Origin of the sequence: Pseudomonas rossensis, assembly GCF_039888995.1 — a bacterium.
Taxonomy (GTDB): Bacteria; Pseudomonadota; Gammaproteobacteria; order Pseudomonadales; family Pseudomonadaceae; genus Aquipseudomonas; species Aquipseudomonas rossensis.
Map to the genome: position 1 here is coordinate 1 of NZ_JBBWCB010000043.1, position 43453 is coordinate 43453.

The window sequence follows — 43453 nt, forward strand, 5'->3', positions numbered from 1 at the left end:
GCCGTACATATTCCTACGTGAGATATGATTAACTAATTGATTTATATTATTATTTTTTAATATTAATAGCTTGTGACAGCCAGTTTCAGCTAACGGGGGTGATTGCTCTTGGTAGGGAACTCTCTAGTATCTGAACTGTGTCGACGGACAGACACGCCCTTCAAGGATGAGGGGGAAGGACATCGCAGGAAGCGATTCATCAGGACGATGAAAAGGATCACAGGGAATAGGGAAAAAATGTGGGCGGGTCAAACCGCCCCTTTTTTTGCCTGCAGAAAAGCAAAAAGGCCCACAAGGGGCCTTTTCGAGAACGCGGGGGTAATCAGCGTTCGAGGTCTTTGATCTTGCCTTTGACGCCATCCCACTCTTCGGCATCGGGCAACGATTCTTTCTTCTCGGTGATGTTGGGCCAGATTTCTGCCAGCTCAACGTTCAGCTGAATAAATTCCTGCATGTCTTCCGGGACTTCATCTTCGGAGAAGATGGCCACGGCAGGGCATTCTGGTTCGCACAGTGCGCAGTCGATGCACTCATCCGGGTGAATCACCAGGAAGTTCGGGCCTTCGTAAAAGCAGTCCACCGGACAGACTTCTACGCAGTCGGTGTACTTGCACTTGATGCAGTTGTCGGTGACGACGAAGGTCATTTCTAATTTTCTCCTCAGGCGGCGGCAGCGGAGCCCCTTCACGTTGGGGTCGCCAGGTTTGGGAGCGATAGTCTGCTGGTCAGGCTATAAGCCAGCAGCATCCCAAACCGCGCGAGATTCTAACAGCTTGCAGGCAAGTGCGTTAGATCCGTGTCTTTAGTGTATAGAGCATTTCGAGCGCCCGACGCGGTGTCATGTCATCCAGATCAAGTTTGGCCAGATCATCCAGCACCGGATGCGGCAGGCTGGCGAACATGTCGCTCTGCTGCGGCGCGGCCGGTTTGCCTTTGGCCGTCTTGGGAACTTCATGAGGCAGGGCGGTCGCTTCCAGCCGGCCCAGGTGTTCGCGAGCGCGCACAATCACTTCGCTAGGCACACCGGCCAACTGCGCAACCGCAAGGCCGTAGCTCTGGCTGGCAGGCCCTGGCAGCACGTGGTGCAGGAACACGATGCGTTCGTTGTGCTCGGTAGCGTTGAGGTGCACGTTGGCCACCAGCGGTTGGGCTTCCGGCAATACGGTCAGCTCGAAGTAGTGGGTTGCGAACAGCGTATAAGCTCGCAGATGCGCCAGGCGCTCGGCTGCCGCCCACGCCAGGGATAGACCGTCAAAGGTGCTGGTGCCGCGACCGACTTCGTCCATCAGCACCAGGCTGCGCTCGGTGGCGTTGTGCAGAATGTTCGCGGTCTCGCTCATTTCGACCATGAAGGTCGAGCGCCCGCCGGCCAGGTCATCGCTGGAACCGATCCGGGTAAAGATCCGGTCCACCAGAGACAACTCGCAACTGGCTGCCGGCACGAAGCTGCCGATGTGTGCCAGCAGCACGATCAGAGCGGTCTGGCGCATGTAGGTGGATTTGCCGCCCATGTTCGGACCGGTGATCACCAGCATGCGGGTGTTGTCGTCGAGGCTCAGGTCGTTGGCCACGAACGGCGTGGTCAGTACTTGCTCGACCACCGGGTGACGACCCTGGCTGATGCGCATGCTTGGCTCACTGACGAAGCGCGGGCAGTTCAGATCGAGGTTCAGCGCACGTTCGGCAAGGTTGCTCAGCACGTCCAGCTCGGCCAGTGCCGCGGCGGTGTCCTGCAACGGTGGCAGCTGGGCGATCAAATCTTCGAGCAGTGTTTCGTAGAGCATCTTCTCGCGCGCCAGGGCGCGGCTCTTCGCCGACAGCGCCTTGTCTTCGAACGCCTTCAATTCCGGCGTAATGAAGCGCTCGGCCCCTTTCAACGTCTGGCGACGGATATAGTCTGCCGGCGCCGATTCAGCCTGCTTGCTTGGCAACTCAATGAAGTAGCCATGAATGCGGTTGTAACCGACTTTCAGGTGCGACAGACCGGTACGGGCCTTCTCGCGTGCTTCGAGGTCGATCAGGAACTGCCCGGCGTTTTCGCTGAGCGATTGCAAATCGTCCAACTCGGCGTCGTAACCGGTTTTCAACACGCCACCGTCACGAATGACGGCCGGCGGGTTGTCGATGATGGCTTTTTCCAGCAGCGCCGCCAGTTCCGGGTAGGTGCTGGTGGTCGTCGCCAGTTGAATGATGTGCGGAGCTTCCAGCTCAGTCATTGCCACTTGCAACTCAGGCAATGCACCGAGCGCATCGCGCAGGCGAGCCAGGTCACGAGGGCGGGCATTGCGCAGGCCGATCCGCGCCAGGATCCGCTCGATGTCGCCGATTTCCTTGAGCTGCGGCTGCAGTTTCTCGAAGCGGTAACCGTCGAGCAGGCAGGTGATCGAGGTCTGGCGCGCCAGCAACACGGTTAGATCCCGCAGCGGACGGTTCAACCAGCGGGTCAGCAGGCGGCTGCCCATGGCGGTCTGGCAGCGATCGACCACCGATTGCAACGTGTTGTCGCGACCGCCAGCCAGGTTAGTGTCCAGTTCCAGGTTGCGACGGCTTGCGCCGTCCAGCACCACGGTGTCGTCCAGGCGTTCATGCCGCAGGCTGCGCAAATGGGGCAGGGCGGTGCGCTGGGTTTCCTTGGCGTAACTGAGCAGGCAACCGGCGGCGCCAATGGCCAGGGTCAGGTTCTCGCAACCGAAACCTTTCAGGTCCTGAGTGGAAAACTGCTGGCAAAGGCTTTTCAGCGCCGAATCACGTTCGAAATCCCACGGCGCACGGCGACGAACCCCACGACGTTTCTCCGCCGGCAGATCCTTCGGCCAGTCGTCCGGGATCATCAGCTCTACCGGATTGACCCGCTCCAGTTCTGCCAGCAGGTTTTCCCAGCCCTTGATCTCCAACACGGTGAAGTTGCCGCTGGTGATGTCCAGCACCGCCAGGCCGAACAGACGCTCGTCACCCAGCACGGCCGCGATCAGGTTGTCCCGACGCTCATCCAGCAGCGCTTCGTCACTGACCGTACCCGGCGTGATGATCCGCACCACCTGACGATCCACCGGGCCCTTGCTGGTCGCCGGGTCGCCGACCTGTTCACAGATCACCACCGACTCGCCGAGCTTGACCAGTTTCGCCAGGTAACCTTCCGCGGCATGGTAAGGAATCCCACACATGGGAATCGCCTGACCTGCCGACTGCCCACGGGCGGTCAGGGTGATGTCCAGCAATTTGGCGGCTTTCTTCGCGTCTTCGTAGAAGATCTCGTAGAAGTCGCCCATGCGATAGAACATCAGCTGGTCTGGGTGCTGGTTTTTCAGGCGCCAGTACTGCTGCATCATTGGCGTGTGGGAGGACAGATCGGAGAGCGCTTTATTCATCGGATAATCAGGCAAATTCGTTGAAAGGTGTAGGGCAAAGGAGGGGCATCGGCCCGGCTTTTCCGCGATGGGCGCAAGGTTAACATGGGCGGTCCACCCGACGCAGGCATGAAAGCCCTGCGATACATTTCTTCTGTCTATGCACGACATATGCGCAATTTATGCAATTTGGCATTTGTCTTCCACGAAAAGAACAAGCACTATGCGCTTTATGCAAAAACGCAATGTTTCTACCGTCTTAAGAGCGCTGCTCGATCAGCACGGGATCTCCCCCACGGAGCTTCACCGTCGCACCGGCGTGCCTCAATCCACTCTCTCGCGGATCCTCAGCGGGAAGATCGTCGATCCCTCGGACAAACACATCTCGAAGATCGCCGAGTACTTCGCCGTGAGCACCGACCAGTTGCGGGGCCGTGCGGATGTCGCTCCGGCAGCCAGCACCGGGCGCGATCAATTGCATTCGGAACTCAAGGACATAAGTCTGTGGGACGACGATACGCCCGTCGATGATGACGAGGTATCGGTCCCCTTTCTTCGCGAGGTTGAATTGGCAGCAGGATCAGGAAGGTTCGTCATCGAAGAGAGCGAACGCTCTAGCCTGCGCTTCGGCAAGCGGAGTCTGCGCCACAACGGCGTGCAGTTCGACCAGGCCAAATGCGTGACGGTGCGCGGCAACAGTATGTTGCCGGTACTGCGCGACGGCGCCACCGTCGGCGTCAATGCCGGCAAGTGCGGGATCGGCGATATCGTGGATGGCGACCTTTATGCCATCAACCATAACGGCCAGCTGCGGGTGAAACAGCTTTATCGCCTGCCTACCGGGATACGCCTGCGCAGCTTCAATCGCGATGAACATCCGGACGAGGACTACACCTTCCAGGAAATCCAGGAAGAGCAGATTGTCATCCTCGGTCACGTCTTCTGGTGGGGCATGTACGCCCGTTAACCTCAACGTTGTCAGATAAAACCCGCCACCGAGCGGGTTTTTTTTCGCCTGCCAAAAACCGCCAGCGCCTTTGTTTGCGGGACTTTAATGCGTTAATGCATTCGCAACGCATAAATAAATGCATTTGTGCATTGACTGTATATGCATCCATGCATATTCTTTGTCTCAAGCCGCTCAACAAAGCAGCTCGAAACGAAGCTCTTTAGTTCCACCACAAAGGCAGCGATGAACCGGCCTCAACGGTTCAGAGGGTTGGCAACTGACCCGGGTGTGCAGCGTAAAGCACCAAAAGCAGTTATCCGGCGGGCAGGGACCGCGGTCGGAAAAACAATCTGAATGGACCCGTACCGCGCCAGTAGCGTCGAAAGGTCAACGCGAAGGACCGCATTACTGAAAAGCCTGGGCGACCGGGCTTTTTGGAATGCCTGCCTACCGTCAGGTATATCAACCCCCCATTGGGGATCGACTGTGCAGCGGCCGTTGCGCAATCAAGACATTCCACTTAATAGGTAAAACCATGAACGGACTCAAGAAAATCATTGCCCCGCTGATGTTGGCTTTGGCCCTTGTCGGCCTTGCTGGCAGTGCCACCGCGGCGAACCTCCTGGTCAACGGCAGCTTTGAACAACCCGGCTGCAGCGACAGCTGCGTGCTGGACACGACGGTGAAAGCCAACTTCATCACGGGCTGGACGACCTTTCTGTCGGGTGCCGAGTATTTCAACATGCGCGCTTCGATCCCTGGATCTGCGGCAGCGGAAGGCGCAGTGATCGTCGATCTGGCTAACAACGTTTACAGCAATGGTGGCGGGATTCAGCAGAACTTTGCCACCGTGATAGGGGCCAAGTACCGATTGACTTTCAGCATGGGCAATTCGATGTACGCCAACCGATCCGGCGATGGTGTCGTGCAAGTGAAAGTGGCCGGTCAGACCGCGCTCTTCAACACACCAACGGTCAAGGGTGGCGTCGTCGAGTGGAATACCGTGACTTATGACTTCACTGCTACCACGAATCAAACAACCCTGGCCTTTTCCAACGAGCAGAACCCGTACGTCAACTTCGCTTTCATCGACAATGTGATCGTTGAAAAGCTGTAGTTCTTCGTCGATCAAAACCAGGCGGCTCATTTCCGAGAGGCGCATCTCATCGATCCCCGGGAGGCGTGACATGACAAACGAGCAACAAGCGTTGCTGGACATGCCGATCTGGCTCGTCATCGTCCTCGCCCTGGTGGGCGGGGTGTCCGGCGAAATGTGGCGCGCCGACAAGGAGGGCGCCCGCGGCTGGTCATTGCTGCGGCGCCTGGCCTTGCGATCCGGGGCCTGCATGGTCTGCGGGGTCTCGGCCATCATGCTGCTGTATGCCGCCGGCGTGTCGATCTGGACGGCTTGCGCGTTCGGTTGCCTGACGGCGATGGCCGGGGCAGATGTTGCCATTGGCCTTTATGAACGCTGGGCGGCCAAGCGGATTGGCGTTTGCGAAGTGCCGCCGCGAGATACCCGCCAGGATCACTGAACACCAAGCCCAATGGAATGGCGAGCAGCGGTGCCGACCGGCATCCGACCCGCAAGGACGCGGGCTTCCCACGGCCAGTAACTTTCACTCAAACCCGCCAACAAGCGGGTTTTTTATTGCCCGGTGAAAACACCATGAAGATCACCCCACTGATCACCCAACTGCGCGATCACTGCCCAACCCTCGCCAATCGCGTGGCTGCCGGCATCGACCTCGAAACGCTGCAAGCCAGTACCCCGTTTTCAACTCCTTGCGCCTACGTGGTGCCGATTGCCGATCTGGCGGGCGCAAACGCGGCGCAAAACGCTACGTGGCAGACCATTCGCGACCGTTTCGAAGTGACCCTGGTGCTTGACACCACCGACGCTACAAAAGCGCTGGATCTGTTGCACGACCTGCGGGCCGAACTGTGGCGGGCGCTGGTGGGTTTCAAGCCCGGCAGTGATTACGACGCCATCGCCTATGACGGCGGCGAACGGGTTTCCATCAACAGCAACCGGGTGCTGTATCGCCTGCGCTTTTTTGCCGAGTTCCAGCTCGGCCGCAATCTGCCTGGTCAGCCTGCGGAGAGCTGGCACGAACGTGAACTGGACGGTTTGTCGTCCTTTACCGGGGTCACCGTGCGGGTCGATGCGATCGATCCGGCGGACCTCAATCTGAAACGCCCAGGCCCCGACGGACGCCTGGAACTGACTTTCTCTGGAGACGTAACCCCATGAGCAAACGCATCACCGTGCTGCCGGCCCCAGGCCGCGCCGTGCCGGACCCGGAAGCGGGCGATCTGTTGCCCCTCGAGGGCCGTGAAGTGCCGGACAACGCCTGGTGGCGTCGACGTCTGGCCGATGGCGATATCACTACCAAAGCCGTGAAAGCGGCGAAACCACAGGGAGCCAAATAATGGCGATCGGATTCAGCAACATCCCCGCGGACATTCGTGTTCCGCTGTTTTACGCCGAGATGGACAATTCGGCCGCCAATAGCGCGTCGTCGGCCATGCGCCGTTTGATCGTCGCTCAGGTCAACGACAACATTGCGCCGGCCGACGTTGGCAAACTGGTGTTGGTGTCCAGCGTGGCGCTGGCCAAAAGCATTGGCGGCCAAGGCTCGATGCTCGCCTCGATGTATGAAACCTGGCGCAAGACCGACCCGATCGGCGAGATCTGGTGCCTGCCGCTGCACAACACCGAAGGCAGCATCGCCAAAGGCGTGTTGACCCTGACCGGCGCGGCCACTCAAAGCGGTGTGCTCAACCTGTACATCGGCGGCGTTCGCGTTCAAGCGGCCATCGTCAACGGGGCCACTGCGGCGCAAGCGGCCACTGCACTGGCGCTGAAAATCAACGCCTCGGCCGATCTGCCGGTCAGCGCTGCAGCCGTTGAAGGCGTCGTGACCCTGAGCGCCAAATGGACTGGTGACAGCGGTAACGACATCAGCCTGCAATTCAATCGCCTGGGCAAGAGCAACGGCGAAGAAACTCCGGCCGGCCTGACCACGGCCATAACCGCCATGACCGGCGGCGCCGGTGTGCCGGATCAGGTCGCTGCGGTAGCGGCGCTGGGCGATGAGCCGTTCGAGTTCATCTGCATGCCATGGTCGGACCTGTCGACCCTCAACACCTGGCAAGCGGTCATGGATGACAGCACCGGTCGTTGGTCGTGGGCCAAGCAATTGTTCGGTCATGTCTACAGCGCCAAGCGCGGCACCATCGGTACTTTGGTCGCTGCCGGCCAAGCGCGTAATGACCAGCACATGACCCTTCAGGCGCTGGAACCGGGTGTACCGCAACCGTTCTGGGTTCAGGCCGCTGCACTCGCTGCGCGCACGTCGGTGTTCATCTCCGCCGACGCCAGCCGTCCGACCCAAAGCGGCAGCCTGCCAGGTCTCGACCCGGCACCCGCCAGTGAGCGTTTCACCCTGACCGAGCGTCAGTCGCTGCTCAACTACGGGATCGCTACCGCGTACTACGAAGGCGGCTACGTGCGCATTCAACGTTCGATTACCACCTATCAGAAGAACGCCTACGGCCAGGCAGACAATTCCTACCTGGACAGCGAAACCATGCACCAGTCGGCGTTCATCGTGCGTCGGCTGCAAAGCGTGATCACCAGCAAATACGGTCGCCACAAACTGGCTTCCGACGGCACCCGTTTCGGCGCCGGCCAGCCGATCGTGACCCCGAGCACTATTCGCGGCGAGCTGATTGCCCAGTACGCCAAGCTCGAACTGGAAGGCCACGTCGAAAACGCCGAGCTGTTCGCCGAGCACTTGATCGTCGAGCGCGACGTGCAGGACCCGAGCCGGGTCAACGTGCTGTTCCCGCCGGATTACATCAACGGTCTGCGCATGTTCGCGCTGCTCAACCAATTCCGTCTGCAGTACGACGACGCAGCCTGATCGCTGCCTTTGACTGTGTGATTTCAGCCTACCTCGCGTGGGCTTTTTATTTGAAGGGAGAAACACTATGGGTCAACTGATTGCGGGCACCTGCTACGTCAAAGTGGACGGCGCTCAACTGACTATCAATGGCGGCTGCGAAGCGCCGTTGCTGGCTGTGAAACGGGAAACCGTCGTACCGGGTTTCTACAAGGAAACCGACATCGCCCCGTCGTTCAAAGTGACGGCGCTGCACACCGCGGACTTCCCGCTCAAGCAACTGATCGCAGGTTCCGACATGACCGTTACCTGCGAATTCAGCAACGGCAAAGTCTACGTACTGGCCGGCGCCTACCTGGTTGAAGAGCCTGTCTCCAAAGGCGATGACGCCACCATCGAACTGAAATTCGAAGGCATCAAGGGGACCTGGCAATGACTGGCGCCGTGAAGCTTCAAGTCGCGATCGAAGCTCACGGCGAGCCCTTGACCGAACTCAACCTGCGCCGTCCAACGGTGCAGGAAGTTCGAGCGATCAAGGCGCTGCCGTACAAGATCGACAAGAGCGAAGAAGTCAGCCTCGACATGGACGTCGCGGCCAAATACATCGCGGTGTGCGCCGGCATCCCGCCGTCGTCGGTCAACCAGTTGGACCTGGCTGACCTCAACGCGCTGAGCTGGGCTGTCGCGAGTTTTTTCATGAGTGCGGCGTCGGAGCCATCACCGACCTGATTTCAGTCGCCTATGACCTGGCCTGGTTCTGGAAGGTTGACCCCGAACAGATGATGGCCAGGCCACTGGATGTGCTCCGCGAATCGCTGGAGCACGCGCAACGGATCAATGCGATGCAGCAGGTGCAGTGATGGCAGACATAGAAGAGAAAGAAAAAAAGTCGGTGCTGCTGACGGGCATCGATGAACTGTCACTCAAACTTGGCGCCCTCCGGGCAAAAGTCGAAAGCTTCAAGAAAAACCTGGAGCAGACCGGCCTCGGCAAGCTGGATATCAGCGGTCTGTTCAAGGGTGGCAGCGTGATCACGCCCTTCGTGGACGGGATCAAGGCGTCCGCTGCGTTCACGGGCCAATTGACCGAGGTCAATGAGGCCGCCAAAGGTGTCGATGTGCCGAGCGTGCCGGCCAGCGCCGCGCAAACCATGAACGTGTTCAGTCGGTCGATGGAGCAGGTGTCGGTTGCCGCAAACACCGCCTTGCAGCCTGCCGTCGCTACGGTAACGGCAGGTCTTCAACCTTTGCTGGTTGGTTTTGGCACTCTGCTCAATGACAACCCGAAACTGGTCGAGGGACTGGCGGCCGGTGCCATCGCGTTCTCGGCGATGCAAACCGCCGTGACCGGTGCGACCCAAGTGTTCGATCTGATGAGCATGGTGCTCAAGACCAACCCCATTGTGCTGATTGCCACGGGTATCGCCCTGGCAGCCGGTTTGATTGTGGCCAACTGGAAGCCCATATCGGCGTTTTTCGCCGGGCTCTGGCAAAAGATTTCTCCGGTCGTGATGCCCATGGTCGAGTTCTTCAAGACGATGTTTGCGTTCACGCCGCTTGGGCAAATCATCAGCCATTGGGGACCGATCACCGCCGTGTTCGCGGCGATCTGGGACGTCATCAAAGCGGCGGCCACGCCGGTAATCGGTTTTTTTCAGACGCTTTTTTCCTGGTCACCACTGGGTTTGATCATCAACAACTGGACACCGTTGACAGGCCTGTTCTCGGCCATCTGGGACTTGCTCAGAGCGCTGTCGGTGCCGGCCATGGACTTTCTGCACGGCCTGTTCGACTGGTCGCCGCGGGAGATGATCATCGCCGGCTGGGGCGCGGTCACTGAACTGTTTTCCGGGATCTGGGACGGCATCAAGGTCCCGGCGCTGGTGATGTACGACACGCTGCGCAGCCTGTTTGACTGGTTTCCACTGGAGGAGATCAAAAAGCGTTGGGAGCCGATCACCGAATGGTTCAGCCAATGGTGGGACAAGCTGCAAAGCGTCGTCGCGCCGATCAAGGAATTCTTTGCCGGTGGTTTCGGTGAGCTTGTCACCAGTGTGACTGGCAAGGTCGAAGGCCTGACCGAGGCTCAAGAGAAAACCAACGCCGAAGGTAGCGGTAAGTTTGCGCCGGCGTTTTTTGGCACCGACACCGAGCAACCACAAAGCCTGTCAGTGCTGCCCGGCAATCTGCCGCAAAAACCCTCGATGCCGCCTGGCTCCCTGACACAAAACTCCAGCGCCCTGATTCAGCAAAGCGCCGCCAACAGCCGCACACAACTCGAAGGCGGCCTGACCGTGCGCTTCGAAAATGCGCCGGCCGGTATGCGCACCGATCAGCCGCAAACCAATCAACCGGCGCTGGCGCTCAATTCGCGCATCGGCTACCGCACACTGTCCCTTGGAGGTTCCAATGAGCTGGCGTGATCGTTTGATGCCGGCGTCGTTTCGCGGCGTCCGGTTCTGGGTCGATCAGGCGAAAAACCCGGTCGGCCAAAAGGGCCAGTTGCACGAATACCCACAACGCGATCTGCCATATTTCGAGGGCCTTGGCCTGCAGGCGAAGATTCACGATTTGACGGCATTTGTCGTTGGCCCCGATTGCCTGGAGCAGCGCGACAAACTGCTCAAGGCGCTGGAGCAGGGCAGTGGTGAGCTGGTTCACCCGTGGCTGGGGCGCCTGCAGGTCAAGGTCGGCGAATGCGACATGACCCACACCCGCCAGGACGGCGGGTTGGTGACCTTTACCTTGAAGTTTTACCCCGATCAACCGGTGCCGTTTCCGACGGCAGCGGTCAGCACGCAGAAGTTATTGCTGGTGTCGGCCGACAGCCTGCTGGGCTCCGCAGTGAAACGTTTCGAAGACGCGATGACCTTGATCAAGGCTGCGCGGATCGGCATTGCCAACCTGCGCAACAGCATCAAGGAGGCTTACGAGGTGATTCAGCAGCACCTCCAGCCATTGATCGATGAGTACCAGCAGATCAGCGATCTGGTCAAAGCCGTCAAGGAGCTGCCCAAGGATGTGGCGGCGGAATTCAAGGGATTGATCGGCGACATCAACGAACTGAAGGACTTCGCCCGTGAAGGCTATCGTGGCGTGATTGCCAACGTCTCCCAACAGCTCGAAGCCATCAAGAAGGCCGACGCGCCGAAGTTGACCACCGGCAAAGACACCACTGCTGCGGCCCAGGCGCTGACCAATCTGGTGCAGGACACCTTGATTGTGCAAGTGGCCCAGTGGGTCGCGTCGATGCCGGTGGCTTCGCAGGCAGTCAAACGGGTCACCAACCTGCCGGTCGGGCATCAGGCTGTGCTACCGACCACGCACCAGGACGTTCCGGTAGTCGACGATTTAGAGGCCTTGCGTGCGGCACTTGAGGAAGTGTTCAAGCTGCCCGAGGCCAAGGCGGATCCCGCGCACTATCTGGCGATGAGCAATCTGCGTCAGGCACTTCGCGCGCATTTGAAGGCGGTCGCGTCGTCGGGCGTTCGACTGGTCAGCAAATCCTTCAAGCAAAGCCTTCCGGGGCTGGTCGTGATCTATCAGCAAAGTGGAGACGCCACGCGAATCGCTGAAGTACTACAGCGCAACGGCATTATTCATCCGGGGTTTCTGCCGCTGGACGACGTAAAAGTCCTGGGGGAATAGACCATGAATGAACTCGACAACAGTGTGTTGCTGACCGTTGATGGTTTGGAGTACGGCGGCTGGAAAAGCGTTGAAATCACCGCAGACCTAGAGCGTCAGTTCCGCACTTTCAAACTCGACATCACCTGGCAATGGCCGGGGCAGACGGTCGACCGGCCGATCCGCCCGGGTGCGCCCTGCCAAGTGCGAATCGGCTGCGATCTGGTGCTCAGTGGGTATGTGTTCAAGGCGCCGATCAGCTATGACGGGCGGCAGATCAGCCTGAGTATCGAAGGCAGTTCGAAGACTCAGGACCTGGTGGACTGCGCGGCGATCAACACACCCAACCAATGGCATCAGCAATCGTTGCTCAGCATCGTTCAGGCGCTGGCCTCGCCTTATGCCGGGAAAGTGGTCAGTGAAATCCCCGACACCGCGCGACTCGGCAGCCACACCATCGTGCCGGGGGAAACGGTCTTTCAGTCGATCGACCGTTTGCTCACGCTGTTTCGGGTGTTTTCCACCGATGACGCCGAAGGCCGGGTGGTACTGGCCCGGCCGGGCAGCGGTGGGCGAGCCAGTGATGTGCTTGAGCTGGGCAAGAACATTCTGTCGGCCAACGCGCCGATGGACTTCAGTCAGGTGTTCTCCGAGTACCGGGTGATTGGCCAGCACAAGGGCGGCGAGGAGAAGAGCGGTGCGGCCGTGAGCGAAGTGTCCGGGGTTTCCACCGACCCGATTATCGGGCGCAAGCGGATCACCGTGATCAGTGAAAGCGCGCAATTGACCCGGGAACTGGCGCAGCAACGTGCCGACTGGGAAAGCGCTATTCGCGTCGGCAAGGCCGGCACCACGACCTATCGGGTACAAGGCTGGCGGCAGTCCAACGGTGATTTGTGGAAGCACAACACCTTGGTGCGGGTGATCGACAAGGTGTTGGGTTTCGACCACGACATGCTGATCTCCAAGGTGACTTACTCGCTGTCCGAACAGGGCTCGGTCACCACGCTGCAAGTGGCGCTGCCTTACACCTTCGATGCGAATCCGGTGCCTCCCAAAACCTGACACCTCGCTAAGCCTCGCTCCTACAAGGTAATCCACATGAGCCTACTGACACGCCTCCTGGCGCGCGGCACTGTCGTGCTCGCCAACTCGGCCACCAAGCTTCAATCCCTGCAAATGCGCCTCACCGCCGGCGAAGTGAACGACGACATGGAGCACTTCGAACCTTACGGTTTCACCAGCAATCCGCTGGCCGGCGCTGAAGGCATCGCGACGTTTCTGGGCGGTGATCGTTCTCACGCCATCGTGCTGGTGGTCGCCGACCGCCGCTATCGCCTCAAGGCACTGGCCCAGGGCGAAGTAGCGATCTACACCGACGAGGGCGACAAGATCCACTTCAAGCGTGGACGGATCGTCGACATCGAAACCGCCACCCTGAACATCCGCGCCAGCACCGCCGTAAACATCGATACACCGAACCTGACCCAGACCGGCAGGATCGTCTCTCAGGGCGATCAGATTGCCGGTGGCATCAGCCAGATCAAGCACGTGCACGTCGGCGTGCAGGCGGGCAGCGGCCAGACCGGCGTGCCGGCGGGAGGCCAGTGATGTTTATCAGCCAAAACCTCCACGCCGCACTGACCCGTTCAGTGCTGATCAGCCTGTTCACCTGGCGCCGCGCCGCCGATGACGATGCCCTCGATGACGAAGAACGTTTCGGCTGGTGGGGCGACACCTTTCCTACGGTCGCGGACGACCGTATCGGCTCACGCCTGTGGCTGCTGCGGCGGGTCAAGCTGACTCGGCAGACCCAGATGGACGCCGAGTTCTACGCCCGCGAAGCCTTGCAATGGCTGATCGACGACGGCCATTGCAGCGCCATCGACATCATCAGCGAACGCCTCGACGCCCAGCGCCTGAACCTGCGCACGGTCCTGACCCTGGCCGACGGCGAGCGCCTGGACATCAACCCTGATAACAGTTGGCAGGTGATCTATGCCGTTTGAAACCCCTTCGCTGCCGGTGCTGATCACGCGCACCCAAAGCGACCTGGCCAGCGATTCGCTGCGCCAGTCCGATGCGCAAGTGCTGGCCCGCACCCTCGGTGGTGCCGCCTATGGCTTGTATGGCTATCTGAACTGGATCGCCGAGCAGATCCTCCCGGACAAGGCCGATGAGTCGACCCTGGAGCGAATCGCCGCACTGCGTCTGAACCAGCCGCGTAAAGCCGCGCAATCGGCCAGCGGCAGCGTCAGCTTTACTGCCAGCGCTGGCGCTGTGCTGGACGTCGATACTCTTCTGCAATCGAGCGACGGTCGCATTTACAAAGTCACTTCCGCCCGCACCACCAGCAATGGCTTGAACCGCACCACCATCGCCGCCCTCGACGCCGGCAGCCTCGGGAATGCCGACGCCGGCATGACGCTGATTCCGGTGCAGCCGATTCTGGGCATTATCGGCAACAGCTTCACGTTGCTGGCGCCGGGGTTGACCGGTGGGATCGCTCGGGAAAGTCTGGAGTCCCTGCGGTCCCGGGTGATTCGTTCTTACCGGATCATTCCTCACGGCGGTTCGGCGCAAGACTACGAAACCTGGGCGCTCGAATGTCCGGGGGTGACCCGTGCGTGGTGTCGCGGCAGCTATCCCGGCCCCGGCATTGTCAGTCTGTACATCATGCGCGACGACGATGCGCAACCCGTCCCCAATCCCGAGCAACTGGCTGAAGTTCAGGACTACATCGAACCTCTGCGCCCGGTCACCGCCGAATTGCGTGTGCTGCCGCCGGTACAAGTGCCGGTGACCTACCGACTGAGCCTGAAGCCCGACACCACGGCCGTACGCGCCGCCGTTGAGGCGCAACTGCGCGACCTGCATAACCGCGAAGGAGGCCTGGGCGACACCCTGCTGGTGAGTCACATCCGTGAAGCCATCAGCAGCGCAACAGGTGAAAGTGATCACGATCTCAAATCACCTACCGCCGACGTCGAAGCCGAGAGCAACCAGTTGCTGACCTTCGGAGGTTGCGTATGGCAGTGATCAGAACCGCCGCGCAATACCAGGCCCAACTGCGCAGCCTGCTACCCAGCGGCCCCGGGTGGGACCCCGAGCGGGTCCCGGAACTTGAAGAAGTCCTTGAAGGCGTCGCCCAGGAACTGGCCCGCCTCGACGCTCGCGCCGCTGACCTGCTCAACGAAATGGACCCCGCCGGCGTCAGTGAACTGGTACCGGATTGGGAGCGGGTGATGAACCTGCCCGACCCGTGCCTGGGTGCGACGCCACTGTTCGACGACCGCCGCCTCGCCGTACGCCGGCGACTGCTCGCTGTTGGCAGCCAGGCCATCAGCTACTACGTCGAGATCGCCAAGAGTCAGGGTTACCCGAACGCCACCATCACCGAGCTTGAAGTCCCGCGAATGGGACGGGCCCGGTTTGGCCAGGCGCACTTCGGAACATGGCAGGCGCATTTCATGTGGACGCTCAATACCGGTGGCCGACTGCTGCTCGGCCGGCGTTTTGGCGCGAGTTACTGGGGAGAGCGCTTCGGCGTGAATCCGGGCTCCGCGCTGGAATGCCTGATCCATCGCAACGCACCGGCGCATACCAAGGTGCACATCAATTATGACTAGGGAGTAGAGGGATGGACTATCCGAAAAGTGTGCCCAGCGCCGGGTTGGTGAATGGGAAGTTTGTGGATGAAAACCCGTTGATGGGGACGCCGGGGTCGTTGATTCCGGCGGACTGGGGGAATGGGGTGACGCAGGAGATTGTGAATGTCATCAAGGCCGGGGATCTGACTCCGGATGAGACGAAGTTCGACCAATTGCTGCTGGCCATTCAGAGCGTTTCGGCCAAGGGCTGGAATCTGGATTCGGCGTTGCCGATCGGCTCTCTGCCGTCGGCCACCGTGGCGACGGCGGATGGGCGTTTGCCGGTGACCCCTGCGGCGGTTTCGACCAGTGGCGGCCGGGTGTCGATTCCGGTGGGAGTGTTGGTCAGCATTGGCCAGGAAGTCGTCGCGGGGCAGTTGGGCAGGGCGCGGACGTTTACTACCCAAGCGTGGAGCAGTGCGGATTTGATGCCGACCTCCAGCTACTTTCTTCGGGCGCAGGTGATCGGTGGGGCGCTGACCTTTTACATGCAGCGCGGAACAATCTATGACGCCGCGCCCGAAGGTTTGAAGGGCACTGTCAATGGCGGGGCGGGGGGCGGTTTTCAGTCCACGCCACTGGACCTCTGCATTGCTTGGGTGGTGACGGCTGCGCCGGGTTCCGTGCCGGTCATCAGGCCGATCTACAATCGTAATCGGTTGGCGTGGACGCAAACTGTCAACGGCAACGGTGTGGTTTACCTACCTCTGGATCCTCATGCCCGGGCGGCACGTCTGGTGGTGGGGAACCCGACGCCTTCGGCGACGGAGATCTCCGGGGTGTCGTTTGCGCCAACAGGTTGGGTTGGCGGCAACTACTGCTTTCTCTCACCGGCGCTGACCACCAGTTCCAATCACGATGGTGGTTGGACGACTCCGATGCCGTGCGTGATCTTCACCAATAACTTTGTCAACGACGCCACGGTCACGACCCTGACCGCCAGTTTCGACCATTCGCAATTGCGCTCGTTGTGGCAGTCCTACCAGGCCGAACACATGCTCGGTTCGACCAGCGCCGTCAGCGATGAATTGCTGTTCAGTATGGGGATCAAGAACCACCCCGTGTCTGATTACGCCACTGGAATCGCGGTCAACTTCGCGGCGGCAGTTAATGTCAGTCTTTCCTGGGAGTTGATTCGATGAACGTTATTCAAGAGCTTCATCAGTTTGAGGACGGTCTGCGTCCCGCACAGCCTTCTGCCGCCCATGACTGGGACGGTGAGAAATGGGTGCTGGACGCCGCGAAAATCGCTCTGCTGGAACAACAGGAAACCGAACGCCTGTGCGCCAAAGTCGATGCTGCTGCAGACAAAGCACGCACTGCTCTGGCCGGTGATCCACTCAAGGCAATGGAATATGCTCAGGCCGCCGTTGCCGCCCAAGCCTACAAGGAGGCAGGCTACCCGAAAAAGGACGTGCCGATGGCCGTCTCCGCATGGGTCGTTAAAGGCCGGACGGCCAAGCAAGCCGCTGAGCAGATCCTGAGCAAAGCCGCACAGTTGAGCGACCATCTGCGCACCCTGCGCACCCTGCGCCTCAAGGCCAAAATGCAAATCCGCGCGCACGCGGCCAAGGGCAAGATAGATCTGGCCCGCAGCGCTGGCGATGAAGCGTTGGTGGCTATTCGTGAATTCGTCAGTGGCTCGGCTGACTAGGCGAGAGCCCTTCAATTCCCCTGTTCAGGCCCACGTATTCGTGGGCCTTTTTCTTTCTTGAAAAAAACCGTGGGCGCGATTGCACCGCTAACTGCGTCGACACGGACCATTTGTTATTTCAGAGGAGAGATAGACGTATGGACTATCCAAAAAGCGTGCCCAGCGTCGGGCTGGTCAATGGCCGGTTCGTCGATGAAAACCCCGTGGCCGGGACGCCGGGATCGTTGATTCCGGCAGTTTGGGGCAACAGCGTTACCCAAGAGATTGTGAGTGTTATCGAAGGCGGCGGACTGGTTGCCTCTGAAGCGGATACCAGCCAGTTGCTCAAGGCCATCGAGGCGATTGTCGGCACGGCCAGCCCGATCCGTTCGGTGGTGACTCGGCTCAGTACATCCAAGACGCTGAGTGAGCAAGAGCTCGGTTTTGTCCTGATCGACGGCAGCCCCGGTGCCATGACGGTCACTCTGCCCGCGGCGAATGCCGGACTTGGTGTGCGCGACGTCATTCTGCGTCGCGTGGATAACAGCGGCAATCGCCTTGTCGTCCGGGCCGGCGGCACGGATCGCATTCGATTCCATACCCAACTTTCGCCGTCCGGCTATCCCTTTTTAGTGTTAATGGGGAGCGGTGACTGGTGGCATTTGCGCAGTACCGGTGACGGCAGTTGGTGGCCGGTCGGACGGTATGATGCCGCCCCTCTCGGGCGGCTGGTGTTAGATACGACCGTGCTGATCAGTCCAGGCGGTTATGGAGCGCTGAATGGCAGTCTGTTGCTGCGCAGCGAATGGCCGTGGCTGTGGGACTTCGCCCAGTCCTCGGGGGTGCTGACCACTGAAGCCGGTCGTGCGGGCAGGGAGGGTGGATGGACCAGTGGCGATGGCGCGCTGAACTTTCGCATTCCGGAAGTGCGTGGCGAGTTTCTGCGTGTCCTTGACGAGTCCAGAGGTCTGGATGTCGGGCGCACAGCGGGCAGTCTTCAGGGGCATTCCCTACAAAGCCACAACCACTATCTGCCAACCAGTACGGGTTCTTCCTTCCGTCCGGCACCTGCGATTCCGGATGGTATCTGGAATGCTTCAAGCGACGTCAATTTTTACCCAACCAGTGGATCGATCGCGACGACGTACCCTAATCCGGCGTTCGATTCTGATACCTACATAGGCAACATCGGTAATTTTTCGGGAGAAACACGCCCGCGAAACATCGCTTATCCCGGCCGTATCAAACTGATCTGAGGTGCACATGTTCAATTATCTGATGGACGACAGCGGTGCGCTGTTCGGGCCTGTCGAGTTTCCGGTCGTGCCGGGTGTCGGCGTGCAACTGCCGAGCAATGCCATGGCATTGAGTATCGAACTTTCTCCACCGCCCGGCGGATTTGCCTGGGCTTATGTCAAGGGTGCCTTGCAACAACAAGCCGACTTTCGCGGTGATGTCTATCGCACCGACACGGGGTTCAGGGAAACATGGACGACGTTGGGAGAGTTGCCGGAAGGTTTTACCACGCAACCGTGGCCGGGCGGTTTTCACAGGTGGATCGATAACGCGTGGCAAGTCGATGAAGCGGCCCGGTTGATGGATTTCAAAAAAATCATTCTCGACCAGCGCGATACTCTTCTTCGTGACGCTGTACGGCGCATTGCGCCCCTCCAATACGCCGAAGACATCGGCGATGCCAGCCATCAAGAGCAACTGCAATTGCTGGAATGGAAACTCTACAGCGTGGAGTTGAATCGCATCGAACAACAGACCGGTTTCCCCAGTGAGATCACCTGGCCTGTTGTGCCAAGCTCGGCGGAACAAGCCTGAGTTCTACACAAGGAAAAGTGCAATGGATTATCCACGGAGTGTACCCAGCGCCGGGTTGGTGAATGGAAAGTTTGTCGATGAAGACCCTGTGACGGGGGCGCCTGGGTCTTTAATTCCGGCGAGTTGGGGTAATGGAATAACCCAGGAAGTAGTAAGTGTTATCCAGGCCGCTGGAATAACCCCCGCGGAAGGGATCAATAATCAGCTTCTTACAGCATTGCGGGGCAGTGGTCTGTTTGTCACTGCCCCGCAGTTCGACAATGACAATACCGTCGCAACAACTGAGTTTGTAACCCGTAGCGGGCTGCAATATTCAGGTTTTGCGTCTTATGGCGTGGGTACTGCGCTGGCAGCGTCCAATGTGGGGGGAATTGCCAGCTTCTCCAGTACCGCACCGATAACGACGACGTTACCTGCGACCACCGGAATTGCGCATGCGAGCACCCTGCATGTCATCAATGCCGGGTCGGGAGCGCTGACAGTAACGACTGCTGGCGGTGCAGACATCATCAAGCTATCCAACGGGGCGACCGGACCGATCATTCTGGGTCTGGGAGATACGGCGGAGTTCATCAAGCTGGACAATCAGTGGCGTCTGGCAGGTGGCACGATCAGCCTGAGATATTCACCGTTGTTCTCGGGTATGACCGGCAACCCCGGTTACCAGAAGTACTCCAGCGGCAATATCGATCAATGGGGTTACGGTACGACAGATGCCAACGGGGAGGTTTTTGTCACCTTTCCGATTTCGTTTCCAACCGCCTTTGTTTCTGTCGTTGCTACTCATGTCGGCGGTGATGGCGCGATGGTCATCATGTTGGCTGGTACTGCCACGAAACAGGGCTGCCGATTGAAGGTTCGGGACATGGGTGGCTCTGTCAGGGCCGGATGGGGTGTCACGTATTTTGCCAAGGGCTATTAAATGAACGAGTTCAATGTTTTGTTTAGCGCGAGTACTTGCGGTGTTTATGTTCCAGGAATCAATACGTCGGATATTCCTTCCGATGTCATTGAGATTCCACAGGCGTACTGGGTTTCGCTCCTCCAGCAACTGGCTGTAACCCCGAAGTTGATTTCGGTGCGAGCCGATAACGGCTATCCCGTTCTTGTGGATACACCGCCTCTGGTGCCGGAGGAAGCAGCGACGGCCGAGCGCCTTTGGCGTGACACTCAGTTATCGGCCACCGACGGTATGGTCGCCCGCGACAGGGACGAACTGGAGGACGGCGGTGGCACGACGCTGACCACCGAGCAATACGCCGAGTTGCAGGCCTATCGCCGTGCACTTCGGGATTGGCCGCAAGGGTCGTTTTTTCCTTTCACTGAACATCGACCCACTACGCCACTTTGGCTGAATGGATATCTTTGACACGAACCAGACACTCGTCAGGCCCTGGGGGCTATATGACCGTTACGCAGCAACAACTACAGATCGTTATGCCCAACGCCCGCTCCCAAGCGGGCGTTTTCATTTCCGTCCTGAACACAGCCATGTCTCACCGCAACATCAACACCCCCAAACGCATCGCCGCCTTCCTCGCGCAAGTCGGTCACGAGTCGGGGCAGTTGCAGTACGTGCGTGAGTTGGGCAGCGCTCAATATTTGAGCAAGTACGACACTGGCGCACTGGCTGTGCGCCTTGGCAATACGCCAGAGCCTGACGGTGACGGTCAAAAGTACCGTGGTCGTGGCCTGATCCAGATCACCGGCCGCAACAACTACTGCCGATGCAGCCTCGGGCTGTTCGGCGATGAACGTCTGTTGTCACTGCCGGAACTACTGGAACAACCGCAATGGGCCGCCGAATCGGCCGCGTGGTTCTGGGAGCAAAATGGCTTCAACGAACTGGCCGACCGCGACCAGTTCAACAGCATCACCCGCCGCATCAACGGCGGCCTGAACGGTTTGCAGGATCGCTTGCAACTCTGGGCGCGGGCGAGGGCGGTGTTATGCCAGCCTTCGGTTTGATCCCGATGTCTTGCCGCGTCATTGGCGTTGTTCTGTTTCTGGCTGTGTTGGCCGGTGGTTCAGCGGCGCTGGCCTGGCAGTTTCAGGATTGGCGGTATGGCCGGCAGCTGGCGGAACAGGCCAAGCTGCACGCCGAGGCACTGAATCAGCTGACTCTGGCAGCCGCAACGCAGCAACAGGCCGAGCAGGACAGGCGTCTAGCACTGGAGCAGCGTCTGTCGACCAGCGAACAAACCCATTACCGAGCGCTTAGCGATGCCCAACGTGATCAAGGTCGCCTGCGCGATCGTCTTGCCACTGCTGATGTGCGCTTGTCAGTCCTCCTCGATGCCCATGACGCTGCCTCTGTCTGTGCAGTGCCAACCGCCTCCGGAGCCAGCCGCGTGGATCATGGAGCAGCGCGCGCCCGACTTGACCCGGCGCATGCTCAACGAATTGTCGCCATCACCGATGCCGGTGACCGCGGACTGATTGCCTTGCAGGCCTGTCAGGCTTATATCAGAGCCCTCGCTCGCTAACATTTTGATCGATCCTGCGCCTTGCAAGCGCGTTACGCTCGTGTACGGTAGTTCTCATTCCGCTTGCTCAGGAGATGACCGTGAAAGAAATCACCCAACTGGCCGCTGAACTTGGCAGGCGCTTGCAGGTTCTCAATGCCCACGTTAGCACCGCCGAGTCCTGCACCGGCGGCGGGATCAGCGAGGCGATCACCCGGATTCCGGGGAGTTCGGCATGGTTTGAGGCTGGTTATGTCACCTATTCCAATCGCCAGAAAACCGAGCAATTGAATGTCCCGGTCGAGTTGTTTGCAACGGTGGGGGCGGTCAGTCGCGAGGTTGTCGAGGCCATGGTCCGCGGCGCGCAGGAGAAAAGCCGGGCGCGATTTGCCGTGGCGGTCAGCGGTGTGGCGGGACCGGATGGCGGTTCGCCGAGCAAGCCGGTGGGCACCGTGTGGCTGGCCTGGGGCGTTGGTGAACAGGTGTTCAGCGAGGTGCAGTACTTTCCCGGCAACCGTGACGAGGTCCGCCGACAAACGGTGAAGGCCGCGCTAGAGGGGCTGCTGCGCCATGCCGCTGGAGAAATCTCAAATCAGGGGTAGGCGATCCTGAAACGCTGTGGAATAATACTGGCTACTTATACAGGTGTTGGCCGTCAGGCCTTATTGATTACGTGAGGACTTTAATGGACGACAACAAGAAGAAAGCCTTGGCTGCGGCCCTGGGTCAGATCGAACGTCAATTCGGCAAGGGTGCCGTAATGCGTATGGGCGATCAGGACCGTCAGGCGATCCCGGCTATCTCCACTGGCTCTCTGGGTCTGGACATCGCGCTCGGCATTGGCGGTCTGCCAAAAGGCCGTATCGTTGAAATCTACGGTCCTGAATCCTCCGGTAAAACCACGCTGACACTGTCGGTGATCGCCCAGGCTCAAAAAGCCGGCGCGACCTGTGCATTCGTCGATGCTGAACACGCCCTCGACCCTGAATACGCCGGCAAACTGGGCGTCAACGTCGACGACCTGCTGGTTTCGCAGCCGGACACCGGCGAGCAAGCCCTGGAAATCACCGACATGCTGGTGCGTTCCAACGCGGTTGACGTGATCATCGTCGACTCCGTGGCGGCTCTGGTTCCAAAGGCTGAAATCGAAGGCGAAATGGGTGACATGCACGTGGGCCTGCAAGCCCGTCTGATGTCCCAGGCGCTGCGTAAAATCACCGGTAACATCAAGAACGCCAACTGCCTGGTTATCTTCATCAACCAGATCCGTATGAAAATCGGTGTGATGTTCGGCAGCCCGGAAACCACCACCGGTGGTAACGCGCTGAAGTTCTACGCTTCGGTTCGTCTGGACATCCGCCGTACCGGCGCGGTGAAAGAAGGTGACGAGGTTGTCGGTAGCGAAACCCGCGTCAAGGTTGTGAAGAACAAGGTAGCTTCGCCGTTCCGTCAGGCCGAGTTCCAGATTCTTTACGGCAAGGGCATCTACCTCAACGGTGAGATGATCGACCTGGGTGTTCTGCACGGTTTCGTCGAGAAATCCGGTGCATGGTATGCCTACGAAGGCACCAAGATCGGTCAGGGCAAGGCCAACTCGGCCAAGTTCCTGGCGGACAACCCGGAGATCGCCACGAAACTTGAGAAGCAACTGCGCGACAAGTTGCTGACCCCAGCGCCGGACGTTAAAGCATCGCCAGTCAAAGAGACGGCTGATGACCTGGCTGACGCTGATATCTGATTGATCCGATGACCGCCGTACTCGATACACTCGTCGCGGTGCGGCGAACCGCAATGGACCTGCTCGCGAGACGCGAGCACGGTCGAGTCGAGTTGACGCGTAAACTGCGTCAACGCGGCGCCCTCCCTGAAATGATCGACACGGCACTCGACCGTTTGACGGAAGAAGGCCTGCTGTCCGAATCCCGTTATCTCGAAAGCTTTGTTTCCTACCGTTCCCGTTCCGGTTATGGCCCTTTGCGTATTCGTGAAGAGTTGAGCCAGCGCGGCCTGCAACGTACTGACATCGAACTTGCTTTGCGCGAGAGCGGTATCAACTGGCAGGAACAACTGGAAGACACCTGGCGGCGAAAGTTTTCCGGGCATTTACCGATAGACGCCCGGGAACGTGCCAAACAAGGCAGGTTCCTGAGTTATCGGGGATATTCCATGGAAATGATCAGCCGCTTGTTCAGCGGCCGAGGGATGGACGATTGACTGAAACGGCTCGCTATTTCGATAGCGGGCCGTTTTTTTATCTACGTAACCTTGGACGGTTCCCGCGTGCGCTGTTGCGCCTGGAGGTTGGACTGCGCCCAGTTTTCCGGCAGGTTGATGTAGTCCACCAGTTCCCGCAGGCGTCCATGATCACGGGCGTTGAAGGTGAAGGCGAGTCGCGCCAGGTGGCTGAACTGCGGTTCGTCGTGTTCCTCTCCGCTGTAAGCATGTTGATGGAAATGATCGCTCAGACACAGGTCGGCAAATGCCTCCTGCATGTGTTCGAGCGCCTGCTCGCTGAGCTTGTGATTCATGCGAATCACGAATTGATGCTTGAGCCAGCGGCTGGAGTGGAAGTTGCTGTAGAACTGATTGATCTGCTCCACAGCCTCTTCCGCGCTGTAGACCAGACTGACGAGCTTCATATCGGTCGGCAGGATGTAGCGATTCTCCTCCAGTTGATGGTGGATGAAGTCCAACGCACCTTGCCAGAACTTGCCGCCGGGAGCATCCAGCAATATCACGGGCACCAGCGGGCTTTTGCCAGTCTGGATCAGTGTCAGCACTTCCAGCGCTTCATCCAGGGTACCGAAACCGCCAGGGCACAGGACCAGAGCATCGGCTTCCTTGACGAAGAACAGCTTGCGGGTAAAGAAGAAGTGGAAGGGCAGCAGATTGGTGGTGCCATTGACGGTGGGATTGGCATGCTGCTCGAAGGGCAGGGTGATATTGAATCCCAGGCTGTGTGCCAGGCCAGCACCTTCGTGGGCCGCCGCCATGATGCCGCCACCGGCACCGGTGATGACCATCAGGTCTGAGCGCGCCAGCGCGGCGCCAAGTTCTCGGGCCAGACCGTACAGAGGATGTTCTATCGGTGTTCGGGCCGAGCCGAAAACGGTGACCTTGCGGCGCCCCCTGAATTGCTCCAGAACACGGAAAGCGTGTTCCAGTTCGCGCAGGGCTTGCAGGGTGATCTTGGCATTCCAGCGGTTGTGGTCTTCCTGGGCCATGCGTAGCACGGTCAGGATCATGTCGCGGTAGATCGGGATGTTCGGGCTGTTGGGTGAAACCAGGTTGAGTTGCTCTTCGACCTTGCTGATGAGGTCGTGGCCGCTTTCTTCAAAATGACGGCTCAGGAGGTCATTCGGTTGGTAAGGCATCAACTTCTCCTTCCATACAGGCTCTGTTTTTCCCTTGGGTGAAGGAAACATTCGCACAACAAGACGCGCAACGGGCAGCCCCTTTCCTGCCCTGAAAAGTGAACGTGAACACTATGAATCTAGACCCTCGCAGAGATTTTCGCTGACTTGATCATTGCGCCGCAAAGTCTTTCCTGGCAACCGCTTATTGGCGATTTGCAAGGTGCTTTCACCGCTCGTCTGAACGCAAGGCGAGTGTCCGACAGTCTGATTTACTAAATTACAGGCAGGACAACGACAACTTTGCGTCAAAGGCAGGACGCACGTTACAAGCGGTTCAAGGATTTTATCGCTCAAGCAAGGGCGAAGTGCACGGAGGCGGGATGTTATGACCAGAGTCATTCTGGAGATCGATACGCAACTGTATCGATTGCTGAAATCATCAGCCGAGACCAATCATTTGAGTCTCGAAGAAGAGTGCTGCCGGCGTCTGGAGGGGGCCGGCCGACGTTCCCGTTATTTGCAGGCGTTGTTGGCAGAACTGCGCGCCGAGGATGAACAGCGGCGCGCCACTTCCCGATGATTACTTCTTCTTGGCCGGGCCCGCTTTCGGGCAGTCCGATTCCTGATAGCTGGCCGAGCCGACTGAGCGGTTGGTCTTCACCTCAGTGAAGTCGTAACGCATGACCGCGCCCTTGGCCATCAGTTTGCGGAACGATGGGTTGTTGCATACAGAGGCGCCAAGCTGGAAATACACGGCTTTCGGGTCGGCACGCATCTTGTTGGCGTGGCTGCTTTGTACGCTTAGATGGTTGATCAGCGTGTTGCCTTCGACGGTGTAGCCCTGATCAAGAATGTCTTCGTTGATCGCCCGTGGAGTACCAACACTGCTTTGTGTGGCGACGTTTCGCAGCTCTCTGTTGAGATTCTGCTCACTCAAGGAAGCAGCCTGAGCGCTGAAGGACGACGCCAGCAAAATGGCAGCGGTGGGAACGATAAGGCGCAGCATGAAACTCTCCTGGTTCAGTGACTGGTGGTTCGACCCGTCACATGACTGTGCGTTCAGTGGCGGCGAATTATAGGGGACGAGGCCTGGGCGGTACAGGCTTGCGCCGGCTGCTCTGATAAACTGCCGCTACTTTCTGCCCTGCCGAGTGTTTTTCGTGTCGATTTTCTTCCCCTGCCGGCGTTGCCTGCGATGAACCCTGCAACCCCACGCTTTGCTGCAAACGCAGTAGCCCGCTTGCGCGATGAGCGAGAGGAAGAGGGCATCAAGCCGATTCAGGCCCGAGGCTGGAGGGCACCGCGTTGCCGAGCCTGCCGCGTGATCGAGAGTCACTGTCTGTGCGCCTGGCGCCCGCAAGTCGAGGCCCGCTCTGGCGTGTGCCTGATCATGACCAACAAGGAAGTGTTCAAGCCGAGCAACACCGGTTGGCTGATCGCCGATGTGGTGCGCGACAACCATGCATTCATCTGGTCGCGTACGGAGGTTGATGAGCAATTGCTGGCGCTGCTGGCCGACCCGCAATGGCAACCTTATCTGGTGTTTCCGGGTGAGTACGTTGAACCCGAGCGTGTCACAAACAGCGTCGATGCCGATAGTTCGAAGCGTCCGCTGTTCATTCTGCTGGATGCCACCTGGACAGAAGCCCGGAAGATTTTCCGCAAAAGCCCCTACTTTGATCGGCTTCCGATCCTGAGCCTGTTGCCCGAGAAGCTGTCGCGGTATCGGTTGCGCCGGTCGACCCGCAGCGAGCATTTATGCACGGCCGAAGTGGCGGCGTTGTGTCTCGATCTGGCGGGTGATACCGAGGCTGCGTCGGCACTGGACGCTTATTTCGATGTGTTCAGCCAACATTACCTTGATGCCAAACATCAGCTTGAAATGAATGTTTCAACACCGGCACACGCCGAACTGATGCCTTTTGTGTAAATCGGCGCCCCTGTCACGCGCTGATTGTCGCCCATACTGCAAAGAACTGTACTGGCCATGCACCTTGACCACCCCGACTTCGCTGGGCATGCTTGGCGCCGATTAGGGCGCGGCCAAAGTTTGATACGCCGTATTCTTTACGTGGATAGCCACGTGATTGGCGTTGAACGTGCCCTGTTGGTACAGCTCCGTGGCTGTACCTCGAGTTGTTTGAAAAACAGGATCATTTGAAAAATGGCCACATACGAAATCCTGATTGCCGATGACCACCCTCTTTTTCGTAGCGCCCTGCATCAAGCGTTGACCCTGGGCCTGGGCCCGGAAGTCCGTCTGGTGGAAGTGGCAAGCATTGCTGAGTTGGAAACCCGTCTGGACGAGAAGTCGGACTGGGATCTGGTGCTGCTGGACCTGAACATGCCGGGGGCCTACGGTTTTTCAGGGTTGGTGCTGTTGCGCGGTCAGTATCCGCAGATTCCGGTGGTCATGGTGTCGGCCCAGGAAGAAGCCTCGATTATGGTGAAGTCCCGTGAGTTCGGCGCCAGCGGCTTCATCCCCAAGTCCAGTGATCTGAGCGTCATCCAGAAAGCCGTACGCGCGGTGCTCGATGGTGATGTGTTCTGGCCGCCCCAGGCGTTCGAGGCGGTCAGCGTTTCCGCCGAAGCCAAGGCCGCCAGCGAAGGCCTTGCGAGCCTGACGCCTCAGCAGTTTCGTGTTCTGACCATGGTCTGTGAAGGCTTGTTGAACAAGCAGATTGCCTACGAGCTGAGCGTTTCCGAAGCGACGATCAAGGCCCACGTGACGGCGATTTTTCGCAAGCTGAATGTGCGGACCCGGACCCAGGCGGCGTTGCTTCTGCAACAACTTGAGTCAATTTCGAGCTAACCAGGCGCGGCGCGTTCACGCTTTTTTGACTTTGCTTAATTTAGCTTTCCCACTTCCTTTTTGGTCAGTTGCCTACTTTATGTCACCTTTCAAAGGCCAAACCGGCCTAAAACGCATTCTCAATGCCTCCGGCTATTCGCTGGACGGTCTGCGCGCAGCCTTCACCGGCGAAGCGGCCTTTCGGCAACTGGTGTTGCTCAACGTCATATTGATCCCGCTGTCGTTCTTCCTGAACGTCAGTCGCGTCGAGCAGGCGTTGCTGATTGCAGTCTGCCTGTTGGCGTTGATTGTCGAATTGCTCAATTCGGCAGTGGAAGCGGCCATCGATCGCATTTCCCTTGAGTTGCACCCATTGTCCAAAAACGCCAAGGACATGGGCAGCGCTGCGCAGTTCGTGGCGTTGAGCATGATCGCGCTGGTCTGGGCGGTCATCCTGCTTTAAGCGATGGTAGGCAGAACGATCTCGTCGCTGCGCTGAACCCCGGCGGTGAAAGCGCGGCACAGGTCGAGGAATTCACGCATCGCCGACGTCTGATATTTCTGTTTGTGCCAGATGAAATAGAACTGCCGCGCCAGATCCAGATCCGGCGTCTCTACGGGCACCAGGCTGCCGCGGCGGAATGCATCGCGCAGTGCCAGGCGAGAAATGCAGCCAATCCCCAGCCCGGACTCCACCGCACGCTTGATCGCTTCGGTGTGTTCCAGTTCCAGCCGGATATTCAGCGAGCTTCGATGGTGACGCATGGCCTGGTCAAAGGTCAGTCGCGTGCCAGAGCCCTGTTCCCGCAGAATCCAGGCTTCGTGGGTCAGCTCTTCCATGGTCGCCGTGCCGCGCTTGGCCAGTGGATGCTGGGGCGCACAGAACACCACCAGTTCATCCTCGACCCAGCTCTGTACTTCGATGTCCGGATGGCTGCAGTCACCTTCGATTAGACCCAGATCAATTTCATAGTGGGCAACCTGCTGCACAATGTTGGCAGTGTTCTGCACGTGCAGCTTCACCTGGCTTTCCGGATGGCGCTGCATGAAGCTGCCGATCAGCAAGGTGGCCAGGTAATTGCCGATGGTCAGGGTCGCGCCGACCGCCAGAGAGCCGAATCCCGACTTGCCATTGAGCAAATCTTCGATTTCTTTGGACTGGTCGAGCAGCGCCACCGCTTGCGGCAGCAGCTGTTTGCCGAGGGCGTTGAGGCTCAGCCGTTTGCCGGCGCGGTCGAACAGCTGACAGCTGGACTGACGCTCTAGCTCGGTGATCGAGGTGCTCGCCGCCGATTGCGAGAGGTTGAGCAGACCCGCAGCACGGGATACGCTTTCCTGCTGGGCGACGGCGACGAATACTTGAAGTTGACGGAGAGTAAATCGCATATCTATATAACCGATAACCCTTATCTTAATAATCCAGTTAACAGATATTGTGGCTGCCATTAGAATGCGATGCAATTGCGCACAGCAGCTCATTTTTCGCAGAGCAGGCGCAGAGCACGCTCAGACAAAATCTCCAGGAGTCCCACGTACATGAGCAACATGAACCACGAGCGTGTCCTCAGTGTTCATCACTGGAACGACACTCTGTTCAGCTTCAAGTGCACCCGCGATCCGGGCCTGCGCTTCGAGAACGGTCAGTTCGTGATGATCGGCCTGCAACAGCCCAACGGCCGGCCGCTCATGCGCGCTTACTCGATTGCCAGCCCGAACTGGGAAGAGCATCTCGAGTTCTTCAGCATCAAGGTGCCTGATGGCCCGCTGACTTCCCAGCTGCAGCATCTGAAGGAAGGCGACGAGATCATCATCAGCAAAAAGCCTACCGGCACGCTGGTGCTGGATGACTTGAAGCCTGGCAAACATTTGTACCTGCTCAGCACCGGTACCGGTCTGGCGCCGTTCATGAGCGTCATCCAGGACCCGGAAACCTACGAGCGTTTCGAAAAAGTGATCCTGTGCCACGGCGTACGTTACGTCAACGAAGTCGCTTACCGCGAGTTCATCACCGAGCACCTGCCGCAGAACGAGTTCTTCGGCGAGGCCCTGAGTGACAAGTTGATCTACTACCCGACCGTAACCCGCGAGCCGTTCGAGAACGAAGGTCGCCTGACCGACCTGATGCGTAGCGGCAAGCTGTTCAGCGACATCGGTCTGCCACCGATCAACCCGCAAGACGACCGCGCCATGCTGTGCGGCAGCCCGAGCATGCTCGATGAGACCAGCGAAGTGTTGAACAGCTTCGGCCTGAAAGTGTCGCCGCGGATGCGCGAGCCGGGTGATTACCTGATCGAGCGAGCGTTCGTCGAGAAGTAAGCACACCGCATCACTGAAAAGCCCCCATTGCCTGTGCAGGCAATGGGGGCTTTTTTATGCCCAATGCAAACCTTGTAGGAGCTGTCGAGTGAAACGAGGCTGCGATCTTTTGATCTTGTTTTTTAAAAGCAACATCAAAAGATCGCAGCCTCGTTTCACTCGACAGCTCCTACAGGTTGGAGGCGGGAATGACTTCAAGGACTCGGATCACACCCGCCTCGGGATAGTGCCAGCGCACGTCCAGGTCCCAGAACTGCGCGCCGTATTCCCGTTCGGGTGTAGGAATCTGGTACGCCGGACGTGGGTCTTGTGCCAGGCATTGCTCGATCAACTCCACCAGCGGTTCTTCGAGGCGCTGAGCATGGCCGTGAGCCTGTTGCAGCGCTGAATCCGTCCACTGCACGGGAATCAGCTGCGGCGCAGCGCTGGCGATGCTGTTGGAGGCTGTTTCGATGATGTCGGCGTAAGGCACGTAGGGTTTGATGTCGAGAATCGGCGTGCCGTCCAGCAGGTCGATGCCGGATATCCACAGGCGATTGGCTTCAACCTTGTCCAGCTTCACCACGGATTGGCCGATGCCATTGGGCCGATGCGTCGCGCGGGTGGCGAACACACCCATGGATTTGTTACCGCCGAGACGAGGAGGGCGGACTTTCAGTCGTGGCTTTTCTTCCAGGGCCTGGTGAAACAGGAACAGCAGCCACACGTGGCTGACCTGTTCCAGACCTTGCACCGCATCGCCCTGATCGAACGGCGCCACCAGTTCCAGCACGCCGCGAGCGGCCGGGGCCAGTTGTGGCTGGCGCGGGATGGCGAACTTCTCCTTGAAACAGGAGCGCACAAAGCCGATGGGGGAAACGCTGTAGGTCATGGTCTGGGGTCGAGGCGGGGTGAGGGTGGGCATGATAACCCGAGCAGCCTCAAGACCGGTGGTGCCTGTTAGTCCGTCATCGCGGGCAAGCCACGCTCCCACATTTGAAATGCATTCCCCTGTGGGAGCGTGGCTTGCCCGCGATGGCCGCGCCGCCGATTTAAAGGCTAAACCCACCATCCAGCGGAATGATATTCCCGGTCATGTAAGCGCCGGCCGTACTCGCCAGACTGATCGCCAGCGCCGCCATCTCTTCCTCCCGGCCCCAGCGTTTCATTGGAATCAATGCGGTGTCGTCGGCCAACGCCTGCTCATCATTGCCGATGTGCTGCGTCATCTTGCTCGGAAAACGCCCCGGTGCGATGACGTTGACGTTGATGTGCTGGCTCACCAGCTCCCGCGCGAGAATCCGTGACAGTTGATGCAGGGCAGCTTTACTCGGGCCGTAGGCATAAGCCTGTTCGCCAAAGGAAGAAATCCCGGCCACTGAACCGATGTTAATGATCCGCGCCGGATTCGCTGGCGAACCGGCCTTACGCAGCAGCGGCAAAAACTGCTGAATGCAGTTGAACACCGAGGTCACGTTCAGCTGCATGACCTTTTCCCAGCCCTTGACCGGGTAGCTCTCCAGCGGCGCGCCCCACGTGGTGCCGGCGTTGTTCACCAGAATATCCAGATGAGTGATCTGCTCGCCCAGTCGCGTAGCCAGTTGAAGTACGCCTTCTTCGGTGGCCAGGTTGGCCGCCACTCCGTGGCAACGACCGAATGCGCTCAATTCATCAGCCGTTTGCTGACAGGCTTCGGCATCCCGGGCGCAGACGTATACGGTGGCGCCAGCCTCGACATAAGCCTTGGCGATCATTTTGCCGATACCACGGGTGCCGCCGGTCACCAGAGCGGTGCGGCCTTGCAAGGAAAAGTACGGGTGCATGGCGAATCCTGAGAGCTGAGGGTCAATACACCCTAGTCGTCAGCCGTCGGAAGCGGAGCCACTATTTTTGCGAGGAATGGGAGGCCATTCGGCCTTGTAGGAGCTGTCGAGTGCAACGAGGCTGCGATCTTTTGATCTTGACCTTTTTCGGCCCAACTGAAATTCAAAAGATCGCAGCCTCGTTGCTCTCGACAGCTCCTACAAAGTAGATCCGTCTCGCACGTTATTGCGGACGCACGCGCAGGGTCAGGCCCTTGAGGAAGTTACGCAGCAACTGGTCGCCGCACGGGCGGTAGTTGGTGTGGCCGAACTTGCGGAACAGCGCGCTCAGCTCAGGCTTGGACACCGGGAACTCGGAGGCCTTGAGGATGGCGTGCATGTCGTCTTCTTTCAGTTCGAAGGCCACGCGCAGTTTCTTCAGGATGATGTTGTTGGTCACCGGCACTTCGATCGGCTGCGCAGGACGGCTTTCGTCCTTGCCGCGCTTGAAGATCACCAGGCCATCGAGGAAATGCGCAATGACTTCATCCGGGCAGCGTACGAAGCCTTCCTCGTCTTCCTCTTTCTTGTCGAGGTACGTCACCAGGTCTTCCAGGGTCACGTCCATGCCACCGAGCTTGATGATCTCGATGACTTTCTTGTCGCTGATGTCGAGCATGTAGCGCACGCTGCGCAGTACGTCGTTATGAATCATGGTGTGCAATCCTGATATTCAGCAGTGGGCGCCGCATAAACAGCGGCGCCAAAATGTGTGGCGGCGTGAAAAGTCTTAGAACTTCTCTTTGCCGGACAGGTAACGCCATTGCCCCAACGGCACTTTGCCGATGGACACGCCGCCAATGCGGATGCGGCGGATGGCGACAACCTTCAGGCCTACGGCCTGGCAGAACAGGGCGATGACGCCCGGTTGTGGGTTCTTCATCGCAAAACGCAGGCGGTTTTCGTTCTGCCAGCTGGCTTTGACCGGCGGCAGTTCCTTGCCTTTGTAGGTCAGGCCGTGGTTCAGGCGGTTGAGGCCGTGAGCCACCATGTCGCCTTCAACTTCGACCACATACTCTTGCTCGATCTTGGCGGAGTCGGCAGTGAGTTTGCGCAGGATCTTCCAGTCCTGGGTGAATACCAAAAGACCGCTGGCGTTGGCCTGCAGGTCGGTGCTGGCAGTCAGCCGCAGGAAGTGGCCCTTGAGCGGACGTTTGCTGAAGCGGTGTTCTTCGCTCAAGGTCTCGGCGCTGATCGTTGCCATGGCCGTTTCCGCATCCATGCCCACGGGCACGTTCAGCAGGATGGTCACCGGTTCCGGCGCAGTGGCCTTGGCTTCTGGATCAAGCTCGACTTTCTGGTTCTCGACCTTGAACTGCGGCTCGTCGATGACTTCACCGTCCACGGTGACCCAGCCGCCCTCGATGAACAGCTCAGCCTCCCGACGGGAACAGCCGACGAGTTCGATGAGGCGTTTGGAGAGACGAATCGGGTCAGTCATGACAGGGCCGTAACAAAAAAGGGGTGGGCATTGTACCTGCTGGGCGCTGGTTAATCCCGGCTCCATTTGCGCAGTAAAGCTTTTTGTGGGAGCGAGCCTGCTCGCGAAAGCGGTTTATCAGTCAACATTGATGTGAAACTGATGGCCCCTTCGCGAGCAGGCTCGCTCCCACATTTGTCCTGCGTTGTGTCAGCCATGCCGCGAATGTTGCTGGTTTTGACGCAGGCGCATGTGCAACAGCGGATAGGGCTGGCCCATGCCGTCGACTTCCGAGCGACCGATCACCTCGAAGCCCTGCTTGAAGTAGAACCCCAGCGCCTGCGGGTTCTGCTCGTTGACGTCCAGTTCATCGGCATTCAGGTGTTCCATGGCATAGCGCAGCAACTGCTTGCCCAGGCCCTGGCCGCGGTGAGCCGGGTCGATGAAGAGCATTTCGATTTTGCCCGCCGCGACCCCGGCGAACCCGGTGATGCGCTGGCGCGGGTCTTTGGTGCAGATCAGCATCACCGCATCGAGGTAGCGGGTCAGCACCAGGTTCTTCAACAGTTCGATGTAGCTGTCCGGCAGAAAGTCATGGGTGGCGCGAACCGAGGCTTCCCAGACCTGAGTGAGTTCTTCGTAGTCGCTCTGTTTCGGCGTGTGGATGACCGAATGTTGGCGCATGGCCGGTTGCCCCTTCTTTTTACTCGCTGTTTCTGTGAATGTTGAGAATCCTTTCCTTACAAAACGATAGCCGTAAAAAAGCCCCGCATCTCGTCAAGAGAGCGGGGCTTTTCGTATTTTTTGCGTTTAGATCTGTTCAGCCCACAGGTCGTATTCGTCGGCGTCGGTCACTTTGCACCAGACTTTATCGCCTGGTTTCAGGTTGCTGCCGTTGTCGATGAACACGTTACCGTCGATTTCCGGGGCATCGAAGAAGCAGCGGCCAACCGCGCCTTGCTCGTCGACTTCATCGACCAGCACTTCGATTTCACGGCCAACGCGCATTTGCAGACGAGCCGAGCTGATCGCCTGCTGGTGCGCCATGAAGCGGTCCCAGCGGTCTTGCTTGACGTCGTCCGGCACGATGGCCGCGTCCAGCAGGTTGGCCGGTGCGCCTTCGACCGGCGAATACTGGAAGCAGCCGACGCGATCGAGTTGCGCTTCGGTCAGCCAGTTCAGCAGGTACTGGAAGTCTTCTTCGGTTTCGCCGGGGAAGCCGACGATGAAGGTCGAACGGATGATCAGGTCCGGGCAGATTTCGCGCCAGTTCTTGATGCGCGCCAGGGTCTTGTCTTCGAAGGCCGGGCGTTTCATCGCTTTGAGGACTTTCGGGCTGGCGTGCTGGAACGGGATGTCCAGGTACGGCAGGATTTTCCCGGCGGCCATCAGCGGAATCAGCTCGTCGACGTGCGGGTACGGGTAAACATAGTGCAGACGAACCCAGACGCCGAGGGTGCTCAGGGCTTCACAGAGTTCGGTCATGCGGGTTTTCACCGGCGCGCCGTTCCAGAAACCGGTGCGGTATTTCACGTCGACGCCGTAGGCGCTGGTGTCTTGCGAGATCACCAGCAGCTCTTTGACACCGGCCTTGACCAGGCGCTGAGCCTCGTCGAGCACGTCACCGACCGGACGGCTGACCAGTTTGCCGCGCATCGACGGGATGATGCAGAAGCTGCAGCTATGGTTGCAGCCTTCGGAAATCTTCAGGTAGGCGTAGTGGCGCGGGGTCAGCTTGATGCCCTGCGGCGGTACCAGGTCGATCAGCGGGTTGTGATCCTGGCGCGGCGGCACGGCGTCGTGCACGGCGTTGACCACTTGCTCGTATTGTTGCGGACCGGTCACGGCCAGCACGCTCGGGTGCACTTTACGAATGTTGCCTTCTTCGACGCCCATGCAGCCGGTCACGATGACCTTGCCGTTTTCCTTGATGGCTTCGCCGATCACTTCCAAAGACTCAGCCTTGGCCGAGTCGATGAAGCCGCAGGTGTTGACCACCACGACGTCAGCGTCCTGATACGTGGACACGACGTCATAGCCTTCCATGCGCAGTTGGGTAAGGATGCGCTCGGAGTCGACCAGTGCTTTGGGGCAACCCAGGGATACGAAGCCAACCTTTGGATTGGCCGGCGCAGGAGTGGTGGACATGTCTAACCTCGGTATTTGTGACGCCTCCAGCCGAAGACGGCAAGGCGACAGACGGGCGCTATGTTGCGCCTCTGGTCAAAAAGTGCGCAATTCTAGCGATGAGAGGCGCACTTGACCAGCTTTATGCAGGGAAATACGACGAGTGCTGGGCTATGCTTCGCGCCTTTACGCTTTACCGATTTTTTACAGTCAACAAAACGTCTGTAACGTGAAGGAAAACGGCGCATGCTGCACGGCAAAGCATAGTGCTTCTTCCAAAGAAGTCCGGTCTGGGTAGTAGGAGTGGTGGATGGGTCAGGCAAGTAGTCAGGCAGCGGGTGCCGAGCATTCTGCGGCAAAGCCGATCGGCATGCTGGTCGCGGCGGTCGGGGTGGTTTATGGCGATATCGGCACGAGCCCGCTGTACACCCTCAAAGAAGTGTTTTCCGGTCACTATGGTGTACCGGTCGACCATGACGGCGTGTTCGGGATTCTGGCGCTGATTTTCTGGTCGCTGATCTGGGTCGTTTCAATCAAATACGTGCTGTTCGTGCTGCGTGCCGACAACCAGGGCGAAGGCGGGATCATGGCCTTGACCGCCCTGGCTCGGCGGGCTGCGGCCGGGCATCCGAAGTTGCGCGCGTTGCTGGTGGTCTGCGGGCTGATCGGCGCGGCGCTGTTCTATGGCGATAGCATGATCACGCCGGCGATCTCTGTGCTCTCGGCGATTGAAGGCCTTGGACTGGCTTTCGAGGGTATCGACCATTGGGTGGTGCCACTGTCGCTGATCGTGCTGGTGGCGCTGTTCCTGATACAACGTCACGGCACCGCGCGGATCGGCATTCTGTTCGGGCCGATCATGGTGACCTGGTTTGTAGTGCTGGGGGCGCTGGGCGTCTACGGCATCATGCAGCACCCGGAAGTGTTGCAAGCGATGAACCCGGTCTGGGGCGTGCGCTTCTTCATCGTGCACCCGGGCATGGGGGTGGCGATCCTAGGCGCGGTGGTGCTGGCACTGACCGGTGCCGAAGCGCTGTACGCCGACATGGGGCACTTTGGTCGCAAGCCGATTGCCCGTGCGTGGTTTATCCTCGTGCTGCCGGCGCTGGTGCTGAACTACTTCGGCCAAGGCGCGTTGCTGCTCGGTGATCCGCAAGCCGCTCGCAACCCGTTCTACTTATTGGCTCCGAGCTGGGCGCTGATTCCGTTGGTGGGGTTGTCGACCCTGGCCACGGTCATTGCTTCTCAGGCGGTGATTTCCGGTGCGTTCTCCCTGACTCGTCAGGCGATTCAGCTCGGTTACATACCGCGCATGCACATTCAGCACACCTCCAGTGCCGAACAAGGCCAGATCTACATCGGCGCGGTGAACTGGGCGCTGATGGTCGGCGTCATCCTGTTGGTGCTGGGCTTCGAGTCCTCCGGCGCGCTGGCTGCGGCTTACGGCGTGGCCGTGACGGGCACGATGCTGATGACCACCATTCTGGTGTCGGCGGTGATATTGCTGCTGTGGAAATGGCCTCCGGTCCTCGCGGTTCCGCTGTTGCTTGGTTTCCTGGTGGTAGACGGTCTGTACTTCGCGGCCAACGTGCCGAAAATCATTCAGGGCGGGGCGTTCCCGGTGATTGCCGGTATCGTGCTGTTTGTGCTGATGACCACCTGGAAGCGCGGCAAGCAACTGCTGGTCGATCGTCTCGACGAGGGTGGTTTGCCGCTGCCGATCTTCATCAGCAGCATCGCCGTGCAACCGCCGCATCGCGTTCAGGGCACTGCCGTGTTCCTGACGGCGCGGCCGGACGCCGTGCCTCATGCCTTGTTGCACAACCTGCTGCATAACCAGGTGCTGCACGAGCAAGTGGTGCTGCTGACGGTGGTGTACGAAGACATCCCGCGGGTGCCTGCGCAACGGCGTTTCGAGGTTGAATCCCACGGCGAAGGTTTCTTCCGGGTGATCCTGCACTTTGGCTTCGTCGACGAGCCGGACGTGCCGCAAGCGCTGAAGCTGTGTCATCTCGATGAACTGGACTTCAGCCCGATGCGCACCACCTACTTCCTCAGCCGCGAGACGGTCATCGCCTCCAAGCTCGAAGGCATGGCGCGCTGGCGTGAGACGCTGTTCGCCTTCATGTTGCAGAACGCCAACGGCAACCTGCGCTTCTTCAATCTGCCGTTGAACCGGGTGATTGAGCTGGGGACGCAGGTAGAGATGTAAGCCACAGCAAAAAGCCCCCGTTGCCATTGCGGTAGCGGGGGCTTTTTTGTGGGCGGCCACTTCACTTCGGTGCAATGAAGATCCCCTGTGGGAGCGAGCTTGCTCGCGAAGGCGAACTGTCAGTCGACATCGATAGTGATTGTTAGTCCGCCATCGCGAGCAAGCTCGCTCCCACAGGGGATGTGCGGTGTTTGCACGTATTCCGTCTCTGCTCCTTTACTTGCTTTCGGGCCGCTATTTTTTAGATTCGGCTTTTGTCCGGGCAGTTGGCGGTGGCGGCGTCAGTACCTTCACTGCATCATCAATCACGGCCTTGCTCATTGCCGTCAGATAATGCGCGGCCCAGGCGTGTCTGTCGGTGTCGCGGGCGTAGGCAGCATCTTTAGTCAGCTCCTTGGCAAGGAACAGAAAATCAGAAGCCATGGCTAGCGCATCGCCGAGGGGGACGTCTCGACTGACACGGAACAGTGCCTGGTTCGAGCAGTAGATGAAGGGGGTGAAGCCGATGGTTTTCAGTTCTGAGGGTGTGGACGGATCTGTTTTGCTCATTGTTTCGCTCCTTAAAACGAGGAGCTGCCGCATTCGTTACCACACGAATGGGTGGCAGCTGTACGCAGGGTGGTAAACCGGAGGAGCAAAGGAACCGGCAGACCCGAAGGTCTCCCACGCACAGCCGCCATAACACGGGATTACAGACGTAAAAACGCACGAACCGTGATGGGAGCGGTGTTGCACTTTGCCTAACCGGGTTACCACACCCGATCGCTGAATGGTCAGCGACGTCCGGAGAGTATCCCGTCGAAGAAAAGCGCAACAAGGCATCAAAGTGCCCAAAAAGAACGATTCGGAGTTTGCCTACAAGGTCTGCGGGCGTCATCCGATATTTCGACACCTTAAGTAAACGAAACTAAACGCTGCGAGATGTGGGAAACACGCTGGGTGATCAGTTCGCGTTTTGCCGCTTGCTGTATGTCTAATTCGACGCAATACTCTGCGTAAAAATGTGTGTTCAAATTTGCATGATTGTGTAGAGAGGTGAGTATGACGGCATTACTGGAGCGTGCTGACCAAGCGATTTCGGTGACTGCGATGGTCAGGGGGTTTAGTGCGAGGCTAAAGGAGATTTCCAGCCGAGCCACCGAACGACTGGTCATTTTCAAAGACAACCAACCCGCAGCGGTCATTATCAATGTCGATGCGTATCAGGAAATGCTCGACGAGCTTGAGGACCTTCGGGTTGAAGCGGCGGCTCGAGAGCGACTGATCGGTTTTGATCAGGCCAAGGCTGTCAGCCACGACGATATGCGGGCGCGGTACGCCAGGAAAGACTAAAGGAGCTGTGGATGGTTTGGGGCGTTATCTATCATCCGGAGGTTCAGAAGGATCTGGATCTGCTGGGAGCTGTAGCGGCGAACCGCATTCTTGATGTCATCGAAGAGTGGATTATCAATGGTGAGCCGGACAAGAGCGGCAAGCCCCTAAGAGCCAGTCTTGCAGGCTGTAGACGGATCCGGACAGGCGACACGCGGATTGTTTATCGAGTCGATGGCAAGGCGATTCAGGTATTGATCGTTGCCGTTGGTGCTCGACGTGACGAAGAGGTCTACGGCGCGGCAGAGCGTCGTCTCTAACCAAAAAGCCCCCGCAACCTTAAGGCTGCGGGGGCTTTTCGTGGGCTGGACTCAGATCACTCTTGAGCCGCCGTCTCCTTCGCTTGACGCTTCTCGATCACATCCACCAACCGCTTTGCCAGTTTCGGGTAGTTCTCGTCGAAGTGATGACCGCCAGGCAATTTCATCGCTTCGCCCACCGCGGTCTTGTCGGTGCAGCCGCTCTCGTCGACTTCCTCTTCACCGTAGATGCACACCACTTTCTCCGGCGGCAGCTTGGCCATTTCCGGGCCGGTGGCGGCTTCTTTGCCGGCGTTGCCGAGCCAGCCTTCGACTTCGATTTCGAAGCTGCCGGTGCGGGCGAAGGCCAGCAGGATAATTGCGTCGACGCGTTGCTGTTCCGATGGCTCCAGGCGGTTGTAGATCGCCGGCAGGACGTCGGCGCCGAACGAGTAACCGGTCAGGATGAAGCGCCTGGTGCCCCATTTCTGCCGGTAATGCTGCATCAGCTCGGCGAGGTCCAGGGCGCTTTGCTCCGGGCTCTTGTGTTGCCAGTAATAGCGCAGGGTGTCGATGCCGACGACTGGGTAGCCGATCTTCGCCATCTCGCCCGCTACGTCGCGGTCAAGGTCGCGCCAGCCGCCGTCACCGGACAGGAACAGGGTCACAGTGTCCTTGGCTTGGCCGGCGGGCACTTCGACCACCGGGATCTGCAGGCCGCCAGCGGCTTTATCGCCACCCACTAGGATCTTGCGCAGTTCGTTGTTCAGCACTTGCGGCAGGTTGATGTCGTAGTCGCTGATGCTGGTTTCGGCGTTGGGTTGGTCGCGCACGAAGCCGGCGCTGGTGTCGTCCGGGTTGTCGTTCCAGGCCACCAGCCAGTGCCCGTGAGCGGCGCCTTTCGGTAGCAGGTGTGTGCAGCCGGGTTTTTCCAGGGCCAGGTCCACCGAGACGGCTTGAGCCTTGTCGTCCTTCTGTTCCGACAACCAGCGCCACGCCAGCACGGCACCAGGGCCGATGCCGCTGACCAGGGTCGCCGGGCCTTTGAGTTCTCTCAGGGCCGATTGCAGGGCGCGACTTTGCAGCAGGCAGTCGTTGGGCAGGATCACCTGAACAATCTGCGCCGAGCCGGTGCGGCTCAGTGTCATCAACTGTTTGTTGCTGAGCTTCTGGTCTTCATTGACCGCCACCAGCACCTGGGCGCGTGGCGTGTTGCCGGGGATGACACGGGTCATCGCGGCGCCATCGGCTGGCGTCAGCTGTTCGAGGGTCGGTTCGGGTGCCGGGCGTTTCAGGTACCAGTAACCGCCACCGAGAATCAGAGCCAGCACTACCAGTGTGGCCAGTACGTACCGCAAGGAGCGTTGAATCATCAGCGTTTCACCAATCCAGTCAAGCCGCCCGCAATCAGGGCGGCAGTGTCGGCCAGGGCAACCAGCGGATCGAGTCCGGCGGGCACAGCCATATAACGGGGTTCCCAGTCAGGCTGGAATTTGTCTTTGAAGCGGCGCAAGCCTTGAAAGTTGTAGAGCTGCTCACCACGGCGGAAAACCATCGAGCCCAGACGCTGGGTCAGTGGTGCACCACGACGGGGTTGCAACCCCGACAACGGCACCATGCCCAGGCTGAAGCGCGCGTATCCATGATTTTTATAATGTTGGATCAGGCCGACCATCATGAACTCCATGGTCAACTTGGGCGCGTCCGGGTGCGCGCGCATCAAGTCGAGACTGGCCAGGTCATGGCCGTAGGTCTCGAGCAGGTTGGCAAATGCCACTGGACGCCCTTCGAAACGAATCACCGCGACGCGGAAATGCTTGAGGTAGTCATCACTGAAGCGGCCGAGCGAGAAACCTTTCTCGCGCACGTTCTTGCCGGTCAGCCAGGCATCGGAAATCACCTTGAGCTCATCCATCGGCGCTTGCCCCGGATCAAAGATCTCCAGCGACAGGCCATCGCGAGTACCGCGGTTCCAGGTGTAGCGCAGGTCTTTCATCTCTTTGCCTTTGGCCTCGAGATCAAAGCGAAGCAGATCGACCCGGGCTTCTTCGCCGAGTTTGATCGCGGTCAGGCCAATGTCCATGTAGTACGGCAGGTTCTCGGCGCGCACTTGATAGAACACAGGACGGGCGTGGTGGATGTCGCAAAGGTCGCGGAACTGCCAGATCATTTCCGCCCGTTGCTGGGTCGGGCCGATCGGGTCATACAAGGCCACCAGGCTACGACCACGGCGGGCGTACATCAGGAACGCCTCGTCGTTGGGGTGAAACAGCAGCGCCTTGTCACCGGTCAGGGCCAGGCCGCCATCCGGTTGGGCGGAGGCCATGAGGATCTTTACCGCGCGGTCCAGCTCATCAGGCGTCGGCGGATGGATCACCGGGCGTGCGGTGCGCAACAGCCAGGTCAGGGACACCACCACCAGCAGCACGGCGGCGCCAAGCAGCGAGCGCAAGCCACGCGGGGCATCGGCGTCGAGGGTGAACTGCCACCAGAGCTGATGGCTGTACGGGACGTCCTGATAGGCGAACAGCAACAGCCAGATCGACGCACCGAGTACGCACAGGCTCGCCACCAGATACAGCGGCGAGAACGGCACCTCGGTCAGACGGCTGGGGCGATAGAACGAGCTGCGGAAAACCCCCAGCAAGCTCGCAGTCAGCGTCAGCAAGCAGGCTTCTTCCCAGTCGAAGCCCTTGAGCAGAGAGAGCAGGGCAGCGACCAGCAACAAGATGGTGGTCAGCATCCAGGCGGCCGACAGTCGGCGGCGCAGCCCTTGAGCCAGCAGCAAGCAAAGCACACCGATCAGGCTGGCACCGAAGTGCGAGGCGTCGACCAGTCGATGCGGGATCAGAAAGCCGATGTGCTCCAGGCGTGTGTCGATTTCCGGGGTGGCACCGGAGAACAGCAGCACCACGCCGGACAGAAAGACCAGCACCGCCAGAATCGGCGCGGCCAGGCCCGACGCCACCCTTAAGGACTGACGCGATTGAAACAGGCGCTGACCTTCGTTGATCAGCAGGAATACGCAGGCCACCAGCAACGGCAGTACCACGTAGATCAGACGATAGAGCAGCAGGGCGGCAGCGAGTGGCGCGGCACCGAGTTTGTCGGAGAAGGCAGCCAGCAGAATCGCTTCGAATACTCCGACCCCGCCGGGAACGTGGCTGAGCACACCGGCGGCCAGTGCCAGCAGGTACACCAGCAGGAACGCGCCGAAGGGCGGTGCTTCAGGCAGCAACAGATAGAGCACGGTCGCCGCGGCGGCTACGTCCAGGGCAGTGATGATCAGTTGCAGAAACGTCAGGCGACGGCCCGGCAGGCGCAAGGTGCGGCGTCCGACCTTGACCAGCAGGTTGTCCGGGTAAGGTTGCTCTGGCAGGCGACGGCGGTAGATGCCGATGGCCAGTACCGTGAACAGCAACAGTACGGCCACGGCAATCATGCCCAGCAAGGTCTCGGACAGACCCAGGGCGGCAGAGGCGCCAGGCAGGTTGCTGAGGGTGGCGAGGGCGGCCAGTGGGGGCAGGGCGCAGCCGAGCGAGAGGCTGGCGAACAGCGTCATGTGCGCGACTTCAGAAGCGCCCAGACCATGACGTGCATATAAACGGTAGCGAACCGAGCCCCCCGAGAGCATCGAAAGGCCAATGGCATTGCCGATGGCGAATGCGGTGAACCCACCCAGGGCCAGGATTCGTGGCGCCAGATTCACGCCCGCGTAGCGGCTGGCTGACCATTCGTAGCCCAGCAGGATAATGAAGCCAGCCACGGTCGCGCCCAGCGCGCCCAATAAAGCCGGTTTCGGAACGTCGAGAATCGAGTCGTGCAGAGCGTACAGATCGAGTTCGCTCAGCAGGTGGCGACAGGCAATCAGCGCGATAGCGAACAACAGCAAAGTGACTGCCAGGCCGATGGGCTGGCGGTATTTGCTGATTCGATCAAGCAAGCGCAGACGCTCGGCCTTGATCGGTTGTGTCGCTGTGACGGTGTCTTGTGGATCAGACGAGTTGGCGCGCATCAATCACCTCTTGGATTGTGCGCGACAGGATGGGGGTATCCAGCCAAGTTACCAATCCCTGTAGAAAAAAATAATCACAAATATTAACGCCTCTCACCGGGTATCGGCGATGGTACGTCATCAGTCGTAGAGGGTTCTGTCTGGGGCTCAGCATAGTCAGGGCTCAGAGCATTGGGGATCCCGAACGGCTCGCTACACAGTGGCAGATCATTGTTGCGAAAGGACTTTTTCAACAGATACAAAAAAGGCCACTCTTTCGAGTAGCCTTTTTTGATGTTTGGTTGCGGGAGCCGGATTTGAACCGACGACCTTCGGGTTATGAGCCCGACGAGCTACCAGACTGCTCCATCCCGCGTC

48 protein-coding genes and 1 tRNA gene are annotated in these 43453 nt (G+C 59.3%); 34 read left to right on the forward strand and 15 right to left on the reverse strand.

Annotated elements, in window-relative coordinates:
- Positions 1–322 precede the first annotated feature (322 nt).
- Both fdxA and mutS read right to left on the reverse strand, forming a co-directional pair.
- On the reverse strand, positions 323–646 hold the full coding sequence (fdxA, locus tag WLY71_RS13685) for a ferredoxin FdxA (RefSeq protein ID WP_003222178.1): 324 nt from the start codon (positions 644–646) through the stop codon (positions 323–325).
- 142 nt (positions 647–788) lie between these two features.
- A complete protein-coding gene (mutS, locus tag WLY71_RS13690; protein ID WP_347803968.1) occupies positions 789–3368 on the reverse strand; it encodes a DNA mismatch repair protein MutS in 2580 nt (859 codons plus the stop codon).
- A 211-nt stretch (positions 3369–3579) separates the two neighbouring features.
- On the opposite strand from mutS, the gene WLY71_RS13695 reads away from it, so the two are divergent.
- The 26 genes from WLY71_RS13695 to recX all read left to right on the forward strand — a co-directional run bounded on the left by WLY71_RS13695 (position 3580) and on the right by recX (position 23622).
- Positions 3580–4314 carry a LexA family transcriptional regulator gene (locus WLY71_RS13695; RefSeq protein WP_033053549.1) on the forward strand — a complete coding sequence of 245 codons (735 nt, stop codon included), beginning with the start codon at positions 3580–3582 and terminating at the stop codon, positions 4312–4314.
- Positions 4315–4831: 517 nt separating this feature from the next.
- A complete protein-coding gene (locus tag WLY71_RS13700; RefSeq protein WP_129441657.1) occupies positions 4832–5413 on the forward strand; it encodes a DUF642 domain-containing protein in 582 nt (193 codons plus the stop codon).
- A gap of 70 nt (positions 5414–5483) precedes the next feature.
- A complete protein-coding gene (locus WLY71_RS13705; protein ID WP_056739181.1) occupies positions 5484–5831 on the forward strand; it encodes a phage holin family protein in 348 nt (115 codons plus the stop codon).
- Between the two features lie 134 nt (positions 5832–5965).
- Positions 5966–6550 (forward strand): phage tail terminator protein, encoded by a 585-nt coding sequence (locus tag WLY71_RS13710; protein ID WP_347803969.1) that lies wholly within the window; start codon positions 5966–5968, stop codon positions 6548–6550.
- Positions 6547–6729 carry a DUF2635 domain-containing protein gene (locus WLY71_RS13715; RefSeq protein ID WP_003198311.1) on the forward strand — a complete coding sequence of 61 codons (183 nt, stop codon included), beginning with the start codon at positions 6547–6549 and terminating at the stop codon, positions 6727–6729. The genes WLY71_RS13710 and WLY71_RS13715 overlap by 4 nt, the downstream gene beginning before the upstream one ends.
- Positions 6729–8225 carry a phage tail sheath subtilisin-like domain-containing protein gene (locus WLY71_RS13720; protein WP_347803970.1) on the forward strand — a complete coding sequence of 499 codons (1497 nt, stop codon included), beginning with the start codon at positions 6729–6731 and terminating at the stop codon, positions 8223–8225. Before WLY71_RS13715 ends, WLY71_RS13720 begins: the two co-directional genes overlap by 1 nt.
- Before the next feature lie 67 nt (positions 8226–8292).
- Positions 8293–8640 carry a phage tail tube protein gene (locus tag WLY71_RS13725; RefSeq protein ID WP_347803971.1) on the forward strand — a complete coding sequence of 116 codons (348 nt, stop codon included), beginning with the start codon at positions 8293–8295 and terminating at the stop codon, positions 8638–8640.
- The gene (locus WLY71_RS13730; protein WP_046054588.1) at positions 8637–8933 is read left to right on the forward strand and encodes a phage tail assembly protein; all 297 of its coding nucleotides are present in this window, start codon (positions 8637–8639) and stop codon (positions 8931–8933) included. The genes WLY71_RS13725 and WLY71_RS13730 overlap by 4 nt, the downstream gene beginning before the upstream one ends.
- Before the next feature lie 130 nt (positions 8934–9063).
- On the forward strand, positions 9064–10626 hold the full coding sequence (locus WLY71_RS13735) for a phage tail tape measure protein (RefSeq protein ID WP_347803972.1): 1563 nt from the start codon (positions 9064–9066) through the stop codon (positions 10624–10626).
- Positions 10613–11851 carry a DNA circularization protein gene (locus tag WLY71_RS13740; RefSeq protein ID WP_347803973.1) on the forward strand — a complete coding sequence of 413 codons (1239 nt, stop codon included), beginning with the start codon at positions 10613–10615 and terminating at the stop codon, positions 11849–11851. Before WLY71_RS13735 ends, WLY71_RS13740 begins: the two co-directional genes overlap by 14 nt.
- A gap of 3 nt (positions 11852–11854) precedes the next feature.
- Entirely contained in the window at positions 11855–12895 is a 1041-nt protein-coding gene (locus WLY71_RS13745) for a phage baseplate assembly protein (RefSeq protein ID WP_347803974.1), read from the forward strand.
- A gap of 36 nt (positions 12896–12931) precedes the next feature.
- Positions 12932–13441, forward strand: a complete 510-nt coding sequence (locus tag WLY71_RS13750; RefSeq protein ID WP_347803975.1) for a phage baseplate assembly protein V — start codon at positions 12932–12934, stop codon at positions 13439–13441.
- Positions 13441–13839, forward strand: coding sequence for a phage GP46 family protein (locus WLY71_RS13755; RefSeq protein ID WP_038979177.1), 399 nt, complete (start codon positions 13441–13443; stop codon positions 13837–13839). Before WLY71_RS13750 ends, WLY71_RS13755 begins: the two co-directional genes overlap by 1 nt.
- Positions 13829–14869: a baseplate J/gp47 family protein gene (locus tag WLY71_RS13760; protein WP_347803976.1), complete on the forward strand. Its 1041-nt coding sequence runs from the start codon at positions 13829–13831 to the stop codon at positions 14867–14869. Before WLY71_RS13755 ends, WLY71_RS13760 begins: the two co-directional genes overlap by 11 nt.
- The gene (locus WLY71_RS13765) at positions 14860–15459 is read left to right on the forward strand and encodes a YmfQ family protein (protein ID WP_347803977.1); all 600 of its coding nucleotides are present in this window, start codon (positions 14860–14862) and stop codon (positions 15457–15459) included. Before WLY71_RS13760 ends, WLY71_RS13765 begins: the two co-directional genes overlap by 10 nt.
- 11 nt (positions 15460–15470) lie before the next feature.
- Positions 15471–16622, forward strand: coding sequence for a phage tail protein (locus tag WLY71_RS13770; RefSeq protein ID WP_347803978.1), 1152 nt, complete (start codon positions 15471–15473; stop codon positions 16620–16622).
- Positions 16619–17134 (forward strand): phage tail protein, encoded by a 516-nt coding sequence (locus WLY71_RS13775; RefSeq protein WP_347803979.1) that lies wholly within the window; start codon positions 16619–16621, stop codon positions 17132–17134. The genes WLY71_RS13770 and WLY71_RS13775 overlap by 4 nt, the downstream gene beginning before the upstream one ends.
- Positions 17135–17271: 137 nt before the next feature.
- On the forward strand, positions 17272–18369 hold the full coding sequence (locus tag WLY71_RS13780) for a phage tail protein (protein ID WP_347803980.1): 1098 nt from the start codon (positions 17272–17274) through the stop codon (positions 18367–18369).
- Positions 18370–18376: 7 nt separating this feature from the next.
- Entirely contained in the window at positions 18377–18943 is a 567-nt protein-coding gene (locus tag WLY71_RS13785; protein ID WP_347803981.1) for a tail fiber assembly protein, read from the forward strand.
- A gap of 22 nt (positions 18944–18965) precedes the next feature.
- Positions 18966–19865, forward strand: a complete 900-nt coding sequence (locus tag WLY71_RS13790; protein WP_347803982.1) for a gp53-like domain-containing protein — start codon at positions 18966–18968, stop codon at positions 19863–19865.
- Complete coding sequence (locus tag WLY71_RS13795) at positions 19866–20312, forward strand: phage tail assembly chaperone (protein WP_347803983.1); 447 nt, start codon at positions 19866–19868, stop codon at positions 20310–20312. It begins immediately after the preceding gene.
- A gap of 35 nt (positions 20313–20347) precedes the next feature.
- Positions 20348–20911, forward strand: a complete 564-nt coding sequence (locus WLY71_RS13800) for a glycoside hydrolase family 19 protein (protein ID WP_347803984.1) — start codon at positions 20348–20350, stop codon at positions 20909–20911.
- Entirely contained in the window at positions 20893–21429 is a 537-nt protein-coding gene (locus WLY71_RS13805; protein WP_347803985.1) for a lysis system i-spanin subunit Rz, read from the forward strand. The genes WLY71_RS13800 and WLY71_RS13805 overlap by 19 nt, the downstream gene beginning before the upstream one ends.
- 80 nt (positions 21430–21509) lie before the next feature.
- Positions 21510–22010 (forward strand): CinA family protein, encoded by a 501-nt coding sequence (locus WLY71_RS13810; RefSeq protein WP_347803986.1) that lies wholly within the window; start codon positions 21510–21512, stop codon positions 22008–22010.
- An 83-nt stretch (positions 22011–22093) separates the two neighbouring features.
- Complete coding sequence (gene recA, locus WLY71_RS13815) at positions 22094–23146, forward strand: recombinase RecA (RefSeq protein ID WP_282376924.1); 1053 nt, start codon at positions 22094–22096, stop codon at positions 23144–23146.
- Positions 23147–23154: 8 nt separating this feature from the next.
- A complete protein-coding gene (gene recX, locus WLY71_RS13820) occupies positions 23155–23622 on the forward strand; it encodes a recombination regulator RecX (RefSeq protein WP_046046277.1) in 468 nt (155 codons plus the stop codon).
- A gap of 41 nt (positions 23623–23663) precedes the next feature.
- On the opposite strand, the gene WLY71_RS13825 is transcribed toward recX, so the two are convergent.
- A complete protein-coding gene (locus WLY71_RS13825) occupies positions 23664–24782 on the reverse strand; it encodes an LOG family protein (protein WP_347803987.1) in 1119 nt (372 codons plus the stop codon).
- A gap of 367 nt (positions 24783–25149) precedes the next feature.
- Here WLY71_RS13825 and WLY71_RS13830 point away from each other — a divergent pair, with 367 nt between their 5' ends.
- The gene (locus WLY71_RS13830; RefSeq protein WP_347803988.1) at positions 25150–25344 is read left to right on the forward strand and encodes a hypothetical protein; all 195 of its coding nucleotides are present in this window, start codon (positions 25150–25152) and stop codon (positions 25342–25344) included.
- Here the strand turns inward: WLY71_RS13830 and WLY71_RS13835 are convergent, their stop codons facing one another.
- On the reverse strand, positions 25345–25770 hold the full coding sequence (locus WLY71_RS13835) for a PA3611 family quorum-sensing-regulated virulence factor (protein WP_347803989.1): 426 nt from the start codon (positions 25768–25770) through the stop codon (positions 25345–25347). It lies immediately after the preceding gene.
- 189 nt (positions 25771–25959) lie between these two features.
- On the opposite strand from WLY71_RS13835, the gene WLY71_RS13840 reads away from it, so the two are divergent.
- From WLY71_RS13840 to WLY71_RS13850, 3 genes are all read left to right on the forward strand, one after another.
- Complete coding sequence (locus tag WLY71_RS13840) at positions 25960–26694, forward strand: tRNA-uridine aminocarboxypropyltransferase (protein ID WP_283183243.1); 735 nt, start codon at positions 25960–25962, stop codon at positions 26692–26694.
- A gap of 234 nt (positions 26695–26928) precedes the next feature.
- Positions 26929–27576, forward strand: a complete 648-nt coding sequence (gene erdR, locus WLY71_RS13845) for a response regulator transcription factor ErdR (RefSeq protein ID WP_046046272.1) — start codon at positions 26929–26931, stop codon at positions 27574–27576.
- Between the two features lie 79 nt (positions 27577–27655).
- The gene (locus WLY71_RS13850; RefSeq protein ID WP_008010143.1) at positions 27656–28018 is read left to right on the forward strand and encodes a diacylglycerol kinase; all 363 of its coding nucleotides are present in this window, start codon (positions 27656–27658) and stop codon (positions 28016–28018) included.
- Here the strand turns inward: WLY71_RS13850 and WLY71_RS13855 are convergent.
- Complete coding sequence (locus tag WLY71_RS13855) at positions 28015–28941, reverse strand: LysR family transcriptional regulator (RefSeq protein ID WP_008153977.1); 927 nt, start codon at positions 28939–28941, stop codon at positions 28015–28017. The two genes, WLY71_RS13850 and WLY71_RS13855, sit on opposite strands and share 4 nt — an antisense overlap.
- 150 nt (positions 28942–29091) lie before the next feature.
- On the opposite strand from WLY71_RS13855, the gene fpr reads away from it, so the two are divergent.
- Entirely contained in the window at positions 29092–29871 is a 780-nt protein-coding gene (gene fpr / locus WLY71_RS13860; protein ID WP_030127957.1) for a ferredoxin-NADP reductase, read from the forward strand.
- Positions 29872–30040: 169 nt separating this feature from the next.
- On the opposite strand, the gene tsaA is transcribed toward fpr, so the two are convergent.
- From tsaA to rimO, 6 genes are all read right to left on the reverse strand, one after another.
- The gene (gene tsaA / locus WLY71_RS13865; protein WP_347803997.1) at positions 30041–30742 is read right to left on the reverse strand and encodes a tRNA (N6-threonylcarbamoyladenosine(37)-N6)-methyltransferase TrmO; all 702 of its coding nucleotides are present in this window, start codon (positions 30740–30742) and stop codon (positions 30041–30043) included.
- A gap of 160 nt (positions 30743–30902) precedes the next feature.
- The gene (locus tag WLY71_RS13870; protein ID WP_347803990.1) at positions 30903–31673 is read right to left on the reverse strand and encodes an SDR family oxidoreductase; all 771 of its coding nucleotides are present in this window, start codon (positions 31671–31673) and stop codon (positions 30903–30905) included.
- Positions 31674–31896: 223 nt separating this feature from the next.
- Positions 31897–32367 carry a YehS family protein gene (locus WLY71_RS13875; RefSeq protein WP_347803991.1) on the reverse strand — a complete coding sequence of 157 codons (471 nt, stop codon included), beginning with the start codon at positions 32365–32367 and terminating at the stop codon, positions 31897–31899.
- Between the two features lie 75 nt (positions 32368–32442).
- Positions 32443–33153, reverse strand: a complete 711-nt coding sequence (locus tag WLY71_RS13880; protein WP_008153970.1) for an rRNA pseudouridine synthase — start codon at positions 33151–33153, stop codon at positions 32443–32445.
- 189 nt (positions 33154–33342) lie between these two features.
- On the reverse strand, positions 33343–33816 hold the full coding sequence (locus tag WLY71_RS13885) for a GNAT family N-acetyltransferase (protein ID WP_008153969.1): 474 nt from the start codon (positions 33814–33816) through the stop codon (positions 33343–33345).
- Between the two features lie 126 nt (positions 33817–33942).
- The gene (gene rimO, locus WLY71_RS13890) at positions 33943–35280 is read right to left on the reverse strand and encodes a 30S ribosomal protein S12 methylthiotransferase RimO (protein WP_064676142.1); all 1338 of its coding nucleotides are present in this window, start codon (positions 35278–35280) and stop codon (positions 33943–33945) included.
- A gap of 289 nt (positions 35281–35569) precedes the next feature.
- On the opposite strand from rimO, the gene WLY71_RS13895 reads away from it, so the two are divergent.
- Complete coding sequence (locus WLY71_RS13895) at positions 35570–37471, forward strand: potassium transporter Kup (protein WP_347803992.1); 1902 nt, start codon at positions 35570–35572, stop codon at positions 37469–37471.
- Between the two features lie 234 nt (positions 37472–37705).
- On the opposite strand, the gene WLY71_RS13900 is transcribed toward WLY71_RS13895, so the two are convergent.
- Positions 37706–38020, reverse strand: coding sequence for a DUF3077 domain-containing protein (locus WLY71_RS13900; RefSeq protein WP_347803993.1), 315 nt, complete (start codon positions 38018–38020; stop codon positions 37706–37708).
- Between the two features lie 492 nt (positions 38021–38512).
- On the opposite strand from WLY71_RS13900, the gene WLY71_RS13905 reads away from it, so the two are divergent.
- Both WLY71_RS13905 and WLY71_RS13910 read left to right on the forward strand, forming a co-directional pair.
- A complete protein-coding gene (locus tag WLY71_RS13905) occupies positions 38513–38803 on the forward strand; it encodes a Phd-YefM (RefSeq protein WP_007904631.1) in 291 nt (96 codons plus the stop codon).
- Between the two features lie 11 nt (positions 38804–38814).
- On the forward strand, positions 38815–39102 hold the full coding sequence (locus WLY71_RS13910) for a type II toxin-antitoxin system RelE family toxin (protein ID WP_347803994.1): 288 nt from the start codon (positions 38815–38817) through the stop codon (positions 39100–39102).
- 56 nt (positions 39103–39158) lie between these two features.
- On the opposite strand, the gene WLY71_RS13915 is transcribed toward WLY71_RS13910, so the two are convergent.
- The 3 genes from WLY71_RS13915 to WLY71_RS13925 all read right to left on the reverse strand — a co-directional run bounded on the left by WLY71_RS13915 (position 39159) and on the right by WLY71_RS13925 (position 43451).
- Positions 39159–40454 (reverse strand): virulence factor family protein, encoded by a 1296-nt coding sequence (locus WLY71_RS13915; protein ID WP_347803995.1) that lies wholly within the window; start codon positions 40452–40454, stop codon positions 39159–39161.
- A complete protein-coding gene (mprF, locus tag WLY71_RS13920) occupies positions 40454–43096 on the reverse strand; it encodes a bifunctional lysylphosphatidylglycerol flippase/synthetase MprF (protein ID WP_347803996.1) in 2643 nt (880 codons plus the stop codon). Before mprF ends, WLY71_RS13915 begins: the two co-directional genes overlap by 1 nt.
- Positions 43097–43374: 278 nt before the next feature.
- A tRNA-Met gene (locus WLY71_RS13925) sits at positions 43375–43451 on the reverse strand.
- Positions 43452–43453: the final 2 nt, after the last annotated feature.

Bases quoted from the DNA above. Each gene is read 5' to 3' on its own strand.
- fdxA (WP_003222178.1), bottom strand. From the start codon at position 646: ATGACCTTCGTCGTCACCGACAACTGCATCAAGTGCAAGTACACCGAC.
- mutS (WP_347803968.1), bottom strand. From the start codon at position 3,368: ATGAATAAAGCGCTCTCCGATCTGTCCTCCCACACGCCAATGATGCAG.
- WLY71_RS13695 (WP_033053549.1), top strand. From the start codon at position 3,580: ATGCAAAAACGCAATGTTTCTACCGTCTTAAGAGCGCTGCTCGATCAG.
- WLY71_RS13700 (WP_129441657.1), top strand. From the start codon at position 4,832: ATGAACGGACTCAAGAAAATCATTGCCCCGCTGATGTTGGCTTTGGCC.
- WLY71_RS13705 (WP_056739181.1), top strand. From the start codon at position 5,484: ATGACAAACGAGCAACAAGCGTTGCTGGACATGCCGATCTGGCTCGTC.
- WLY71_RS13710 (WP_347803969.1), top strand. From the start codon at position 5,966: ATGAAGATCACCCCACTGATCACCCAACTGCGCGATCACTGCCCAACC.
- WLY71_RS13715 (WP_003198311.1), top strand. From the start codon at position 6,547: ATGAGCAAACGCATCACCGTGCTGCCGGCCCCAGGCCGCGCCGTGCCG.
- WLY71_RS13720 (WP_347803970.1), top strand. From the start codon at position 6,729: ATGGCGATCGGATTCAGCAACATCCCCGCGGACATTCGTGTTCCGCTG.
- WLY71_RS13725 (WP_347803971.1), top strand. From the start codon at position 8,293: ATGGGTCAACTGATTGCGGGCACCTGCTACGTCAAAGTGGACGGCGCT.
- WLY71_RS13730 (WP_046054588.1), top strand. From the start codon at position 8,637: ATGACTGGCGCCGTGAAGCTTCAAGTCGCGATCGAAGCTCACGGCGAG.
- WLY71_RS13735 (WP_347803972.1), top strand. From the start codon at position 9,064: ATGGCAGACATAGAAGAGAAAGAAAAAAAGTCGGTGCTGCTGACGGGC.
- WLY71_RS13740 (WP_347803973.1), top strand. From the start codon at position 10,613: ATGAGCTGGCGTGATCGTTTGATGCCGGCGTCGTTTCGCGGCGTCCGG.
- WLY71_RS13745 (WP_347803974.1), top strand. From the start codon at position 11,855: ATGAATGAACTCGACAACAGTGTGTTGCTGACCGTTGATGGTTTGGAG.
- WLY71_RS13750 (WP_347803975.1), top strand. From the start codon at position 12,932: ATGAGCCTACTGACACGCCTCCTGGCGCGCGGCACTGTCGTGCTCGCC.
- WLY71_RS13755 (WP_038979177.1), top strand. From the start codon at position 13,441: ATGTTTATCAGCCAAAACCTCCACGCCGCACTGACCCGTTCAGTGCTG.
- WLY71_RS13760 (WP_347803976.1), top strand. From the start codon at position 13,829: ATGCCGTTTGAAACCCCTTCGCTGCCGGTGCTGATCACGCGCACCCAA.
- WLY71_RS13765 (WP_347803977.1), top strand. From the start codon at position 14,860: ATGGCAGTGATCAGAACCGCCGCGCAATACCAGGCCCAACTGCGCAGC.
- WLY71_RS13770 (WP_347803978.1), top strand. From the start codon at position 15,471: ATGGACTATCCGAAAAGTGTGCCCAGCGCCGGGTTGGTGAATGGGAAG.
- WLY71_RS13775 (WP_347803979.1), top strand. From the start codon at position 16,619: ATGAACGTTATTCAAGAGCTTCATCAGTTTGAGGACGGTCTGCGTCCC.
- WLY71_RS13780 (WP_347803980.1), top strand. From the start codon at position 17,272: ATGGACTATCCAAAAAGCGTGCCCAGCGTCGGGCTGGTCAATGGCCGG.
- WLY71_RS13785 (WP_347803981.1), top strand. From the start codon at position 18,377: ATGTTCAATTATCTGATGGACGACAGCGGTGCGCTGTTCGGGCCTGTC.
- WLY71_RS13790 (WP_347803982.1), top strand. From the start codon at position 18,966: ATGGATTATCCACGGAGTGTACCCAGCGCCGGGTTGGTGAATGGAAAG.
- WLY71_RS13795 (WP_347803983.1), top strand. From the start codon at position 19,866: ATGAACGAGTTCAATGTTTTGTTTAGCGCGAGTACTTGCGGTGTTTAT.
- WLY71_RS13800 (WP_347803984.1), top strand. From the start codon at position 20,348: ATGACCGTTACGCAGCAACAACTACAGATCGTTATGCCCAACGCCCGC.
- WLY71_RS13805 (WP_347803985.1), top strand. From the start codon at position 20,893: ATGCCAGCCTTCGGTTTGATCCCGATGTCTTGCCGCGTCATTGGCGTT.
- recA (WP_282376924.1), top strand. From the start codon at position 22,094: ATGGACGACAACAAGAAGAAAGCCTTGGCTGCGGCCCTGGGTCAGATC.
- recX (WP_046046277.1), top strand. From the start codon at position 23,155: ATGACCGCCGTACTCGATACACTCGTCGCGGTGCGGCGAACCGCAATG.
- WLY71_RS13825 (WP_347803987.1), bottom strand. From the start codon at position 24,782: ATGCCTTACCAACCGAATGACCTCCTGAGCCGTCATTTTGAAGAAAGC.
- WLY71_RS13830 (WP_347803988.1), top strand. From the start codon at position 25,150: ATGACCAGAGTCATTCTGGAGATCGATACGCAACTGTATCGATTGCTG.
- WLY71_RS13835 (WP_347803989.1), bottom strand. From the start codon at position 25,770: ATGCTGCGCCTTATCGTTCCCACCGCTGCCATTTTGCTGGCGTCGTCC.
- WLY71_RS13840 (WP_283183243.1), top strand. From the start codon at position 25,960: ATGAACCCTGCAACCCCACGCTTTGCTGCAAACGCAGTAGCCCGCTTG.
- erdR (WP_046046272.1), top strand. From the start codon at position 26,929: ATGGCCACATACGAAATCCTGATTGCCGATGACCACCCTCTTTTTCGT.
- WLY71_RS13850 (WP_008010143.1), top strand. From the start codon at position 27,656: ATGTCACCTTTCAAAGGCCAAACCGGCCTAAAACGCATTCTCAATGCC.
- WLY71_RS13855 (WP_008153977.1), bottom strand. From the start codon at position 28,941: ATGCGATTTACTCTCCGTCAACTTCAAGTATTCGTCGCCGTCGCCCAG.
- fpr (WP_030127957.1), top strand. From the start codon at position 29,092: ATGAGCAACATGAACCACGAGCGTGTCCTCAGTGTTCATCACTGGAAC.
- tsaA (WP_347803997.1), bottom strand. From the start codon at position 30,742: ATGACCTACAGCGTTTCCCCCATCGGCTTTGTGCGCTCCTGTTTCAAG.
- WLY71_RS13870 (WP_347803990.1), bottom strand. From the start codon at position 31,673: ATGCACCCGTACTTTTCCTTGCAAGGCCGCACCGCTCTGGTGACCGGC.
- WLY71_RS13875 (WP_347803991.1), bottom strand. From the start codon at position 32,367: ATGATTCATAACGACGTACTGCGCAGCGTGCGCTACATGCTCGACATC.
- WLY71_RS13880 (WP_008153970.1), bottom strand. From the start codon at position 33,153: ATGACTGACCCGATTCGTCTCTCCAAACGCCTCATCGAACTCGTCGGC.
- WLY71_RS13885 (WP_008153969.1), bottom strand. From the start codon at position 33,816: ATGCGCCAACATTCGGTCATCCACACGCCGAAACAGAGCGACTACGAA.
- rimO (WP_064676142.1), bottom strand. From the start codon at position 35,280: ATGTCCACCACTCCTGCGCCGGCCAATCCAAAGGTTGGCTTCGTATCC.
- WLY71_RS13895 (WP_347803992.1), top strand. From the start codon at position 35,570: ATGGGTCAGGCAAGTAGTCAGGCAGCGGGTGCCGAGCATTCTGCGGCA.
- WLY71_RS13900 (WP_347803993.1), bottom strand. From the start codon at position 38,020: ATGAGCAAAACAGATCCGTCCACACCCTCAGAACTGAAAACCATCGGC.
- WLY71_RS13905 (WP_007904631.1), top strand. From the start codon at position 38,513: ATGACGGCATTACTGGAGCGTGCTGACCAAGCGATTTCGGTGACTGCG.
- WLY71_RS13910 (WP_347803994.1), top strand. From the start codon at position 38,815: ATGGTTTGGGGCGTTATCTATCATCCGGAGGTTCAGAAGGATCTGGAT.
- WLY71_RS13915 (WP_347803995.1), bottom strand. From the start codon at position 40,454: ATGATTCAACGCTCCTTGCGGTACGTACTGGCCACACTGGTAGTGCTG.
- mprF (WP_347803996.1), bottom strand. From the start codon at position 43,096: ATGCGCGCCAACTCGTCTGATCCACAAGACACCGTCACAGCGACACAA.